The organism is Geodermatophilus poikilotrophus (assembly GCF_900111455.1).
In the GTDB taxonomy this organism is placed as follows: Bacteria; Actinomycetota; Actinomycetes; order Mycobacteriales; family Geodermatophilaceae; genus Geodermatophilus; species Geodermatophilus poikilotrophus.
This window is the reverse complement of sequence record NZ_FOIE01000002.1, coordinates 1-57671: the sequence shown is the minus strand read 5'-3', so window position 1 is coordinate 57671 and position 57671 is coordinate 1. Positions and strand designations below refer to the sequence as shown.

Here is a 57671-nt window from a genome sequence, read left to right as displayed (position 1 = left end):
CTCGAGCCAGTTGGTCTGGTAGACGGTGTCCAGGTAGCGCTCGCCGAGGTCGGGGGCGAGGGCCACGGCCGTGACGCCGGCGCTCCCGTGGCGGGCCAGCCAGCTCGTCGCTCCGCTGACCACCGTGCCGGTGGAGCCGCCGAACAGGAAGCCGCGGTGGGCCAGCCGGTGGCAGGTGCGGATCGTGTCCGCCTCCTCGACCATGACCACGTCGTCGACGTAGGACTCGTCGAGCATCTCCGGTCGCTCGCCGCTGCCCAGCCCGGGGATGACCCGCTGGCTGGGTGGCCCGCCGAAGGTCACCGAACCGATGCTGTCGACGGCGACGATCCGCACCGGGCGGTCCCACTGCTTGAACCAGCGGGCGCAGCCCATCAGGGTCCCGGTGGTGCCCGCGCCCAGGAACAGCACGTCCAGGTCCGGGAAGGCGCGGGCGATCGCCGGCGCAGTCCGGCGGTAGTGCGCTCCCCAGTTGTTCGGGTTGCGGTACTGGTTCAGCCACACGTAGCGGCTGTCGGAGGCGCACATCCCGCGGACGTAGGCCTTCCGGGCCCCGAGGAGGCCGCCCACCGGGTCGGGCTCGGTGACGATGTGGACCTGGCTGCCCAGGGCCTCCATCAGCCGCCGGGTCTGCAGGTTGCAGCGCGGATCGGTCACGCACAGGAACCGGTAGCCCTTGCTGGCCGCGATCATGCTCAGCGCGACGCCCAGGTTCCCCGACGAGGACTCGATGATGATCGAGTCCTCGGTCAGGACGCCGTCCCGCTCCGCGGCCTCGACCATCTCGGTGGCGGCCTTGAGCTTGATCGAGCCGGCGAAGTTGAAGCCCTCGCACTTGAGGTACAGCGGGACGTCGAAGATCGACGCCAGGTCCACGTACAGGTCGTCCTCGTTGAAGGCCTGCGGGACGGAGATGACGGTCACTACGGTCTCCTCAGGGGGCGCAGCGCACTGGCTGCTCGTGGGAACCGGGACTGCGGGGAGGTGGGCAAGAGCTCGCACTCGGACAGAGGAGGCGGCGGCGGCGCTGATACACGGAGCCGGACTGCGCGGTCAGGGGAGTCCGGACGGGGCCGGACCGGCGCGGCTGATCGCGCTCTGGTGTCCGGGAAGGACCCGCTCGGACTGGGTCGGGACCATGGGCTCCCCTGCACGCTCGACCGGTTGCGCCGACGGCACCGCGGTGTGCCGCCGATCCGGTGTGGTGCGTGAAGTCTGTGTTACCGGGAGGTTTCGTCTCCATCAGACGATTGGGGTAGTCCGGACGGCCCAGGACCAGGGACCCTGTCGAGCCGTCGGGCTGTCGGGCGGTCGACACCCGGACCGCCTCCGTGCTCCCGTCGGCCCCGCCGCCTAGCGTGGGCGGCGATGTCCGAGGCACCCCCCACCCCGTCGTCCCCCGTGACCACCGAGCTGCCCGCGGCCCCGCCCGCCGGTGCGACACCGTCCGGAGCCACCCCGTCCGGTGCCACCCCGTCCGGTGCGACACCGTCCGGTGCGACACCGTCCGGTGCGACACCGTCCGGTGCGACACCGTCCGGAGCCGTACCTCCGGGCGCGGCACCCTCCGGGGCCGTGCCGTCCGGCCCGGCCCCGACCGGCCCGATCCCGGTCGGCGCACCGCCGGCCCCGCCGCAACCGGCCGAGGTCCCGGCTGCGGGGGGCACCGCCGGTCCGGAGGGCGGGCAGCAGACCGGGCCCGTGGCGCGCCGCCCCAGGATCAGCGCCCGGAGTGCGTTCCCGCTGACCCGGATGGGCCCGTGGGCGCCCGTCGCCGGTGCGGTGGCCGGGCTGCTCGTCGGCCTGCTCGTCGTGCTGCTCCTCGGCGGCGTCGCCGAGGCGTTCCGCGAGCGGCTGGCCCTGGTGTTCCTGACCGTCGGACTCGGCATGCTCGGCGCGGCCGGCGCACTGCTGGCCGACGAGGTGCGCCTGGTGCGCCGCGGCGCCCGGGAGGCCGGCATCCGGCCCGCCTGGGTCGAGGCGACGGCCAACCTCATCAACGGGCTCACGCCGGCCCGGCTGCTGCTGCTGGCCAGCGCGTTCGTGCTCTTCCTGGCCGCCTACGTCAGCTGAGCGGCGGGCCCGGGCGCCGGAGGACGGCGCCCGGGTCCGGGCCGCGTCCGACGGACCGCCGGCCCGGGGGCGCCGCCGACGCCGCGGAGCACCCACCCGACCGGTGCTCCCGTCGGCGCGGGTCCGTCGGACACGCCCTAGCCGTAGGCCTGCACGGCCAGGTGCACCGCCAGACCCAGTCCGGCCAGCGCGATCAGCCGCCGCAGCAGGACCTGCGGCGCCCGCCGCACCACCCGCGGGCCGAGGCGCCCGCCCACGAACAGCCCGATCGCCAGGGGGAGCGCGGCCGACCAGGCGATCGGCGCGAACACCACGAAGCCGATCGAGGCGGTCACGTTGGCCGCGAGCAGCACCACGTTGCGCAGCGCGTTGCCCCGCGCCAGGCCCTCGCCGGTCGACAGCAGGAAGAACGCCAGCAGCATCACGCCGGCGGCCGCGCCGAAGTAGCCGCCGTAGATCGCGATCGCGAAGACGACCGCGGGCAGCCACCACGGGTCGCGGTGGGTCGGGTGGGCCGCAGCTCCGCGCTCGGCCAGCTCCCGCGGGGGCCGCTGCACCAGCAGGGCGATCGAGGCCGCGGCGATCAGCCAGGGCACGATCCGCTCGAAGGCGTCCGAGGGCGTGAGCAGCAGCAGCGCCGCGCCGGCCGCGCCCCCGAGGACCGCACCGGTCCCGAGCCGCAGCAGCCGCCGTTCCTGGCCGCGCAGCTCCGGCCCGGAGGCGCTCACCGAGCCCACGCCGTTGAGCACGAGCGCGACCGTGTTGGTCACGTTGGCCGTCACCGGCGGCAGGCCGGTGGCGAGCAGGGCGGGGTAGCTGACCAGTGACGCCAGGCCGGCGATGCTGCCGGTCAGCCCCCCGCCGACGCCGGCCAGAACGAGGAGGGCGAACTGCGCAGGGGTCACCCGGCGTTGCCGTCGCGATGGGGGGCAGCACGCAGCTCCTCGGGCACGAGGCGGCCGGCGACGATGTCATCGGCGACGTCGTCCACCACCCGGCCCGCGGAGATCGCCGAGGCACGCATCGTGGCGATGGCGTCGTCGGCGTCCAGCCCCAGGGCGATGCCGACCAGCCCCATGGCCTGCCAGACGCGGGCCCGGCGCTGCGCGTCGGGCCCGTCGAGCCAGCTGCTCCCGTCGTCGGGGAACTCCGGCCCGGTCACCGTGAGCGCCAGCTCCTGGGTCGTGGCCAGGGAGACGTCGTGGATGTCGGCGCGCTTGAGCGCGGTCAGCGTCGCGGGGTCGCGCACGTAGAGGTCGAGGACCACCAGCGGTCCCATCGGCGGGGGCAGCGGTACCGACAGCACGCCGCGGAAGGTGGTCTGGTCCACCAGCGAGGCCCACAGCTGCGGCCAGTTGCGGGCGATGTCCTCGAGCGAGAAGGCGATGACCTCGCCGTTGTCGTTGGCGCGCAGGCAGGGGCCGTCGCCGACGGTGAACTGCAGGCGCTCGGCGCGGGCGGTCTCGGCATCGCTCGCGCCGATCGGCGTCCGCAGCACGCCGACGTGCAGGCTCAGCCCGGCGCCGTCGATGCCCAGGGCCGCCGCGCAGGCCCGCGCCAACCGGGCGGGTAGCAGGTCGGGGCCGTCGAGGTCGGGCGGTGCGGAGGCGAGGGCTCCGTCGAAGCGTTCGGCTGCACTCCCGGTCATGGGTCAAGCTTGCCGTCCCACCTGCGCGGCTTCGACACCGGCCGGTCCGGCGGGGTCACCGGGTCAGCAGCACGGCGATCGCCACGCAGCCCAGGGCGACGATCGCGGCGCGCAGCACGGCCGACGGCAGCCGGCGGCCGAAGCGGGCGCCGACGTATCCGCCGAGCAGCGACCCGGCGGCCACCAGCCCGGCGGCGCGCCAGTCGACGCGGTCGGTCGCCACCACGATGTAGGCCCCGGCGGCGACGCCGTTGACCGCCAGGGTGAGCACGTTCTTGATCGCGTTGAGCCGCTGCAGGGACTCGCGGAGCAGCAGCCCGAAGACGCCGATCTGCAGGACGCCCTGGCTGGCCGCGAAGTAGCCGCCGTAGCTGCCGGTGGCGTAGGCGCCGGCGAAGAGCGCGGCCAGCCGGCCGGGGCCGATCCGGGACGGCGGTGCGTCGGCGGACCGCCGGCGCGCCAGGGCCCGCTGGACCAGCGGCTGGACCGCCACGAGGACGACGGCGAGCCCGACGAGGACCGGCACGACGGCCTCGAAGCTGCTCGCCGGCAGGTGCAGCAGCAGGAAGGCGCCGGTCAGCGCGCCGAGCACCGAGGCCGGGAGGAGCCGCAGCAGCAGCCAGCGCTGCCCGGCCAGCTCGCGGCGGTAGCCCAGCGACCCGGCGAGGTTGCCGGGCACCAGGCCGAGCGAGTTGCTGACCGTCGCGGTCACCGGCGGCAGGCCCACGCCCAGCAGCACCGGGAAGGTCACCAGGGTGCCCGAGCCGACGACGGCGTTGATGGCGCCTGCGGCCAGCCCCGCCGCGGCGACCGCGAGCATCTCGAACACGGTCATGCCGACATCAGCCGCGAGGGTGCCAGGCGGCCCCGGCGCGCCGGGCAGCGGGGCGGGGACGACCCGGCGTCGGCAGCGGCCACGGCGCGTGGCAACGCGCGGGGAGGCCGCCGGCGGGCGCACACGAGGACGCCGTCGCGCGCGGGCGGTGCCAGGCTCGTGCCGACCTCTTCGTCCACGGGCAGGGGGCGCGGTCGTGCTGCCGGACATCGCACTCGGGGTCAGCGTCGTCGCCGCCGGCCTGTGGTCGGGGCTCCTGCTGATGCTCACGACCATCCTGCACCCGGTGTACGCGAGCCAGGGGCCGCGTGGGTTCGCCGAGGGGATGCGCGCGTTCCTGCCGGTGGCCCGGACGTCGCCCACCAACACCGTCCTCGTGGCCTTGCTGGTGCTCGCCCCCGCCGTGGCGCTGGTGGGGCTGCGGGACCAGGTCACCGGCGCGCCGTTCGTCCTGACGGCGGTGGGGCTGGCGGCGACGGTCACCGGCCCCCTCGTGGTCTCGCGGCGGTGGGCCGAACCCAACTACGACGTGATGCTGTCCTGGGAGCCCGACGCGGTGCCCGACGACTGGCGGGTCGCCCGGACCCGCTGGCTGCGCGCCAACTGGGTCCGCGCGGCGCTGACCTGGCTCGCGCTGGCCTGCTTCCTGCTCGCCTGGTACCTGCACCTCAGCTGACCGATCGGCCTCCGGCAGGGACCCGCCGCGACCGCGCCGGTGGTGGGGCTCCTCAGTCCTTGCGGCCGGCGTCGACCACGCGCAGGACGACGGCGCCCTCCTCGTCGGAGGCCTCGAGGTCGACTTCGACGTCGAAGCCCCAGTCGTGGTCGCCCTCCGGGTCGTCGAGGATCTGCCGGACCCGCCAGACGCCGGGCTGCTTGTCCCAGACGAGCAGGGCCGGGCCGCGGGCGTCGGCGCCGGTGCCGAGCTCGGCGTGTTCGGCGAAGTAGGCCTGCACCACCTCGCCCCACCGGTCGGCGTCCCACCCGGAGCCGCGGTCGAGCTCGCCGAGGTCGTACCACCGGCGGCGGGCGAACAGCTCGACCCGGCGGAACAGCTGGTTGCGGACCATCGCGGTGAACGCCCGCTCGTTGCCGGTCAACGGGCGGGGGCGCACCGGGACGGCGACCGGCGCGTCCAGCGGCTGGTCCGGGCTGGTCAGCTGCTCCCACTCGTCGAGGAGCGAGGAGTCGACCTGGCGGACCAGCTCGCCGAGCCACTCGACCAGGTCGGTCACCTCGTCGGTGCGGGCGGCGGCGGGGACGCCGGAGCGCAGCGCCTTGTAGGCGTCGGAGAGGTAGCGCAGCACCGCGCCCTCCGCGCGGGTCAGCCCGTAGGTGTTGACCAGCTCGCGGAAGGTGTAGGCGTTCTCCCACACGTCGCGGACGACGGACTTCGGCGACAGGTGGGCATCGGCCGCCCACGGGTTCGAGCGGGTGTAGACCTCCAGCGCGTGCTCGAGCAGCTCGGCCAGCGGCTGCGGGTAGCTGATCTCCTCGAGCAGCTCCATGCGCTCCTCGTACTCGATCCCCTCGGCCTTCATCCGGGCCACCGCCTCGCCCTTGGCCTTGTTCAGCTGCGCGGCGAGGACCTGCCGCGGGTCGTCGAGGGTGGCCTCGATGACGCTGACCACGTCCAGGGCGTAGGTCTCCGACCCGGGGTCGAGCAGGTCGATCGCGGCCAGCGCGAAGGTCGACAGCGGCTGGTTGAGCGCGAAGTCCGGCGGCAGGTCGACGGTCAGGTCGTGGCGCCGCCCGTCCGGCTGCGGCTCGTCGAGCCGCACCAGCACCCCGGCCTGCAGCAGCGAGCGGGCGATGCCGATCGCCTCGCGGATGTGCCGCAGCTGCCGCTTGCGCGGCTCGTGGTTCTCCGTGAGCAGCCGGCGCATCGCGGCGAACGGGTCACCGGGGCGGTCGACGACGTCGAGCACCATCGCCGTCGACACCCGGAAGTTGCTGGTCAGCGGCTCCGGCTCGGCCTCGACCAGCCGGCGCATGGTGCCCTCCGACCACGGCACCATGCCCTCGGGTGCCTTCTTGCGCACCAGCTTGCGGCGCTTCTTGGGGTCGTCGGAGACCTTGGCGAACTGCCGGAGGTTCTCCACCTCGTGCTCGGGCGCCTGGACGACGACCGTGCCCGCGGTGTCGTAGCCGGCCCGCCCGGCCCGCCCGGCGATCTGGTGGAACTCGCGGGCGTTGAGCAGCCGGGTGCGGGTGCCGTCGTACTTGGAGAGCGCGGAGAACACGACGGTGCGGATGGGCACGTTGATGCCGACGCCGAGGGTGTCGGTGCCGCAGATGACCTTGAGCAGCCCGGCCTGGGCCAGCTGCTCGACCAGGCGCCGGTACTTGGGCAGCATCCCGGCGTGGTGGACGCCGATGCCGTGGCGCACCAGCCGCGACAGCGTCGTCCCGAAGGAGGTGGTGAACCGGAAGCCGCCGATCATCTCGGCGATCGCGGCCTTCTCCTCCCTGGTGCACACGTTGACGCTCATCAGCGCCTGCGCGCGCTCCAGCGCCGAGGCCTGGGTGAAGTGCACCACGTAGACCGGCGCCTGCCGGGTGTCCAGCAGCTCCTGGATCGTCTCGTGCATCGGCGTGGTCGCGTAGTAGTGGTGCAGGGGCACCGGGCGCTCGGCGTTGGCCACCAGCGCAGTGGGCCGGCCGGTGCGGCGGGTGAGGTCCTCGCGCAGCCAGCCGGTGTCGCCGAGGGTGGCGCTCATCAGCAAGAACTGCGCCCTCGGCAGCTCGAGCAGCGGCACCTGCCAGGCCCAGCCGCGGTCGGGGTCGCCGTAGAAGTGGAACTCGTCCATCACCACGAGGCCGACGTCGGCGTCGGCGCCCTCGCGCAGGGCGATGTTGGCCAGGACCTCGGCGGTGCAGGCGATGACCGGGGCGTCCCGGTTGACCGCGGCGTCGCCGGTGAGCATGCCGACGTTCTCCGCGCCGAAGACGCCGCACAGCGCGAAGAACTTCTCGCTGACCAGGGCCTTGATCGGCGCGGTGTACCAGCTGCGCCTGCCTTCGGCCAGCGCGGCGTACTGCGCGCCGGTGGCCACCAGCGACTTGCCGGACCCGGTCGGCGTCGCGAGGACGACGTTGGCGCCGCTGACCAGCTCGATCAGCGCCTCCTCCTGCGCCGGGTACAGCGTCGTGCCGTTGCCCTCCGCCCAGGCGGCGAAGGTGCTGAACAGCTCGTCGGGGTCGGCACCGCGCGCCCGGAGCGCGGCGAGGTCGCCGGGGTCGTCGAGGAGGGGAGGGGCGGCGGTCGCGGTCATCGTGGTGGACAGCGTGCCCGACGGCCCGCCTCTTCCCGGAACGGGCCCGACCCGCGCCGGTTCCGCTGCCGACGGCGGGGGTAGGGCGACCGCGACGCCGAGACCAGGCACCCGGCCCAGCCCGCCGATCCGCGCAGACCGCAGGAGGACGACCGTGTCCGAGCCCCGTCCCGAGTCCCAGCCCGCCCAGCAGCAGCAGGTCCCCGGCACGCTGGGGGAGATGGACCCCAAGCCCGACCACGGCGAGGAGAGCTACCGCGGCTCCGGCCGGCTGACCGGCAAGGCGGCGGTCATCACCGGCGGTGACAGCGGCATCGGCCGAGCCGTCGCGATCGCCTTCGCCCGCGAGGGCGCCGACGTCCTGATCTCGTACCTGAACGAGCACGAGGACGCCAAGGACACCGCGAAGTACGTCGAGGAGGCCGGCCGGAAGTGCGTGCTCGTCGCCGGTGACCTCGCCGACCGCGCGCACCAGAAGACGATCATCCCCAGGGCCGTCGAGGAGTTCGGCAGGGTCGACGTCCTGGTGAACAACGCGGCGTTCCAGATGAGCCACCCGTCGGTCGAGGAGATCTCCGACGAGGAGTGGGACCACACCGTGGCGGTGAACCTGACGGCGATGTTCACGCTCACCAAGGACGCGATCCCGCACATGCAGCCGGGCGCCTCGATCATCAACTCGTCGTCGGTGAACTCGGACAACCCGAGCCCCAACCTCATCGCCTACGCGATGACCAAGGCCGGCATCGCCAACTTCACCGCCAGCCTCGCGCAGATGCTGGCCGAGAAGGGCATCCGGGCCAACAGCGTCGCCCCGGGTCCGGTGTGGACGCCGCTGATCCCGGCGACCATGCCGGAGGAGAAGGTCGAGAGCTTCGGCCAGCAGGTGCCGATGGGACGGGCCGCCCAGCCGGCCGAGCTGGCCCCGGTGTACGTGCTGCTGGCCAGCGACGAGGCGTCCTACGTCTCCGGCGCCCGCGTCGCGGTCACCGGCGGCAAGCCGATCCTCTGACGAAGGCCCCCGTGGCCGTCGATGACCAGGTGAGCTGATCACCACCGGTCCTGGCTCACCACCGGTCGTGAGCCAGGACCCTCGACGACCAGCTCACCTGATCATCGCGGCGATCCGGGCGGTGTCGGCCGGGCCGACCCGGCAGCAGCCCCCGACGAGCCGGGCGCCGGCACCCAGCCACGCGGACACCTGGGCGGCGTCCACCCCCGGCGTGCCCGTCCAGCGGCGCGTGCCGGCGTCCCAGCCCTCACCGCTGTTCGGGTAGGCGACCAACGGCTTGCCCGACGACGCGGCCGCCGCCAGCGACGGGCCGACCGCGGCCGGGTCGGTGCAGTTGACGCCCACGGCCACCACGGCGTCGAGCTCGCGTGCCATCGCGAACACCTCCCCGGCCGGCTCACCACGCCGGGTGCGCACGATGCCGTCGCCGTCCACCACCGTGGTGAGCGACAGCCAGACCGGCATCCCCAGCATGTCGGCCTCCTCCAGCAGCGCCTCGGCCTCCGCGGCGGCGGGCACCGTCTCGCAGGCCAGGACGTCGGCCCCGGCCTCGGCCAGCCACTCCATCCGCGGCCGGTGCCACCGCCGGAGCCGGTCGACACCGATCTCGTCGGCGTAGGCGCCGGTGTACTCCGACCCGTCCGCGAGGGCCGCGCCGTAGGGCCCGACGGACCCGGCGATCCACGCCTCCGGGGCTCCCTGCTCCGCCAGGTGGACCGAGCGGACGACGAGCCGCCGGGCCTCCGTCGCGTCCAGTCCGGCAGCGGCGAGCCCCTCCACCGACACCTGGTAGCTGGCCGTCGTCGCCACCTGGGCGCCGGATGCGGCGAAGGCGGCGTGCGCGGCGACGACCGCCTCCGGGTCGTCGTGCAGCAGCCGGGCCGACCACAGCGCCGAGGAGAGGTCGTGCCCCTGCGCCTCCAGCTGGGTGGCCAGGCCGCCGTCGAGGACCACCGTCCCGACGGCCAGCGCGGTGGCGAGGGGGAAGTCGGGCATGCCCCGATGGTGCCCGTCCCGCCCGTCCTGCGGCGGGCGGCCCCCACCCCGAGGATCGGGCGCATGGTCTTCATCTGGAGCAGCGGCTGGGGCCCGCGGCGGCGCCGGCACGGACCGGGGTACGGCCGGAGGTACGGGCCGCGCTACGGGTACGGGCGTGGGTACGGCTACGGGCCGCGCCGCGGCCACGACCGGGACGGCTCGTGCCTGCGCGACCTGCTGTTCCTCAACACCGGGTGCTGCCTGGCCAACGCGATCGGCTGCGGCGTCGACGGGCTGTTCCTCGTGCCGACGACGGTGCGGCACGTGCACGCCACCGGCACCGGGCGGCGCGGGACCCGGGTGCGGGAGCGGCTGGTCGCCGCCGTGCGGGTCTACCAGCGCGAGGTCAGCCCCCGGCGCCCGCCGTGCTGCCGGTTCGAGCCGACCTGCTCGGCCTACGCCGTCCAGGCGCTGGAGCGGCACGGCGCCGGACGAGGCAGCTGGCTCACCCTGCGCCGGCTGGTGCGCTGCCGGCCCGGCGCGGCCGGTGGCCCGGACCCGGTGCCGGCCGCCGGCTGAGCACCGGGCCCAGCCGCGGACTCGAGTGCAGGAGGCACACCCCGGCCGTGCCGAGCACCGGGCCGGCCGTGGACGCCGGGACGTCGGCCACCTGCCAGCCCGAGGTCGTCCGCTCCGGGGACGGCCTCGCGACCAGGGCGCCGAGGACGGCGGCGGCACAGGTCAGCGCCGCGGTCGCCGCCACCACGGCCCGGGTCCGGCGGGCGCGGTCGTCGGTGTCCCGGTGGTCACGCGCGGCAGCGTGGCACGCAGGGTGCCCGGCGTGGGGCCGCGAACCGGCGGTGTCGTCACACTGGGGGCCGTGCCCGTCGCCGACGACGCCGCCGCGGACCTGCCGGTCAGCGGCTCGCTCGTCGTGCCCGCGGCCGCGCTGCGCTGGCGGTTCTCCCGCTCGTCGGGCCCGGGCGGCCAGGGCGTCAACACCGCCGACTCCCGGGTGGAGCTGTCGGTCGCGCCGCTCGAGCTGGCCGGCCTGTCCGACGTCCAGCGGCAGCGGCTGGTCGAGCGCCTGGCCGGCCGGCTGGTGGACGGCGTCCTGACCGTGGCCGCCAGCGAGCACCGGCAGCAGCTCCGCAACCGGCAGGCCGCGCGCGAGCGGCTGGCCGCCGTCCTGCGCGCGGCGCTCGCCCCACCGCCCGCGGCCCGCCGGCGCACCCGGCCCACGCGCGGGTCGCAGGAGCGGCGGATCCAGGCCAAGAAGCAGCGCGGGCAGCTCAAGAAGCAGCGCCGCTCCTGGGACTGAGGCAGTGCCCTCGCCGTGGCTTCTGCTCTGCCCACGGTGTGGGCAGAGCACGAGCGTCCCGGAGGACACCCGTCGCCCCGGGGTCGGGTTCAGCCGCCCGCCACCTCGGCCCGCCGGCGCTCCAGGAAGGCCCGCTCGCGGGCGTTCCCGGCCAGCGCGAGCGCGTCGTCGTAGGCCTCCGCCGCCTCCGTGTCGCGGCCCAGCCGGCGCAGCAGGTCCGCCCGGACGGCGGGCAGCAGGTGCGAGCGCGGCAGGTCGAGCGCGTCGACCAGCGCCAGCGCCACCGCGGGGCCGTCGACCTCGGCCACCGCGACCGCCCGGTTGAGCGCCACCACCGGGCTCGGGTTGAGCGCCAGCAGGTGGTCGTAGAGGGCCAGCACCTGGCGCCAGTCGGTGTCCGCGGCGGTCGGGGCGTCGCTGTGCACCGCCTGGATCGCCGCCTGCACCTGGTAGGGCCCCGGTGTGCCGCGCCGCAGGCAGTGCCGCACCAGTTCCTGCCCCTCGGCGACCAGGTCGGCGTCCCACCGCGTGCGGTCCTGCTCGCGCAGCGGCACCAGCGACCCGTCCGGCGCGACCCGGGCCGCGCGGCGCGACTCGCTCAGCAGGACGAGCGCCAGCAGGCCGAGCACCTCGGGCTCGTCGGGCATCAGCCCGGCCAGCTCGCGGGCCAGCCGGACCGCCTCCGCGCACAGGTCGGTGCGCACCAGGCGGTCCCCGGCTGACGCCGTGTGCCCCGCCGTGTAGACGAGGTAGACGACCGCCAGGACGCCGGCCAGCCGGTCGGGCAGATCGGCCTCGGTCGGCACCCGGTAGGGGATGCGGGCGTCGCGGATCTTGGTCTTGGCCCGCACCAGGCGCTGGGCCATCGTCGCCTCGGGCACCAGGAAGGCGTGCGCGATCTCCGCGGTCGACAGGCCGCCGACCAGCCGCAGCGTCAGCGCCACACGGGTCGCCGGCGCCAGGGCGGGGTGGCAGCAGGTGAACAGCATGCGCAGCCGGTCGTCGCGCACGGCGCCCTCCTCGGGCGGGGGTCCGGGCTCGGCGAGCAGGGCCGCCGCGCGGTACCGGTCGATGCGGGTCGACTCGCGGCGCAGCCGGTCGATGGCCCGGTTGCGGGCGGTGGTGACGATCCACCCGGCCGGGCTGGGCGGCACGCCGTCGACCGGCCACCGCTGCACGGCGGTGAGGAAGGCGTCCTGCACCGCCTCCTCGGCGGCGTCGATGTCGCCGAGGAGGCGGGTGAGGACGGCGACCGCGCGCCCGTAGGACTCGCGGAAGACCGCCTCCACGTCGGGAGTGCGGACGTCGGGCACCGCGTCAGACGCCCGGGCTCGCGACCGGCCGGACCTCCACCGGCAGGGTCGTCGCCCGGGCGACCTCGCGGCCCCAGGCCAGCGCGGCGTCGAGGTCCTCGGCCTCGACGACCGTGAAGCCGCCGACGTGCTCCTTGGCCTCCGCGTAGGGGCCATCGGTGACCAGGAAGTCCTCGCCCGCGGGCCGCACCACGGTCGCGGTCTCCGCCGGGTGCAGGCCGGCGGAGAAGACCCAGGCGCCGGCGGCGTGCATCCGCTCGGTCACCGCGGCCACGTCGCGCATGATCGGCTCGAGCACCTCGGGCGGGGGCACCGGGCCGTCGGGCTGGATCAGGCTGAGCAGGTACTGCGGCATGGGGACCTCCTCGGGTCCGGCGGCCGGCACGGTACCGGCCGCTCACCCCCTGTACGAACGAGCTCGCGTCGCATCGACAGGTCGGGCGGAACTGCCGCCGCGCATCCTGACGTCACCCGGTCCGGGTGCGGCAGCCGCCGTGGTCAGCCGAGGCGCGGCAGGTCGCACGGCACCGCCGGCGGGTGTGCGGACAGCCGCTCGAGGGTCCGCAGGCCCATCGGGCTCATCGCCGGGTTGCTGTCGAGGTGGTACCAGCCCACGCCGAGGGCCTGCTGGAGGGCCCAGGCCGCACCGCGCGCCCACTCGACGTCGCCGCTGCCCAGGTCGGTCTGCAGGGCCTGGCGTGGGCCCACGTCGAACACGTGCCAGGCGGCGACGAGGCCGAGCGCCGGGTCGGCGGGGCCCAACCCGCCCACGTCGACCCGTCCGGCACGAGCGGGAACCGCGGGCCGGCGTGGCGCCGATCACGTGCCCCGGCCGGGGCAGGGTCGGTGCGGGCGAGAGGACGAGGGTCAGTCGGCGGGGGTGGCGGCGACGATGGCGTTGGCGTGACCGTGGCCCAGACCGTGCTGGCTCTTGAGCCAGGCGACCTGCTGCATGTGCCGGGCATCGGGGTGCTCGGCGCGGTACTCGCGCAGCAGCTGCTGCCAGTGGCTGATCGGCTTGCCGTACTTCTTCTCGATGGACGGGAAGTAGGCACTTCCCTTGACAGGCTCGGACATCGGGGCCTCCGGTCGACGCGGCCGTCCGGGTCAGGCGGTGGGTGGCTGATCAGGGCGGCGCTGACCGCTGCAGTGTCGGCCTCGTGGGCCTGCCCGGCCAGGGTGCGGCGCCGACCGTGGGAGAGGTGGACGGCGAACGCGTCGGCACCCGTGCGCATCGTCGCGACGTCGGCCCTCGGGCCAGGGGGGCCGCCGTGCCCCGCGGGATCCCCGCGGGCACCACCGAGCTCCGCCGACGACCCTCGTCCACCCCGTAGCCGGTTGCCCTCGGACCCGCGGTCGTTCACGTGGCCGGGTCGTGGGTCGAGGACGGGTTCGGGTTCCGCCCGACCGCAGCGAGCAGCTGATCCTGTGGTGGCGCCTGGCCGGGCACGCGGACGGCGGCTCGGTACATACCGGTGGCCTGGAGTCGGTCGCCGAGGGCCAGGACGCCGGGGAGCAGTGCGCGGACAGCGTCGGGATCGAGGTCGGCTGCCTGTCCCGTGGCGGTGGCCAGGTCCCAGGCGTGGACGACGGGCTCGATGAGTGCGATGCCGAGGAGTTGTCCGACGGTCTGCGACCCCAGGGGGGTGGCGACCGACGTGCTCGGCGCGATCCCGGCGAGTGCTCGGGTGATCTGCTGTCGGACCTCGGACCAGGTGGCGGCCGGGGCGCGGCCGCCGAGGGCTCCGAGCGCTGCTGAGTCGGTGACCGGCGGCCGGGAGCCGACACCGGTGGCCATGGCCAGGACCTGGTGCTGCCCGTCGACGAGGTGCCCGAGCAGCTGCCGGGCCGACCAGTCGGGGCAGGGCGTGGGGACGTCCCAGCAGTCGGCGGGGACGGCGTCGACCACGGTGCTGAGGCGGTCGAGAGCGCGCAGGTAGAGCTCCCGTGGTGCGGTCACGTGTCCTCCGGGTGGAGCAGTGGGGCGAGGGCGTGCCAGGCGCCGGCGGCCAGGTCGGCGGCCACGGTGTGCAGGGAGTCGTCGGGATCGGCCAGCCAGCCGCGGGCGTAGTACTGGGCAGGACCGAGCCACAAGGAGGCCACGACGGTCAGCGGTGGCGATCCGGTCCAACCCCGGGCGGTGAGCCAGCCGGCGATCTGGGTGAAGAACTCACGGTTGGCGCTCAAGGCAGGCGCAGGCAGCCCGACGCGCAGCGTCTGCGGGGCGGCCGAGAGCAGCAGTCGTGCCAGTCGTCGATTGTCGGCGACCCACCGCAGGTGTCGCTGCACCACCGCGGCGACCGCGTCGCGGCTGGCGGTCGCGGCGTGCAGCTCGGTCACCAGCTCGGCCTGATGTGCCCTCATCGCCGCGGCGATCACGGCGCCGGCCAGGTCGTCGCGGCTGGGGAAGTGGTGGAACAAGGTGCCGTTGCTGACACCGGCCCGCTGGCGCACGGTCGCCCGCGCCGGCCTGTCCCTCGCCGCACTCATCGGTGGCACGATCGCCGCGGCTCGTCGCTCACCGAGCGCGCCGTGACCGCGCGCCGGAGGGGGGATCGATCCCCACGCCCTGACGTGAGGGATCAGTCCTGCGGTGGGCGCACCAGCAGCCACAGCGGCAGGGCGCCGTCGGCGCTCTCCATCGCCCGGTCCACCTCGAAGCCGAGATGCCGCAGGAACCGGACCGCGGCCCAGGTCGAGACGACTGCGGCGGCCGGCACGCCGGTCGTGTCGCAGTGGGTGAGCGCCGGCTGCACGAGCGCGGTGCCGTACCCGCGCCGCCGGCTGCTGGGCCGGGTGCCCAGGTGGGACAGCCACCAGTGCGGGCCGGCCGGGCGGGCGGCGTCGACCAGCTCGCGGGTGTCCCGCACCCGCGACCAGTGCGACCCGCTGATGTGCGGCAGCTCGGTGGCCAGGGCGGTTCGGACGTCGTCCGGCACCGGCCGGGTGCCCGGTGCGCCCTCGGGGGCCTCCCAGGTGGCGACGCCGGTGACGTCCTCGGTGACCCACCCCGTGCCGGTGGAGACCGCTCGGTGGCCGGCGTCGAGTTCGGCGAGGCGGGTCAGCCGCTGGAACCGGCCGTCGTCCGGCAACGCCCAGCGGGCCCAGCGCGAGGTGGACAGCGCGAGGGTCAGGGTGGCGGCGATCCGGGGCACGTCGCGCTGCTCGGCGGGGCGGACCGACGGGGCGCCGACGTGCACGGTGATCACGCGGTCGGCCACCCGGCCAGCGTAGGCGCGGCCTAACAACCGCCGCCGGGACGGCGTGAGGTCTCCGGAACGCAGGGTTGACGCCGATGCCGTCGCCGGGAAACCGCGGGCCCGGAACCTCGTCGGCGTGACCGCGACCGCCCTGCCCGGAGTGCTCGCCGGGCCCGGCCCGCGCACCCGGACGACGCAGACCCACTGCCCGTACTGCTCGCTGCAGTGCGGCGTCACGATGACCGCCGGCGACCGTCCGGCGACGCTGCAGCCGGCCGACTTCCCGACCAACCGCGGCGGCCTGTGCTCCAAGGGCTGGTCGGCCCCGGAGCTGCTCGACCACCCCGAGCGGCTGACCCGCCCGCTGGTCCGCGCGGTCCCCGGCGACCGCACCAGCCCGCTGGTCGAGTCCACCTGGGAGGAGGCGCTGGACCGGGTCGTCGCCGCGATCGACCGCACCCGGGCCGAGCACGGCCCCGACGCCGTCGGCTGCTTCGGCGGCGGCGGGCTGACCAACGAGCAGGCCTACCAGTTCGGCAAGTTCGCCCGGGTCGCCCTGCGGACCAGCGCCATCGACTACAACGGCCGCTTCTGCATGTCCTCGGCGGCCGGCGCGGCCAACCGCGCCTTCGGTCTCGACCGCGGCATGCCGTTCCCGCTCTCGGACATCGCCGCGGCCGACGTCGTCGTCCTGGTCGGGTCCAACCCGGCCGACACCATGCCGCCGGCGATGCAGTGGTTCGACGAGGGCCGCGCCCGCGGCGCGCAGCACGTCGTCGTCGACCCCCGCCGGACGGCGACCGCCCGCAACGCCGCCCTGCACCTGCAGCCGCTGCCGGGCACCGACCTGGCGCTGGCCAACGGGCTGCTGCACACCGCGATCGCCGAGGGCCTCGTGGACGAGGACTACGTCGCGGCTCGCACCACCGGCTTCGAGCAGGTGCGGGAGGGGGTCGGGGCCTACTGGCCCGACCGGGTGGAGCGGCTCACCGGCGTCCCCGTCGCCGACCAGCGCCGCACCGTCTTCGCCCTGGCCCGGGCCGAGCGGGGCATCGTGCTGACCGCGCGCGGCGCCGAGCAGCACCGCAGCGGCACCGACACCGCGCAGGCGTGGATCAACCTGGCGCTGGCCCTCGGCCTGCCCGGCCGGGAGGGCAGCGGCTGGGCCACCGTCACCGGCCAGGGCAACGGGCAGGGCGGGCGCGAGCACGGACAGAAGGCCGACCAGCTGCCGGGCTACCGCAGCCTCGCCGACCCCGCGGCCCGCGCCCACGTCGCCGCCGTCTGGGGCGTCGACCCCGACGACCTGCCGATGCCGGGGAAGAGCGCCTTCAAGCTGCTCGACGCGCTCGGCACCGACGGCGGTGTGCGCACGCTGCTGGTGCTCGCCTCCAACGTCGCGGTCTCCGCCCCCGACGCCCGCCGGGTGATGAGCCGGCTGGCCGACCTGGACTTCCTCGCGGTCAGTGACTTCTTCCTCTCCGAGACCGCCGAGCTCGCCGACGTCGTCCTGCCCAGCGCCATGTGGGCCGAGGAGGACGGCACGATGACCAACGTCGAGGGCCGGGTGATCCGCCGCAGGCGCGCGCTGGACCCGCCCGACGGCGTCCGCGACGACCTGCAGCTGCTCGCCGAGCTGGCCGACCGGCTCGGCGCCGGGCACCTGTTCTCCGGCGACCCGGAGACCGTCTTCGCCGAGCTCGGCCGGGCCAGCGCCGGGGGAGCGGCCGACTACGCCGGCATCAGCTACCGGCGCATCGACGAGGAGCAGGGCGTGTTCTGGCCCTGCCCCGCGCCGGACCACCCCGGCACCCCGCGGCTGTTCACCGAGCGCTTCGCCACCCCCGACGGGCGGGCCCGGTTCCTCCGGGTCGAGCACGTGGAGGCGCACGAGCGGCCGGACGCGGAGTACCCGTACGTGCTCACCACCGGCCGCGTGCTGGCGCAGTACCAGTCGGGAACCCAGACCCGCCGCTCGCGGAGCCTGCAGCTGGTGGCCCCGCTGCCGCGCGCCGAGCTGCACCCCGACCTGGCCCGGCGCCTGGGCATCGGCCCGGACGACGTCGTGGAGCTGGCCACCCGCCGCGGCCGCGCCCGCTTCTCGGCGCAGCTGTCCGACGACATCCGCCCCGACGTCGTCTTCGCCCCCTTCCACTGGGGTGGCGGGTCGTCGGCCAACGCGCTGACCGACCCGGCGCTGGACCCCACGTCGGGGATGCCGGCCTTCAAGGTCTGCGCGGTCGCCGTCACCCGCGTCGCCGGCCCGGTCGAGCGGCTGCCCGCCCCCGACGCCGCCGGCCAGCCGCAGCCGCGGCCGCACGCGGCGCCCGCGGCGCGCACCCCGCTGCCGCCGGCACGCAGCCCCCGTCCCCCCGCCGGCCGTCCCCACCCGCCCGCCGAGACCCCGCACCGCCCGTTCCCGAGGAGGACCCCCCGCGTGAAGAGCACACCCCGCTTCCTGCAAGGCGTGTACCCGATCACCGGGGAGGGCCTGGACAAACCGGGCCCGATCGACCCGGCCCTGCGCTACACGGTGCCCGGCGGCGCCGCCGCGCAGGCCCTGTACTTCCGCGGGGGCAACTCCACCGAGCACCTGGTGTACGTGCTGCTGGTCCGCGACGGGGTGCCCGTGCGCTGGTTCCCGATCGGGGCCAAGGGCGACGTGCACGTCCCGCTGCGGGTCGTCGAGGACCTGCCCGGCGGCACGGTCGTCGAGCTGCAGGCGGCCGCGCCCATCGGCGTGACCGGCGAGCTGGTGGTCGACCTCGGGCTGGTGGAGGTCTGATGACCGTGCTCGGTGGCCGGCCGACCGGCCTGACGTCCCTCCACCTCGACGACGAGCTCGATCTCCGCGCCCGGCTGGTCGTCGTGGGCAACGGCATGGCCGGCGCCCGCCTGGTCGAGGAGGTGCTCGAGCGCGGCGGGGCCGAGCAGTTCCGGATCACCGTCCTCGGCGACGAGCCGCACGGCAACTACAACCGGATCATGCTCTCGCCGGTGCTGGCGGGGGAGTCGCACGAGGACGACATCGTCCTCAACAGCCACGACTGGTACGCCGACAACGGCGTGCTGCTGCGGGCCGGCGTCCGGGCGACGCGGATCGACACCGCGGCCAAGCAGGTGCACGCCGACGACGGGAGCGTCGTCCCGTACGACCACCTGGTGCTGGCCACCGGCAGCTACTCGTTCATCCCGCCGATGACCGGGGTCCGGCGGGAGGACGGCGCCCTGCTGCCCGGCGTCTTCGGGTTCCGCACCATCGACGAGACCCGCGCTCTGCTGGAGGCCACCGGCCGCTGCCGGAGGGCCGTCGTCATGGGCGGCGGGCTGCTCGGGCTCGAGGCCGCCCGCGCGCTGCAGGGCCACGGGCTGCAGGTGGAGCTGGTGCACGCCATGCCCTACCTGATGAACGCCCAGCTCGACGCGGAGGCCGGTGCCATCCTCAAGAAGAGCGTCGAGTCGCTGGGGATCGGCGTCCACCTCGACGTCCTGGCCACCGAGGTGCTCGGCACCGAGCACGTCGAGGGCGTCGTCCTCAAGGACGGCCGGCGGCTGGACTGCGACCTGCTCGTCGTCGCCGCCGGCGTCCGGCCGCACACCGACGTCGCCGTCCTCTCGGGCCTGGAGGTCGAGCGCGGCATCGTCGTCGACGACCAGCTGCGGACCGACGACCCTGACGTCTACGCCATCGGCGAGTGCGCCCAGCACCGCGGCTCGGTCTACGGCCTCGTGCAGCCGGCCTGGGAGCACGCTCGCGTGCTCGCCGACGTCCTCACCGGCGCCGACCCGGACGCCGAGTACCACGGCAGCCGGACGGCGACCAAGCTGAAGGTCGCCGGCGTCGACGTCGCCACCATGGGGGTCAACACCCCGGAGCGCGACGACGACGAGTTCCTCGTCATCTCCGAGCCCAAGCGCGGGGTGCACCTGTCGGTGGTGATCCGCGACGACGTGCTGGTCGGCGCCACACTGCTCGGCGACACCCGCAAGGTCGCCTACCTGACCCAGGCCTTCGACCGCGGCGCGCCGCTGCCGGAGGAGCGGATCCGGCTGCTGGTCGACCTGTCCGACGGCGCCGAGGAGGTCGGCGTCGCCGAGATGCCGGCCGACTCGCAGGTCTGCAACTGCAACGGCGTCTCGAAGGGCGACATCTGCGGTGCCGTCGCCGGCGGGTGCGGCAGCGTCGGCGCGGTCATGGACGCCACCCGCGCCGGCAAGGGCTGCGGCTCCTGCAAGAGCCTGGTGAAGCAGATCGTCGAGTGGGCCGCCGACGGCGAGCTCACCGAGGACCCGGCCGCCTCCTACTACGTGCCCGGCATCCCGCTGGCCAAGCCCGAACTCGTCGCCGCCATCCGCGAGCGGGACCTGCGCAGCGTCTCGGCCGTCTTCGCCGCGCTCGCCCCCGGCGGGCAGGACGACGCGAAGTCGAAGATGGGCCTGACCTCGCTGCTGAAGATGGTGTGGGGCGTGGACTTCGTCCCCGAGAAGGACGGCGAGTTCATCAACGACCGGGTGCACGCCAACATCCAGCGCGACGGCACCTTCTCCGTCGTCCCGCAGATGAAGGGCGGGGTGACCACCCCCGCGCAGCTGCGCCGGATCGCCGAGGTCGCCGAGAAGTACGAGGTCCCGATGGTCAAGGTGACCGGCGGGCAGCGGATCGACCTGCTGGGCGTCCGCAAGGAGGACCTGCCGGCGGTGTGGGACGACCTGGGCATGCCCTCGGGGTACGCCTACGGCAAGAGCTTCCGCACCGTGAAGACGTGCGTGGGCAGCGACTTCTGCCGGTTCGGCCTCGGCGACTCCACCCAGCTCGGCATCGACCTGGAGACGCGGTTCCAGGGCATCGAGAGCCCGGCGAAGATGAAGCTCGCCGTCGTCGGCTGCCCCCGCAACTGCGCCGAGGCCTACGTCAAGGACGTCGGTGTCGTGGCCGTCGGCAACGGCAAGTGGGAGGTCTACGTCGGCGGCGCCGCCGGGGCCACCGTCCGCAAGGGCGACCTGCTGGCCACCGTCGACTCGCCGCAGGAGGTGCTCCGGCTCACCGGCCGGTTCCTGCAGTACTACCGGGAGAACGCCAACTGGCTGGAGCGCACCTACGACTTCGTGCCGCGGGTCGGCCTGGAGCGGATCCGGTCGGTGCTGCTCGAGGACAGCGAGGGGATCGTGGCGCAGCTGGACGCGAACATGCAGAAGTCGGTCGACGCCTACACCGACCCGTGGGGCCAGGACGGCAAGGAGCCGGCCACTCCCGGCCAGTTCCGCACCTCGCTGCCGCTGGTCGCGCTGCCGAAGGTGCCGGTCCGATGAGCACCGCGACGCAGCTCGAGCACGTCGCCGAGGCCGCCCGGCCCACCACCCCGGGCACCGATCGGGGCACGCCGGCCACGGGGGTCGCCGTCCCGGGCCAGGCAGCCCCGGTCCGGGGCGAGGCGCACGCCGTCGGCCGGGTCGACGAGGTGCCGCCGGGGGAGGGCCGAGCGTTCGTGGCCGGGGGCGTGCAGGTCGCCGTCTTCCGGCTGCGCGACGGCTCGCTGCACGCCACCCAGGCCGCCTGCCCGCACGCCGGGGGCCCGCTGGCCGACGGGCAGACCGACGTCGACGTGCTCGTCTGCCCGCTGCACCTCTTCGCCTACCGGTGGCGCGACGGCGCCTCGACGTCCGGAGCCGCGCCGATCCGCGTCTACCCGGTGCACGAGTCCGGCGGCGAGATCGTCGTCGAGGTCTAGGCCGCCCCTCCAGGGGAGTCGACAGGCACGGCGGCCTACGCCGGGCGCACCTCGAGCACGTGCACCCCGGCGTCGGTCGGGACGTCGCGGCTGAGCCGCAGCCCGGCTGCCCCGCACAGGGCGGCGTACTCCCCGGCCGTGCGCTCGCGGCCGGACAGCAGCACCAGCACGTGCAGGTCCATCCGCACCGCGGCCGGGTCGTCGGCGGCGCGCTCCGGCAGCACCGCCTCCACCACCAGCAGCACCGAGTCCGGCCGCATCGCCGCCCGGCAGGTGCGCAGCACCCGCCGGGCGGCCTCGTCGTCCCAGTCGTGCAGGACGCGGGACAGCAGGTAGGCGTCCGCGCCGGCCGGCACCTGCTCGAAGAAGTCCCCGCCGACCGCGGGCAGGTCGGAGCCGGCGACGACCTCCGGCCGGTCGAGCAGCAGCACGTCGGCGGACGGCGCCCGCTCCCGGACCGCCCGGAGCAGCACGCCGGGCCCCCCGCCCACGTCGACCACCGACGCGAGCCCGGACACGTCGTAGGCGGCCACCACCGCACCGGCCTCCCGTGCGGAGCGGTCGGCCATCGACGCGCGGAACGCCGCCAGCCGCGCGGGGTCGGCCGCGAGCGCGTCGAAGAAGGGCCGCCCCTCGGCGAGCTCGAACGGCGTCCCGCCGTCCCGGACGGCGGCGAGGAGCCCGGCGGCCGGCCGGTAGTAGAGCCCGCCGCGGGCGGCGACCGTGCCCCGGAGCGAGCCCGGCACCCCGGACCGCAGCAGCTCGCCGACCGGGCTCAGCCCGAAGCGGCCGTCGGGCAGCTCGTCGAGCACCTCCTCGGCGGCCAACCCGCGCAGCACCCGGAGCAGGGCGTCCGGCACGGCGCCGAGCTCCCGCGCCAGGTCGGGGGCGCTGCGCGGACCGGCGGCCAGGGCGTCGGGCACCCCCAGCGCGACGGCGACGTGCAGCAGTTGGGTGACCAGGTAGCCGTCGGCGAGCCGGGCCAGCCGGTCGGCTGCGGAGCCGAACACGACGGCATGGTGGCACCGACCTCATCGGGTGGACAACGCGCTCAGCGGCGGGGGCGGGCGCGCACGTGCATCCGCTCGCCCTGCGGGCCGAACAGCGCGAGCACCTCGGCCGGCTCGCCGTACGGGTTGCCGATCCAGTGCGGGGTGCGGGTGTCGAACTCCGCGACCTCCCCGGGGCCGAGGACGACGTCGTGCTCGCCGAGCAGCAGCTGCAGCCGCCCGGAGAGCACGTACACCCAGTCGTAGCCCTCGTGGGTCTTCAGCTCCGGCTCCCCCGCGGGGGTGCGCGGCGCGTAGACCATCTTGAACGCCTGGATGCCGCCCGGACGCCGGGTGAGCGGGACGACGGTCATGCCCCTCGCGGCGGAGCGCGGCCGCAGGTGCACCCGCGGGTCGCCGGTCTCGGGCGCGCCGACCAGCTCGTCGAGCGGCACCTGGTGGCTGCGGGCCAGCGGCAGCAGCAGCTCCAGGGTCGGCCGCCGCTGCCCGGACTCCAGCCGGGACAGCGTGCTCACCGAGATGCCGGTCTCCTCCGACAGCTGGGCCAGCGTGCGCCCGCGCCCGACCCGCAGTTCCCGCAGCCGCGGCCCGACGGCGGTGAGCACGGCGTCGGTCGTCTCGTCGTCGGCCATGGGGACCCATTTGCCGGTCCGGCAACGACCTTTGTCAAGTCGGCGCTCCTCGGGGGAGGGTGCCGCGCATGGACGACGCAGCACACCGCCAGCACGCCGAGCTCGGGTTCGACGAGGCCTCGTGGGAGGAGCGCTACCGCATCGCGCCCGCACTGTGGAGCGGCCGGGCCAACCCGCAGCTGGTGGCCGAGGCCGCGGGCCTGTCGCCCGGCCGGGCGCTGGACGCCGGCAGCGGGGAGGGCGGCGACGCGCTGTGGCTGGCCGGCCGCGGCTGGCGGGTCACCGCCGTCGACTTCTCCACCGTCGCGCTGGACCGCGCCGCCGCGGAGGCCGGGCGGCTGGGGATCGCGGTCGACTGGGTGCACGCCGACCTGACCCGCTGGGCGCCGCCGGAGGACGCCTTCGACCTGGTCTCGGCGCAGTACCTGCACCTGCCGGGGGACGACCGCGACCCGGTCGTCGCCCGGCTGGCCGCCGCCGTCGCGCCGGGCGGCAGCCTGCTCGTCGTCGGGCACCGGCCCAGCGAGGTGCACGCGGGCAGGCCGGAGATGTTCTTCACGGCGCAGCAGGTCGCCGCGACGCTCGACCCGGACGCCTGGCACGTCGTCGTCTGCGAGGACCGCCCGCGGACGGCGAGCGGCCCGGCCGGGCGCGAGCTGCCGGTCGCCGACACCGTGCTGCGGGCCCGCCGCCGCGCCTGACCGTCAGGGCGCCGGGACGGTCACCGTGGCCTCGTGCGGCCCGCCGCACCCCGCGCTGCCCCCGACCCGCTCCCACTCGAGGTCGGCGCTCAGTCCGGCGAGGACGCCGCCGTCCGGCCCGAGCACGGCGACGTCCACCTCGTCCGGCGTCGCCATCACGAAGGACAGCGACGCGGTGGCACCGGTCAGCGGCGCGACGCCCTCGTGCACAGGTCCGGGTGGGGCGTCCTCGCGGATGTCCAGGCCGCACGGCTCCGGACACCCGACACGCACCGTGCGGCCCTCACCGGGCGGCCAGTCGCCGGCGAGCGCGACGGTCACCCCGTTGCTCCACGCGACCGCCGGGCAGGCCTGCTCCACGCCGCCGTCGCACGCGGCCAGCACCAGGACCGCGCCGGCCCACGCGAGGGCCCGTCCGCCGCTCACCGACGCGCGCGGATCGGCTCGACCGACGCGAGCACCGTGCCGTCGGCGGTCAGGACCTCGACCGTCGCCGTCCCCTCGGGCGCGGCGCCCACCGCCAGCCCGCCGGTGAGGGCCAGCTCGGCCACCGGCGTGCCGTTCCCGTCGAGCACCCGGACGGCGGCGGCCGGGGACTCCGCGACGACGGCCAGCGTCCCGCTCGTCGGGTCCCACAGCGCGGCGGGCAGCCCCGGCTCGGTCACGACCGGCGCGCTCCGCAGGCGCAGCCCGTCCGGCGACGCGCCCGGCGGTCCCGCGAACCAGGCGAGGGCGACGGAGTCGACGCGCAGCCGGCGCTCCAGCTCGTCGTTGTCCACCAGCGGCGGCGGGACGGTCAGCGGGCGGCTGACCAGCGCCCAGCGCCCGCCCGGCACGTCGCCGGCGAAGAGCACCTGCGACCCCGCCGGCGGAGGGGCGGCCGCGCGGGCACCCGGGTCGCTCCAGGACAGCTGCCGCACCGCCGCCACGAACGCCGCGTCGTCGGCCAGCGAGCCGCGGGCCGGCCCGTCACCCGCGGCGGGCCGGCCCTGCGCGTCCGGCACGGCGGCAACCGCGGCCACCGACCCCGCCGGCTCCCCGTCCACCAGCAGCGGGGCGGCGACGGCCACCGCCGCGACGGCCGCGGCGGCCGCACCCACCCGCAGCTGCGTGCGCCGGCGGGCCCGGTGCCGGCGCCCGACCACCGCGGCCAGGTCGGCGCGCGGTGGCGGCGCGGTCGCGTCGGCCAGCGCGGTCAGCCGCGCCCGCAGCTCCTCGTCCCTCACCGCTCGTCCCCGCCGGCCGGCTGGAGCGCGGTGAGCGCGGTGCGCAGGCGGGCCAGCCCCCGGGCGGTCTGGGTGTTCACCGTGCTCGGCGAGCAGCCCATGAGGGCGGCGGTCTGCTGCTCGGAGAGGTCCTCGAAGTAGCGCAGCACCACCGCCGTCCGCATCCGGACCGGCAGCTCGCGCAGCGCGGCGCGCAGCTGCTCGTCGCCGTCCTGGTGCGGTGCCGCGGCCCGGTCGGGCACCGACTCCACCACCTGCTCGGTGGTCGACAGCCGCCGCCGCCAGCTCGCGTGGGTGGTGACCAGGACCCGGCGCACGTACGCCGACGGGGGCCCGGACCGGCTGATCCGGTCCCAGTGCCGGTAGGTCTTGAGCAGTGCGGTCTGCACGAGGTCCTCCGCATGTCCGCGGTCGCCGGAGAGGAGGACCGCCAGACGCAGCAGGGCGGCCTGCTCCGCGGACACGAAGTCCGCGAAGCCCCGGTCCCCGTCGCCCACCCGCGCCTCCCCAGCCGGCTCCTGACCTCTCCACGCGGTGAGGCGTGCCGCAGACCCACAACCCCCGGTCCTCGTGCGGGAGGGTGCTCAGCATGTCCAGGTTCGTGGAGCTGAGTCACGAGATCTCCGCCGGGATGGTGACCTACCCCGGCCTGCCCGGGCCGGAGGTGACCGAGCACCTGACCCGCGAGGCCTCGCGGGAGGTGTACGCGCCGGGCACCGAGTTCGTCATCCACGCGGTGCGCATGGTCGGCAACACCGGCACCTACCTCGACAGCCCGTACCACCGTCACGCCGACGGCGTCGACCTCGCCGGGTTGCCGCTGGAGGAGCTGGCCGACCTGCCGGCGCTGGTCGTCAGCACCGCCGGCTCCGGCCGCCGGGCGGTGACCGTGGACGACCTGGGCGGGCTGGACGTCGCCGGCTGCGCGGTGCTGCTGCACACCGGTGGGGACGCCGCCTTCGGGACGCCGGAGTACGCCGTGGACGCGCCCTACCTCGCCGGGGACGCCGCGCGGTGGCTGGCCGACCGCGGTGCGGCGCTGGTCGGGATCGACGCGGTGAACATCGACGAGATCACCGAGCACGGGGAGCGGCCGGCGCACACCGTGCTGCTGGGTGCCGGGATCCCGATCGTCGAGCACCTCACGGGCCTGGACCAGGTGCCCGGCACCGGCGCCAGGTTCACCGCGGCCCCGCCCCGCTTCGCCGGGGTCGGCACCTTCCCGGTGCGCGCCTACGCCCAGCTGCCGCACTGACCCCGGCTCAGGCGGGCGGCGCGAGCTCGGCCAGTGCCGCGGCGACGTCGTCGTCCCGGACGAAGCCCAGCGCCAGCAGCCGGTGCACCAGCACGCCGCGGCGGGTCAGCCGCAGGTCCGCCGGGCGCAGCCGGGGGAGTGCGGCGCCGCCCGGCCGGGGCAGCACCGGCGGCGGGTCGAGCAGCCCGGCCCGCTGCAGGTCGGCGAGGTCCTCGCGGGCGCCCCACGCCGCCCAGCCGCGCGGGTCCTCGGCCAGCGGGGTCATCGGCAGCGGCGACCGGTCGCGGCGGCCGACGCCGGCCAGCAGCACCAGCTGCCGCCACGTCAGCCCGGCGGCCAGGGTCAGCGCCCGGTCGACGAGCGCGGCGTCCAGGTCGGGGGAGGAGGCGACCTCGGCCAGCAGGTAGCCCAGGTGCCGGATCCGCCGCTCGTCGTGCGAGCCGCGGGCGGCGGCGACCACGGCCTCGGTGACCGTGTCGGCCGCCGACCGGCCGCCGGTCCGCGGGCTGAAGAAGCCGTCGGCGCGGACCGGGCGCCCGCTGCGGGCGACGGCCACGCCGTGCTCGACGGCGAAGGCGAGGACGGCGCCGGCGCGGGCCCGCTCGCGGGGGACGGCGACCTCCACCGCCTCGTCGGCCGCCGCCCGCAGGGACCGGGCCAGCCGGTCCTCCAGCCGCACCGCCGCGCGGCCGGCCGGGTCCGGGTAGACCAGCACCGCGGCGTTGCGGCTCATCGAGCCCGCGACGGCGGCACCGGCCTCGAACAGGGCACGGCCGGCGGCAGCAGGGTCCTCGGTCACGGTCACGTCGCCGATCCTCTCCGCTGGGCGGGCCGGCGCGCACGCCGGTGGACGGCGGCCTCACCACAGCGGGGCACCGTCGGTGAGCACAACGGAACACGAGTTCTGCCCGGCAGCAACGGCGGGGGAACGACCGGACGCCACCGTTCTGGCCCATGGCCGCCCCCACCCCCACCACCCGACAGCCGACCGCGCCGGTCGCCGCCGCGCCGCGCCGCGGTCGCTGGATCGACGACTGGCGCCCGGAGGACCCCGCGTTCTGGGAGTCCACGGGCAGGCCGGTCGCCCGCCGCAACCTGTTCTTCTCGGTCTTCTCCGAGCACATCGGCTTCTCGATCTGGAGCCTGTGGTCGGTGCTCGTGCTGTTCCTGCCGGAGTCCGCGTACGGCATCGACCCGGCCGGGAAGTTCCTGCTGACCACGCTGCCGACGGCGCTGGGCGCCTTCGTCCGGCTGCCCTACACCTTCGCCGTCGCCAGGTTCGGCGGCCGCAACTGGACGATCGTCAGCGCCGCGCTGCTGCTGGTGCCCACGATCGCCACGGCCGTGGTCCTGGAGCCCGGCGTCGACTACACGACGCTGCTCGTCGTCAGCTGCCTGGCCGGCGTGGGTGGCGGCAACTTCGCCAGCTCCATGGCCAACATCAACGCCTTCTACCCGAACCGGCTCAAGGGCTGGGCGCTCGGCCTCAACGCCGGCGGCGGCAACCTCGGCGTCCCCGTCGTCCAGCTGGTGGGCCTGCTCGTGCTGGCCACCGCCGGCGCCGAGCACCCGCGGCTGGTCCTGCTCGTCTACGTCCCGCTGATCGTCGTCGCCGCCGTCGGTGCGGCCCTGCTCATGGACAACCTGACGACGGCGCGCAACCAGCCGCGGGCCATGCGCGAGGCGACCCGCGAGCCGCACACCTGGATCATGTCCTTCCTCTACATCGGCACCTTCGGCTCGTTCATCGGCTTCGGGTTCGCCTTCGGCCAGGTGCTGCAGAACCAGTTCACCGGCGACTTCGCCACGCCGCTGGCCGCGGCGTCGCTGACCTGGCTCGGCCCGCTGCTGGGCTCGCTGATCCGCCCGCTCGGCGGCTCGCTGGCCGACCGCTTCGGCGGCGCCCGCATCACGTTCTGGAACTTCGCCGCGATGGCCGTCGGGGCCGCGATCGTGTGGACCGCCAGCCAGGTGGGCTCGCTGCCGCTGTTCGTCGTCGGCTTCGTGTCGCTGTTCGTGCTCAGCGGCCTCGGCAACGGCTCGACCTACAAGATGATCCCGGCGATCTTCCGCACCCAGGCGCAGCAGCGGGTGGCCGCCGGGGCGGACACCGCCGTCGCCGACCGGCACGCGCTGCGCATGTCCGGTGCGCTCATCGGCATCGCCGGCGCGGTCGGCGCCTTCGGCGGCGTGCTGGTCAACCTGGCCTTCCGCCAGTCGTTCCTGACCACCGGCACCGGCGACTCGGCCTACCTGGTGTTCATCGCCTTCTACCTGGTCTGCCTCGCTGTCACCTGGGCGGTCTACCTGCGGCCCCAGGCCCGGATGTCCGGGGTGTGAGTCGCCCACGAGATCTGCACAGCGGCGGTCATCGCGGCCCTGGTGGCCGCCACTGTGCAGATCTCGCGCCGGAGGTGCCGACCGATCACGCAGCCAGGCGGTAGCCCCGCTTCACCACGGTCTCCACCACGCCGCGGCCGAGCGCGGCGCGCAGCCGGGTCACGGCCATCTCCACCGCGTGCTCGTCGCCGCCGCCGGGCAGCCCCGCGACGAGGTCGGCCTTGGCGACGACGGTGCCCGGCCGTGCGGCCAGCGAGCGCAGCACCGCCATCGGGCCCGGCGCCAGCTCCACCACCCGCCCGTCGAGCACCACGGCATGGCCGCGCACCTGCAGGTGCCGCTCGCCCACCGGCAGCACCGGGGTGCGCTCGGGCAGCCGCGCGACCACCTCGCGGGCCAGGGCGCCGAGCCGGGCCCGCTCGGGCTGCACCGAGGGGATGCCCGCGGCGGTCAGCGGAGCGGCGGTCACCGGCCCCACTGCCACCGGCAGCACGCCGTCGGTCAGCGCGGCGACCAGCTCGGCGTGCAGACCGAGCTCGTCGGCGACGGTCAGCAGGCTCGCGGCGGCCGGGGCGCTGGTGAAGGTGACCGCGTCGACCGCGCCGGCGACCACCGAGCGCACCAGCCGGCGCAGCGGCTCGACGTCCTCGGGCAGCACCCAGCGGTACACCGGCACGGTCACCACCTCGGCACCGGTCGCGCGCAGTGCCTCGACGAAGTCCGGCAGCGGGTCGCCGTGCAGCTGGACGGCGATGCGCCGTCCCTCCAGCGGGCCCTCGGCCCCGGAGAGCAGGTGCTCGAGCACCTCGGCCGAGGACTCCGACGCCGGCGACCAGGCGTCGACCAGCCCGCCGCCCCGGATGGCGCCGCGCGCCTTGGGGCCGCGGGCGAGCACCCGGGCGCCGCGCAGGTGCTCGACCAGCGGCAGGTCCCACGCGTCGGCCGCCTCCAGCCACCCGCGGAAGCCGACGCCGGTCGTCGCCACCACCAGGTCCACCGGCTGCGCCAGGACCTCCCGCGTGGCGGCGACCAGCTCGGTGTCGTCGGCCAGCGGCACGATGCGGATGGCCGGCGCGTAGACCACGCGGGCGCCGCGGCGGGCCAGCAGCGCGCCCAGCTCCTCGCGGCGCCGGGCGGCGGTCACGGCGACGGTGTACCCGGCCAGGGGCAGCGGTGCCTCGGTCCCCGGCGGGGCCTCGGGCAGCACATCGGTCACGGTTCCCCCTCGTCATCGGACAGGCGCACGACCATGGTGCGTCGTCCTCGTTGCGGGGGTGTGTCCAGCCGGGGTCGGGCGCCTCACGGTCCCTGCGGCTCGGGTGCCCACCGCGCGAGCAGCACGCTGGCGTCGTCCTGCAGCCGCCCCTCCTGGTGGGCCAGGACGGCGTGCATCAGCCGGCGGGCCGTCTCCGCCGGGGACTGGCCGCCGGCGACCTCGCGGGTGAGCAGGTCCACCAGCCGCTGCTCGCCGAACCAGGCGCCGGTCGCGTCGCGCGCCTCGGTGACGCCGTCGGTGTGCACGGCCAGCCAGTCACCGGGCTGCAGCGCCTCCTCGGCCACGGTGAGGGCGCCGGTACCCAGCCCGAAGGGCATGCGCCGGCCACCGGCGAGTGCCTTGACCACCTTCCCGCCGCGCAGCAGGTGCGGCGCCGGGTGCCCGGCGTTGACGTAGCGGAGCCGGCCACTGGAGACGTCGAGCTCGGCGAGCACCCCGGTGACGAACGAGCTGCCCGGGAAGGTGTCCGCCACGACCTCGTCGATCGCCCGTGCCTGGTCGTAGACGCCCCGGCCGTCGCGGCGCGCGGTCCGGTAGGCCGACACCGCGGCCGCGGCGAGGACGGCGGCGAGCAGGCCGTGGCCCATGGCGTCGAACGCCGCCAGGGAGACCGTGGTCTCCGACAGCGAGTAGTCGAAGGCGTCCCCGCCCGCCTCGTAGGCCGGTTCGAGCACGCCCGCCAGCACGAACCTGCCGTTGCTGGCCGTCAGCGGGGGCAGCAGCTGCCACAGCAGCTCGGCCGAGGGGGCGCGGGACCGGGTCCGCCGGGGCCGTTCGAGCGCGTCGCCGTACTGGCTCATGGACGTGACCAAGGAGCCGACGAGTTGCGCGAGCCAGCGGCACTCCTCCCGCAGTCGGGGATCGTGCAGCTCCGCCGGCGTGCCGACCCGGACCTCCAGCACGCCCACCCGGTCGGCGCCGTCCAGGAGCGGCACCCACAGCCGGAGCACCCCCTCGGCCTCCGAGGGGAGCGGCCGCACCGTCTGGAAGGCCCGGCCGGCCAGCGAGCCGTCGATGGGCAGCGAGCCTGCCGCCACAGCGCCCGCCGGCAGCAGCGGCCACAGCCGGCGCTGCTCGTGGTCGGCGACGTGGACGGTCACCACCACGCCCAGAGCGGTGCCGGCCTCGGCGACGAGGGCGGGCAGCCGGTCGGGAGGAGCCGCGTGGGCCACTTCGACCAGCCGGCGCAGCGCGGCGAACGACCCGCCGGTCCGGCCCCGGCGCACCGGGGGACGGTGGGGGACCCGACGCTGGGTGAACAGCTCGTCGAGCCGCTCGTTCAGCGCGTGCGCGAGCACGTTGGCCTCGCCGGGCGGCAGCGACATGAGGCCGTGCAGGTGGCCCTCCACCTCGAGGAGGTCGGCGTGGCCGCCGAGCGCGAAGTACCGCAACCAGAGCTCGTCCAGCGTCAGGTCGGCGACGTCCAGGGCCGACCGCAGCGCACGGCGCTGCTCCTCCTCGGACGGCTCCTCGGGTCGAGCCGCTCCGGGGGTGCGGGTCACCGTCGCCGGCGGACGGCGGAGTCGGACACCGCCCGCGCCACGTCGACCAGCGACCTGCGCTCCTCGTCCGAGCGGGACACCAGGATGCCGAAGGCCACGTCCTCCGGGACCCCGTGCCGGGCCATCAGCACCCCCTTGGCGGTGCTGACCAGGTCCCGGGTCCGGACCGCCTGCCGCAGCCCCGTGCTGAGCTGCCGGGCGCGTTCGCGGGTCTGCACGTTGGCCACGAGGATCGCCGCCTGCGCCGAGGCCATCGTCAGCCGCCGCTCGGTGGAGACGTCGAAGGTCCCGGGCTGCTCCGCGTAGACCTTCAGCGCGCCCAGCGAGGCGTCACCGGCGACCAGCGGCGCGCTCATCGCCGCGCCGAGCCCGAGCGGGCGGACCGCCGCGGTCCACCGCGGCCAGCGGCGGTCGGTGGTCAGGTCGTCGACGCGGACCAGCTGGCGGCCCGCGGTCGCGGCCAGACAGGGCCCCTCGTCGAGCTCGTACTGGAGGGCGTCGGCCTGCTGGACCCGGGCGTCGGTGGACCCCGAGCTCCGGCGGTCGCGCTCGTCGACGATCGACACGCCCGCGCCGACCGCCCCGGGGACGGTGTCGAGGAGCAGCGAGCTCACCAGGCCGAGCGCGGTGGCCACCGTCTCCTCGGACAGCAGCAGACCGGCCACGCGAGCGGCGACCGCGGACAGCTCGTCGGCGAGGGGGAGGTCCCGACCAGGACTGGGGGCGGGCCGGTCGGCCCCCGGGGAGTTGTGGAGCACGTGGGCCTCTCGGCATCCCGCCGCGCGCTCCGCCGGATCTGGACGGGCCCGCAGGGCAACAGCCAGCTTAGCGCCGTGGGAACCGGACCGACCGGTCCGCACCGGAGGGATCGCCGGGTTCCCACGCCGGCCTGGGAGCATGGGGACGTGCCCTCCGCCGGTCCGCCCGCCGTCTCCGCCGTCCCCCGCCGGTGGCGGCTGCTGTGCGCAGTGGCCGCCCTCGTCGTGGTCGCCGTCCTGACCTACGTCGGCGTGACCCTGCAGGAGAACGCGACCGGCGTGGCGCGGTTCACCGTGGCCGACCAGGTCGCCATCGTCGGCCTCGGGCTGGTGCTCGGCGCCGGGCTGCTGGCGCTGGGCCGGCCGCGGGTGGACGCCGACGAGCAGGGCGTCCGGGTGCGCAACGTCCTCGGCGAGCGGACGCTGCCCTGGACGGCGGTGCAGGCGGTCCGCTTCGACCGTCGCTTCCGCTGGGCGACGCTGCTGCTGACCAACGACGACGAGTTCGCCGTGCTGGCCGTCCAGGGCGCCGACGGCGACCGGGCGGTCGCCGCCGTCGAGGGCCTGCGGGCGCTGCTCGCGGCTGCCCGCGCGCAGCAGCCGCCGCCTCCGCCGTCCCCGCCGCTGCTCTACGACGACTGAGGGAGGGCCCCTCTGCCGCCTCCCGGCACCTCGCGGGCTCGGCGTGGGCCCCTGGAGGGTGGCCGTCTCCGGTGCTCACCCGTGCCGGACCGGGAATGACTCCACCCGCCGCGACGCTGTACCATCGGCGTGCCTCCCCGCTACACGAGGCGCGCGAACCACTGAGCGGCCCCGCCCCGGGCCGCTCGACCCAAGAGGAGCCCGCTCCCACCTGGCGCCGTCGAGGCGTCCAGGTCCCGGATCGCGGACCCCGGCCACCGGCCGGGCCCGCGTCGTGCACGAGCCCCCGGGCTCCGTGCACCCCGGCGAGTGGGCCCCACGAGCAGCCGCTCGTGGGGCCTCGCTCATGTCGGCGTCCGGTGACCGAGCGGGCCCTCCCACGCAGCAGCAGAGGAGAGGCCATCACCGAGCCCCGCATCAACGACCGCATCCGCGTCCCCGAGGTCCGCCTGGTCGGTCCCGAGGGCGAGCAGGTCGGCGTCGTGTCGATCGGCGAGGCGCTGCGCCTGGCCCAGGACTCCGAACTCGACCTGGTCGAGGTCGCGCCCATGGCCAAGCCGCCGGTCGCCAAGCTCATGGACTACGGGAAGTTCAAGTACGAGTCCGCCCAGAAGGCCCGCGAGGCCCGGCGGAACCAGGCGCTCACCGTCATCAAGGAGATGCGGCTGCGCCTGAAGATCGACCCGCACGACTACGAGACCAAGAAGGGCCACGTCGAGCGCTTCCTGCGGAGCGGCGACAAGGTCAAGATCACCGTGATGTTCCGCGGCCGCGAGCAGTCCCGGCCGGAGATGGGCTACCGCCTGCTGCAGCGGCTGGCGCAGGACGTCGCCGAGCTCGGCGTCGTGGAGTCCAACCCCAAGCAGGACGGCCGCAACATGGTCATGGTGATCGCCCCGCACCGGAACCAGGCCGCGACCGACGCGGCCCGCCGGTCCGCGAAGGCCGAGAAGGCTGCCGAGGGTCAGGGCCCGCAGGCCTGACCGGCCGCAGCACCACCGCACCACCAGACGCACCGGCGCCGGACCGGAGGACGTCGCGGCAGCCCCCCGGGCTGCCGCGGCGTCGACGTGCCCGGCGCCCCCACACACGAACGAGGACCGAGGACATGCCGAAGCAGAAGACGCACAAGGGCACCGTGAAGCGCGTTCGCGTGACCGGCAGCGGGAAGCTCATGCGCGAGCAGGCCAACAACCAGCACAAGTTCGAGCACAAGTCCTCGCGTCGCAAGCGCCGGCTCGACCAGGACCAGGTCATCTCCCCGGCCGACACCAAGAGCCTCAAGAAGCTGCTCGGGCTCTGAGCGCCCCCTAGACGAGAAGGAGCCCTCCCGTGGCACGCGTGAAGCGGGCGGTCAACGCCCAGAAGAAGCGCCGGACGGTCCTCGAGGCCGCCAGCGGCTACCGGGGCCAGCGGTCCCGGCTCTACAGCAAGGCCAAGGAGCAGCTGCTCCACTCGGCCACCTACCAGTACCGCGACCGCAAGGTGCGCAAGGGTGACTTCCGCAAGCTGTGGATCACCCGCATCAACGCCGCGGCCCGCCAGAACGACATGACCTACAACCGGTTCATGCAGGGCCTCAAGCTCGCCGGCATCGAGCTCGACCGCCGCGTGCTGTCCGAGCTGGCCACCAACGAGCCGGCTGCCTTCGCCGCGCTGGTGGAGACCTCCCGGGCCGCCGTCGCCGCCGCGCCGGCCGGCGGTCAGGCCGCCTGAGTCCGGTCAGCAGCACCTGCGACGCCGCCGGCGTCCGGCCCCCGCGGGCCGGCGCCGGCGGCGTCGTCGCGTGTACGGGCCGCGAGATCTGCACACCCGCGGCCTCCGGACCCCCGATGACGACCACTGTGCAGATCTCGCAGGACGAGGGGGACGACGACCGGTGACCGGGGAGCCGCTGACCGAGCGCTCGGCGCGGGTGGTCGCCGCGCGCAAGCTGACCCGGCGGGCCGGCCGCGACGCCGCGGGGCTGTTCCTCGCCGAGGGCCGGCAGGCGGTCGCCGAGGCGCTCGCCGACCCGGCCGGGGTCCGCGAGGTCTTCGCGACCGAGGCCGCCGCCGCGGCGCACCGCGACCTGCTGACCGGCGCGCCGGTGCCGGTGCGGCCCGTCACCGACAGGGCGGCCGCGGCACTGTCCGAGACGGTCACCCCGCAGGGCCTGGTCGCGGTCTGCGCGCTGCGCGACGTGCCGGCCGACGTCCTGGTGGACGCGCCGCCGTCCCTCTCCGTGGCGCTCGCCGAGCTGGCCGACCCGGGCAACGCCGGCACCGTGCTGCGCACCGCGGACGCCTGCGGCGCCGGGGCCGTGGTCTTCGGCGCGGGCTCGGCCGACCCCTACGGCGGCAAGGCGGTGCGTTCCAGCGCCGGCAGCCTCTTCCACGTCGACGTCGTCCGCGGGGCGCCTCTGCCCGAGCTGCTGCCGCGGCTGCGGGCCGCCGGCGTGACCGTGCTCGCCGCCGACGGCGGGGGAGAGGCGGCCCTCGACGAGCTGGGACCCGAGCTCACCGGCCCGGTGCTGTGGCTGTTCGGCAACGAGGCGCGCGGCGTGCCCGCCGACCTCGCCGCGCTGGCCGACGCCCGGGTGCGCATCCCGATGCGCGGGCGCGCCGAGAGCCTCAACCTGGCCGCCGCCGCGGCGATCTGCCTCTACACCACCCAGCTCGCCCAACGGTGACGCCCTGGGGCGGGCCCCGTCTCGCGGGCCTCCTGCAGGGTCGCGCCCTGGGCTCGCGGAGGGCAGTGGGGAGGACGGGGTCCCCTCACCGGGTCGCGTACATCCGCATGTCGGCCGAGTGCAGCAGCGCCGGGAAGTCGGCGCCGTCCTCGGGCCAGACGCTGACGCCGATGCTCGCCCGCACGACGACCTCCTGGTCGCGCAGCACCACTGGGGCGGCGACGACCGCGGCCAGCTCGTCGGCGATGCGGCCGGCCTCGGCGCCCGCGGTGCCCTCCGGCAGGCCGGTGAGCGCCACGAGGAACTCGTCGCCGCCGAGGCGGGCCAGCAGGTCGTTGCGCCGCAGCCGGCCGCGCAGCCGCTCGGCGACCGCGACGAGCAGCTCGTCCCCGACCGCGTGGCCGAACCGGTCGTTGACCGCCTTGAAGCCGACCAGGTCGACGAACAGCAGCGCCACCGCCTCGTCCCGGGCCCGGGCGTTCCAGATCGCGGTGTCCACCTGCTCGGCCAGGCGCCGCCGGTTGGGCAGGCCGGTGAGCGGGTCGGTGTAGGCCAGCTCCTCGATGCGGGCCAGGTAGCTGCGGGTGCGGTCGCGCTCCTGCACCAGCGCCCGCTCGGCGTCCACGCGGGCGGTGACGTCGACCTGGGTGCCGATGTAGTGGGTGACCGTGCCGTCGGGGCCGGTGACGGGCGCGAGGTGCAGCTCGTTCCACCACGGCGTCCGCTCCGGGCCGCGGTGGTTGAGCACCGTCACCCGGCACTCCTCGCCGGCGTCGACCGCTCGGCGGATCGCGGCGACCGCCGCCGGGTCGGTGTCCGGGCCCTGCAGGAACCGGCAGTTGCGGCCGAGCAGCTCGCTCGTCGGCAGCCCAGCGAGCCGTTCGAAGGCCGGGTTGACGTAGACCAGCGGCTGGTCGGGCAGCCGGACGTCGACGATCGACACCCCGCTCGGGGTGGCCGCCAGCGCGCCCTGCACGAGGGTGTCGCCGGTCGCGCTGACGAGGACCCCGACGTCGAACCGGCCGACGGCGGGCCCGCCCGGGGCGACCGGGGCGGCCGCCTCCGGGCGCGGTGGCGAGGGCAGCGGCTCCTGGGGCGGGGCGACCCTGGCCAGCAGGGCCGCGGTCGCCCGGACGACGGTGTCGCGATCGTAGGTCAGGGCGTAGGCGAACCGGCGCTGGGCGTCGGGACCGTCGTCGCCCAGGTCGCGGGCGAGCAGCGCGGCGGCGAAGTGCGGGCCGAGCACGGTGACGTCCCACTCGCCACGGAGGGGGTCCGCCGGGTCCAGCGCGGCACCACGCAGGCCCGGCAGCGGCTCGCCCGGCAGGTCCTCGCCGAGGGCGCAGACGAAGCCGGTGCGCTGCACCAGGTCGCGGTAGCGCAGCGTCGTCGCCGGGGTGAAGTGCCGGGCCTCCTGGAAGGTGGCGGCCACGACCGAGGCGGCGCCCAGCCGCAGCGCTTCGCGCTCCAGCTGCTTGGACAGCTCGATGAGCAGCGCCTTGGGGGCCTCGCGCAGCGGGACGTCGATCGGCAGGCAGGCGAACGGCGAGACGTCGGCGTCCTCGCTGACGGTGTCGGGCAGCTGCGAGGGCAGCACCAGGGAGCCGTGGACGGCGCCGTCGACCGGGCCGGGTCCGGGGCGGCCGAAGAACCAGCCCTGGCCGAGGGTCGCACCCAGGGCGCGGGCCATGGCGAGGTGGGCCTCGTCCTCGATGCCCTCGGCGAGCACCACGGCGCCGGTGCGCTCGGCGTGAGCGTTCACCGCGTTCATGATCTCGGCGATCGCCGGGCCGGGGCGCTCCTGCACCAGCCGCAGGTCCAGCTTGACGACGTCGGGTCGCAGCAGCGGCATGAAGGCCAGCGACATCGCCTCGGCGCCGACGTCGTCGACCGCCACGCCCCAGCCCACCGAGCGGACCCGCTCCACGGTGCGCAGCAGCTCGGCGGGCCGGGTGGCCAGCGCGCGCTCGGTGATCTCCAGGACCACCCGGAGTCCGCCGGGGGCCGCCTGCACGATGGCCAGCAGCTCCTCCATCGGCGCGCGGTCGAGCACCTCGGGCTCGACGTTCACGAAGAGGGTGAGCGGCGCCTGCAGGCCGACCGCGAGCGCGCCGTTCAGCGCGGCGGAGCGGCAGGCGGCGTCCAACTCGGCGAGGCGACCGGCCGCGCGGGCGGCCGCGAAGAGGTGGTCGGGGCGCTCGAGCGGGCCCTGCGGACCCCGGGCCAGCGCCTCGTAGGCCACCACGCGGCCGGTGTCGAGCTCGACGATGGGCTGGAAGACGCTGTGCACCGTCCCGTCCCGCAGGACGTCGTCGATCGTCGTCGCGGGGGCGGCGGAGGAGATGGTCACGTCCCCGCCATCGGTCCGCCGTCCCCCGTGTTGAGCGGCGACGGCCGGGGGCTCCCTCCTCGGGGTGAGGACCAGGCCGCCGGCGCGGTCCGTCGCGCAGCGGCGAGTGCGACGGACCCGTGGTCGTCAGCGGCTGATCACCACCAGTCCGTCGCACCGGACGGCGGCGGCCGGTGTCCGCGCGGGCGGGTCCCGGGAAACCCGCCAGCAGCGCCGCCGGGACCGCGGGCAGAATGGCCTCCCGTGTCTGGCGCCAACGACCCCTACGACCCCAAGCAGGTCGCCGCCCTCTCGCCGGAGTCCCTCGACGCCGCGGTCGCCGAGGCCCAGCGGGCGTTCGCCGGCGCGGGGGACCTCGAGCAGCTGGCCGCCGTCCGCCCGGCCCACCTGGGGGACCGCGCACCGGTGCTGCTGGCCCGCCGCGAGCTCGGCGCGCTGCCGCCGGCCGCCCGTGCCGACGCCGGCAAGCGGGTGAACGCCGCGCGGGTCGCCGTCACCGAGGCCTACGAGACCCGCCGGGCCGAGCTGGAGGCCGAGCGCGACGCGCGGGTGCTCGCCGAGGAGCGGGTCGACGTCACGCTGCCGTGGGACCGGCTGCCCCGGGGCGCCCGGCACCCGCTGACGACGCTCACCGACCGGATCGCCGACATCTTCGTCGGGATGGGCTACGAGGTCGCCGAGGGCCCGGAGCTCGAGGCCGAGTGGCTGAACTTCGACGCGCTCAACATCGGCCGCGACCACCCGGCGCGCACGATGATGGACACCTTTTTCGTCGTTCCCGAGGACTCCGGCCTGGTGCTGCGCACGCACACCAGCCCGGTGCAGGCCCGGACGATGCTCTCCCGCACCCCGCCCATCTACGTCGTCGCGCCCGGCCGCGTCTACCGGACCGACGAGCTCGACGCGACCCACCTGCCGGTCTTCCACCAGGTCGAGGGCCTGGCCGTCGACCGTGGGCTGACCATGGCGCACCTGCGCGGCACCCTGGACCACCTCGCCCGCTCGCTGTTCGGCGCCGACGCGGTCACCCGCTGGCGGCCGTCGTACTTCCCGTTCACCGAGCCGTCGGCGGAGTTCGACGTGTGGTTCCCCGAGCACCGCGACGGCCCGCGCTGGGTCGAGTGGGGCGGCTGCGGGATGGTCAACCCGCGGGTGCTGGTCGCCTGCGGCATCGACCCGGAGGAGTACTCCGGCTTCGCGTTCGGCATGGGCATCGAGCGGGCCCTGCAGTTCCGCTCCGCCGTCGGCGACATGCGGCACTTCGCCGAGGGCGACGTCCGGTTCACTTCTGCGTTCGGAGTCGAGCAGTGAGGGTCCCCATCGGCTGGCTGGCCGAGCACGTCGACGTCCCCGCCGGCACCCCCGTCGAGGACCTCGACACCGCCTTCGTGCGCCTCGGCCTGGAGGTCGAGGAGGTCCACCGGCCCGCGGAGGTCACCGGCCCGCTGGTCGTCGGCCGGGTGCTGGAGATCGAGGACCTGACCGGCTTCAAGAAGCCGATCCGGTACTGCCAGGTGGACGTCGGCGAGGAGCAGGCGCGGGGCATCGTCTGCGGTGCCACCAACTTCGCCGTCGGCGACTCCGTCGTCGTGGCGCTGCCCGGGGCCGTGCTGCCCGGCGGCTTCGGGATCGCCGCGCGGAAGACCTACGACCACGTCTCCGACGGGATGATCTGCTCGGTCCGCGAACTGGGGATCGGCGAGGACCACGCCGGCATCCTGGTGCTCGGCGACGACGCCCCGGCCCCGGGCACCCCGGCCGGCCCGGTGGTGGGGCTGGACGACGTGGTGATCGAGCTCGCCATCACCCCCGACCGCGGCTACTGCCTGTCGATGCGCGGCATCGCCCGCGAGATGGGCACCGGCCTGGGCGTCGCGTGGCGTGACCCGGGCGCGCTGACCCCGCCGGCCTGGTCGGGGGAGCCGGCCTGGCCGGTGTCGGTCGAGGACGCCGACCGCTGCGACCGCTTCTCGATGATCGCGGTGGAGGGTCTGGACCCGACCGCGCCGAGCCCGTGGTGGATGCGCCGGCGGCTGGCGCAGTCCGGCGTCCGCAGCATCTCGCTGGCCGTCGACGTCACCAACTACGTGATGCTCGAGCTCGGCCAGCCGATGCACGCCTTCGACCGCGACCGGGTGCGCGGTCCGATCGCCGTCCGCCGGGCGCGCGAGGGCGAGCGGCTGACCACGCTGGACGGCGCCGACCGCGCGCTCTCCTCCGACGACCTGCTGATCACCGACGACTCCGGCCCGATCGGGCTGGCCGCGGTCATGGGCGGCGCCTCGACCGAGATCGGCGACGGGACGTCCAACGTGCTGCTGGAGGCGGCGCACTGGGAGCCGACCGGGGTGGCGCGCACCGCCCGCCGGCACCGGCTGCCCAGCGAGGCGGCCAAGCGCTTCGAGCGCGGCGTCGACCCGGCGATGACGGTGGCCGCGCTCGTCCGGGCCGCCGCCCTGCTCGCCGAGTACGGCGGCGCCCGCGTCGTCGGCTCGCTGGTGGACGTCGACACCCGCGGCCCCCGCCCGACGATCGCGCTGGACCCCGCGCGGCCCGGCCGGGTGGCCGGCGTGGCCTATCCGCCGGACCGGGTCACCGAGCTGCTCAGCGCGGTCGGCTGCACGGTCGACGGGGACGCCCCGCTCACGGTCACTCCGCCGTCCTGGCGCCCCGACCTCACCGACCCGGCCGACCTGGTCGAGGAGGTCGTGCGGCTGGCCGGCTACGACGACGTCCCCTCGGTGCTGCCCACGGCCCCGCCCGGGCGCGGGCTGACCGAGCGGCAGCGCCGGCGCCGCGCCGTCGGCCGGGCCCTCGCCGAGTTCGGCTACGTCGAGGCGCCGTCCTTCCCCTTCGTCGGGACCGCGGCCCTCGACGCGCTGGGCCTGGCCGCCGACGACCCGCGCCGGCAGGTCGTGCTGATCCGCAACCCGCTGTCGGAGGAGGAGCCGGCGCTGCGCACGACGCTGCTGCCGGGGCTGCTCGCCGCGCTGGCGCGCAACCTCTCCCGCGGCATCCGCGACGTCGCCCTCTTCGAGCACGGCGCGGTGTTCCCCGGTGGCGAGCGGTCGGCGGCCCCGCTGCCCGGCGTCGACCGGCGTCCGGACGACGAGACGCTGGGCGCACTGCTGGGCGCGGTGCCGGAGCAGCCCTGGCACGTCGCCGTGGCGCTGTCCGGCCACCGCGAGCCGCGCGGCTGGTGGGGTCAGGGCCGCCCGGCAGGCTGGGCCGACGCGGTGCAGGCCGCCCGCCGGGTCGCCGAGACCGCCGGGGTCGAGCTGACCGTGCGCGCGGGGGATCGGGCGCCGTGGCACCCGGGCCGCTGCGCGGAGCTGCTGGTCGGCGGCCGGGTGGTCGGGCACGCCGGCGAGCTGCACCCGCGGGTCTGCGCGGCGCTGGACCTGCCCGCCCGCACCGCGGTGATGGAGCTGGACGTCGACGCGCTGCCGCCGGCGCCGGTGCCGGCGGGCCCGCGCCTGTCGAGCTTCCCGCCGGTCTTCGTCGACCTGGCCTTCGTGCTCGACGAGGGCGTGCCGGCCGCGGCGGTCGAGGGGTCGATCCGCGAGGCCGCGGGCGAGCTGCTCGAGGCGGTGCGGCTGTTCGACGTCTACACCGGGCCGCAGGTGGGCGAGGGGCGCAGGTCGCTGGCCTGGTCGCTGACCCTGCGCGCGCCGGACCGGACGCTGTCCGGCGAGGAGGCCGCCGAGGTGCGGCAGCGCGTGGTGGCGTTCGTCGAGCAGGCGCTGCAGGCCGAGCTCCGTGGCTGAGGAAGGACCCCCTGCCCCCCGCCGCTCGCAGGCTCGCGGCGGGACCCTGCAGGGGGCCGTCGCGCTGGTCACCGGCGCGTCGAGCGGGATCGGCCGGCACCTCGTGGCGGGGCTGGCCGCCCGCGGCATGGCCGTGGCCGGCCTGGCCCGGGACGGCGAGCGGCTGGCGGCGGCGATGGACGAGGTCGCCGCCGCCACCGGTGGGCGCACGCTCGCCGTGCCCGCCGACGTCACCGACCGGGCGGCGGTGGACGACGCGGTGGCGCGGGTCCGGGAGGAGCTCGGGCCGGTCGACCTGCTGGTCAACAACGCCGGGGGGATCGACGCGGCCGAGGAGCCGCTGTGGGAGGCCGACCCCGACCAGTGGTGGTCGGTCGTGGAGAGCCACGTCCGCGGCGCCTTCCTGCTCGCCCGCGCGGTCGTGCCGTGGATGGTGCTGCGCAACCGCGGCCGCGTCGTCGACATCGCCAGCGGGATGGGCGTGCGCGCCCGCCCGGAGTACTCGGCGTACTCGGTGGCCAAGACCGGCCTGATGCGGATGACCGAGGCGCTGGCCGGCGCGCTCGAGGGCCTGGACGTGCGGGTGTTCGACGTGGCCCCGGGCGTCGTCGACACGCCGATGACCCGCGCGATGCCGATGTGGCAGGGCTTCACCGACTGGACGCCGCCGGAACGCGTCGTCGAACTGGTCGCCGCGATCGCCGCGGGGGAGCTCGACCAGTGGGCCGGCCGGTTCCTCCGGGCCGGCGCCGACGACCTCGCCGTCCTGCGCGCCACCACGCCGGAGGACGCCGCCCGCCAGCTGCGGCTGCGCCCCTACGGCGACGACGACCCGCTGGCCTGAGGCGGCGGGTGGTCAGACCACCGTGGCCAGCGCCTGCGGTGCGATGTCGACGGCGACCGGTGTGTCCGCCTCCAGCTCCACCAGCTCGCCGTCCAGCTGCAGCGGCATGGGGGCGAGCGCCGTGAACGCGTAGTGGGTGGCGCTCGGTTGCGGGCCGAGACCGCGGGTCGCGGCCCTGATGAGCGTCCCGAGAACGCGGAGCTTGCCGGTGCGCCGCTGCGTGATGACCTCGAACCGGCCGTCGTCGGGACGGCCGCCCTCGCTGAGCGTCGCGTACTTCGCCATCTCGTCGATGTTGGCGAACACCAGGCTGTCGATCGTGCGCCGCCTGCCGTCCTCGAGCCTGATCGGGAACGGCCGGAAGCGGGAGAAGGACCGCACCACGGTCACGATCTCCCGCCACGACCCCTTCCCGCCCTCCTCCAGGTCGACGGCGACGACCGGGGTGAGGCCCACGCCGATGTAGGAGTGCGCGTACCGGGTCTGCGCGGCGTCCCCGCTGCCGATGGTGAGCCTCAGCAGGTCGATCCGGCGGACGTCGCCGGCCACGATGGCGTCGGCCAGCGGCCGCTGCCGCGTCACCCGGCGGTGGTCGTTGGCGTTGCCGGCGGCCCGGACGGCGCAGACGGCCTCGGTGGTCCCGGCCTGCATCACGCCGTCGACGACCTCGTTGTACCCGCCGTCCCCGCTCACCGAGACGAGCAGCGGGCGCCCGGTTCGGGCCGCCTCGCGTGCCAGGTCGCGGGCGTGCCCCGCGTGCTGGGTGGGGCAGAGCTCCACCGGCACGTCCGGCAGCCGGCGGGTCAGCTCGGCGTGCAGCTCCTCCGCGGACCGCGGTGCGTCGCCGGTGCTGTGCGGGTTGAAGATGATCACGATCCGGTCGAACGGACTCACGTCGGAACTCCTCTGAGGGGCGGGCGCCCGTCGGCTGTGCACGTCATGCCCGAGGGGCGGCCCGGGCACGCGTGAGGTGCGCCGGACGCCGCACCGTCGGCTGGCCGCCGTGCGACCGGCCCCTCGAGCGGCATGATCGTCGGGGTGCCCTCGGCGGCCGTGCGCACCACTCGGCAGCGTGCGCCCACGGGGCGGCGACAGCCTCGTCGACCAGCGCCCTCGCCCGCCGCCCGCGGGTGCTCGGCGTCACCAACAGCCGCTGGGGGGACGCCGGCCCGTCAGCCACCTCAGCGAGCCCGACGTGACCGCCCCCGAGCTCCCGGACCGGCGACCCACACCGGTCACAGCTCGTCCGATGACAGCCAGGGCTCGCCGGTGGCTGTATCTGACGCGGTGGCATGCGCCTCCGCTGAGTGAAGGCCCCCGCGCTGAGCGTCGCGGGGCTCGTGCTCTTCCGGGACTCGGGGGGACGTCATGGGAGCAGCGCCAGGGGAGCTGATGCGGATCCTCACGCGGAACCAGCCCCTCGGCCCGCCGTACACGGAGGAACTGCTCAGGAGCCCGCGGGGCATCTTCGAGCAGCTCTACGACCGCATGAACGGTTGCCACGGCAGTGCCGAGCGCGACGACCCCCTCTACGTGGTCGGCCGCAAGGGCTCCGGGAAGACCGCCTTCCTGGCGGGGACGGCCTTCGTCGACGGTGCGAAGGTCATCCTGATCAAGTCCGAGGACGCCTACCACGAGGTCGAGCGGCTCCGGATCCGGTACGCCCGCGAGGTCGGTCCGCTCTTCGCGGAGAACCTCGCACACGTGTGGCAGGTGCTCCTGGCCCACGCCGCGATGCTGCTCGCGTACCGGGTGCCCGGACTGAGACACACGGACGAGGGCCGGCTCATCGCGTCCTACCTCAGCTCGTACGGCAACCCGTCGAGTCTGGAACCGGGGCGACTGCTCGCCCGTGTCGGCAGTGCGCTGTCCGACGTCCTCGTCCGATCGGCCCCCGGTCTGACGGTCGAGGAGATGTGCGCGTCCCTGCGGACCGACGTCGCCACCTACGAGGTCGCCCACCGGTCCTTCGTCGACCTGACCAGGCGCAAGGGCGTGCGCTTGTTCGTCGTCGTGGACAACCTCGAGGACCTCCACGTCCACGTCGACGAGCTGCGGACGACGCTGTCCGCCCTCTTCCGGGCCACCCGCGAGTTCGTCACCACAGCCGAGACCCGCCCGTTCAAGGTGCGTTTCGCCTTCCCGGCGGAACTCATGCAGCGTCTCCGGGACCTCACGGCCAACCCGGAGAAGGACTTCCTCGACTACCTCGTCATCCGGTGGACCGCGGCGGAGCTGATCACCATCGCCGGGAACCGGCTGCGGCACTACCTCGACCTGTACCACCGGAACGAGCTGGAGCGCCTGGGACTACCGGACCAGCACGACGAGCGGGACCACCACATGGCCGAGGCCACCCTGAGGTCGCTGCTGCCCCGGGGAGGGATGCGCACGGGTCTGGGGTCGGACGAGGACCCGGTCGCCTACATCATGCGGCACACGCAGCTCCTGCCGCGCCACCTGATCCAGATCCTGAACTCGATCCTGGCGCGCGCGGCGCGACACCGCCACGGTGTGCCCGTCGCGACCCCCCTGGACGTCCTGGAAGGGGTCCGGGAGGCGGAGCTGCGCATCGTCGACGGGATCCTGTCCAGCTACTCGCACGACTACCCCTTCATGGCGACGGCGCTCGGGTACCTCAAGAACCACATCCCGAACACGCTCTCGTGCAGCGAGCTCCACCGCGCCTTCAACGCCGCGGGAGTCGCCCGCTCCGGCGTCGACTACAGCGACTTCCTGGAGGCCGCCCTGGACGTGGGCGTCCTGGGCATCGTGGAGGGGTCGACCTCGCGGTACACCGTCGGCCGCTTCTCCTACACCTTCACCGAGACGTTGCGACCGGTCGAGGACGCCGACCAGGTCTGCGTGCACCCGCTCTTCATGTTCCGGCTCTTCGACCGGGGCGGGATCCGCCGCCTCCGGGACCGGGGGAGGCTCCCGGTGTACCCGTACGGTTCGGACACCGGGCAGTACGACCGTGACTAGCAGCGGGCGGTGGGCCTACCTCGACGTCGGTCCCGAGGGCCGCAGCGTGCTCGGCATCTCCTTCTCCGGAGGGGGCATCAGGTCAGCCGCCTTCTGCCTGGGGGCGTACCAGGCCCTGTCCCGTCAGGGGCTGTTCCAGCGGGCGCGGTACCTGTCCGCCGTCTCCGGGGGCAGCTACATCGCCGGTGCCCTCACCGTCGCCCAGGGCAAGTCCGATGCCGAGGCCCTGCGTGGGGAGGCCGCGCCCTGGTCCCGGGGCAGTCCGGAGGAGTGGTACCTCCGGACACACCTCAGTTACCTCGCTCCCGGGGTGGCCGGCCGGCTGTGGCTCGTCGTCAACTTCGCCTACGGCCTCCTGCTGAACCTCCTGCCGCTCGTGGTCGGGTCCTCGCTCGCCGGCTGGGTCGTCGGGCTGGTGTACGGGGCCGCGATCCCCCACATCGGGAGCCCTGAGGGTCGGTTGGCCGGGGCGGTCGTGTGGGGCAGCGCCGCGGCGGCCGGCTCGTTCCTGGCGGCGATCGTGCTCGTGGGTGTGCGACGGTTCTTCGACAAGAGCCGGTTCCGCGCCGCTCCGGGGGAGCGGCCGCTCCGGAGGACCGCGACGGTCCTCGTCGCGGGCTCGGGTGTCCTCGCGGTCCTGGCCGTCTGCCTGCCCCTCCTGGTGCACCTCCTCGGTCTGGCGCTGGCCGACGGCCCGTTCTGGGCGGGGCGGGCCGACGACCTGGGGTCCCGTCGCCTGCTCCTGACCGTGGTCATGGTGGCGGGAGTGGTGCTGCTGGGAGCCCTCGCGGTGCTGTTGCAACGACTGGGCAGAGCCCGTGCGTTCCAGGGCGTCCTCGCGTCCCTGGGCGGCTGGGGGATCCTCGCCGTGCCCTTCCTGCTGGCGGCGGAGAACGAGGCGCGCAGTGGCTGGGACGCCCCGCAGGACGTGTGGGTGCTCCTGGGACTGCTGTCCACGCTGGCGGTCTGCGGCTGCTGCATCCACAACCGCCGGTACTCCATGCACCTGTACTACCGGGAGCGCCTGAGTCACGCGTTCGTCCTGAAGCGGACCAGTGCGGCCGGTGGCGTGCGGGTGGCCCCCGTCCCCTACGACGACGAGGTGAGACTGAGCGACCTCGGACGGGAGATCGAGGCCAAGCGCCGGGCTGGTCTGCCGTTCCCCGAGCTCATCGTCTGCGCGGCGGTGGCCGCCCGTGAGGGGGACGTGCCCAACAAGAGCTGGGCCGCCCCCTTCACGTTCGACGCGCGCCAGTCGGGGAGTGTCGACCTGGCGCCCCTCGTGGAGACCTCCGAGCTGGAACGGACGCACACCAAGGGCGGCAGCGGCCTCACGCTGCCGTCGATGATGGCGATCTCAGGGGCGGCCATCTCGCCGACCATGGGACGCTTCACCCTCCCTGCGCTGCGGCTGTTGATGGCCCTGGCGAACCTCCGCCTCGGGGTGTGGATCCCCAACCCGTTCCGGCGCGGTGACGTGACGCCTCCTCCGTCCGCCGGCCGCTCGCGTGTGCACCGGATGGGGCGGGCGCTGGCCGCGGGGTGGCGGGAGCCGGGTGGGCTGTACGTGCTGAGGGAGGCGATGGGGCTGGCGGGGACCCGGGGGCGCTTCATCCACGTGTCGGACGGCGGTCACTGGGAGAACCTCGGCCTGGTGGAGCTGATCAGGCGCCGCTGCACGCACATGGTCGTCGTGGACGCCAGCGCGGGTGGTCTCAGTCCGCTGCAGGACATCGCCCGCGCCGCGGCCCTGGCCCGGTCCGATCTCGGTGCCGAGGTGAGGCTGGACCCCACGGCCACCCTGCCGTCGGCCGAGACCGGCCTGGCCGAGGAACCGGTCGCGGTGGGGAACGTGACCTATCCCGACGGGGGCATGGGGGTCATCTACTACGCACGCTGCGTGCTGTGGGACGGCGTCCCGATGGACCTCGCGGTGCTCCGGGAGAAGGACCACCAGTTCCCCCAGCACCCGACGGCCAACCAGTTGTTCTCCGGCGAGCAGTTCGACGCCTACCGGGCACTGGGCTGGGAGGTCGCCGCCGCACTGGCGCAGCGCGCCAACGTCCCCCTCGACCAGTTCGACGGGGGCGAGGTCGACGAGGAGGCGGCCGAGTCGGTGCTCGTCGTGTGAGGTGCCCGGGCGGGTGGACGTCGGCCGGCGGCTCCGACGGCGGGCTGCAGGAACCCCCGATGAACAGTCATGCATGGCCGTGTATGGTCATGCACCGTGAGCGGAACACAGACGTGGACGGTCGGGGTCACCGGCGCCACCGGGTACGCGGGGGGTGAGGTGTGCCGGCTGCTCGCCGGGCACCCGCACCTCCGGCTGGCCGGGGTGCACGCCAACTCGAGCGCCGGCCGACGCCTGGGTGAGCTGCAGCCGCACCTGCTGCCCTACGCCGACCTGCAGGTGCAGCCGAGTGACGCGGACTCGCTGCAGGGCTACGACGTCGTCGTCCTCGCCCTCCCGCACGGCGAGTCCGCCGCCATCGCAGCACGGCTCCCCGGCGACACGCTCGTCATCGACTGCGGCGCCGACCACCGGCTCAACGACCCGGCCGCCTGGGCGCGGTGGTACGGCTCCGAGCACGCCGGCACCTGGCCCTACGGCCTGCCCGAGCTGCCCGGCCAGCGGGAGCAGCTCGCGGGCGCCCGGCGGATCGCCGTCCCCGGCTGCTACCCGACCTCGGTCAGCCTGGCCCTGGCCCCGGCGCTGGCCGCCGGCCTGGTCGAGCCCGAGGTCGTCGTGGTCGCCGCGAGCGGCACCTCCGGTGCCGGGAAGTCCGCCAAGCCGCACCTGCTCGGCAGCGAGGTCATGGGTTCGGTCAGCGCCTACGGGGTCGGCGGGGTGCACCGGCACACGCCGGAGATGGTGCAGAACCTCTCCCGGGCGGCCGGCGCACCCGTCGCCGTGAGCTTCACCCCGACCTTGGTGCCGATGAGCCGCGGCATCCTCGCCACCTGCTCGGCACCCCTGGCCGCGGGCACCGACGAGGCCGCCGCCCGGGCCGCCTACGAGAAGGCCTACGCCGACGAGCCGTTCGTGCACCTGCTGCCCGAGGGGCAGTGGCCCACGACGGCGCAGGTGCTGGGTGCCAACACCGTCGCGCTGCAGCTGGCCGTCGACCCCGACGCGCACCGGCTGGTCGTCGTCGCCGCGCTGGACAACCTGACCAAGGGCACCGGGGGAGCGGCTGTCCAGTGCGCCAACCTCGCCCTCGGCCTGCCCGAGACCACCGGCCTGCCGGTCGTGGGAGTCGCACCGTGATCACCGATGCACCGGAGGGTGCCCAGTGAGCGTCACCGCCCCGCAGGGGTTCTCCGCCGCGGGTGTCGCGGCCGGGCTGAAGTCCAGCGGCGCCCCGGACGTCGCCGTCGTCCTCAACCACGGCCCGGACGACGCCGCGGCGGCGGTCTTCACCACCAACCGCTTCCCGGCCGCGCCGGTGCTCTGGAGCCGCCAGGTGCTGGCCGGGGAGCGGGCGCGGGCGGTCGTGCTCAACTCCGGCGGCGCCAACGCCTGCACCGGGCCCGAGGGCTTCCAGGACACCCACGCCACCGCCGAGCACGCCGCGAAGGCCCTCGACCTGGGCGCGATCGACGTCGCCGTCGCCTCCACCGGGCTGATCGGCGTCCGGCTGCCGATGGACCGGCTGACCGCCGGCGTCACCGCCGCGGTGGAGGCGCTCAGCGAGGACGGCGGCCCCGACGCCGCCCGCGCGATCATGACTACCGACAGCGTCCCCAAGACCACCGTGCAGGCCCGCGACGGCTGGACCGTCGGCGGCATGGCCAAGGGCGCCGGCATGCTCGCGCCCAGCCTGGCCACGATGCTCGTCGTCCTCACCACCGACGCGGTGGTCGACGCCGGCACCCTGCAGACCGCGCTCAAGCAGGCGACCAGCGTCTCCTTCGAGCGGGTCGACTCCGACGGCTGCCTCTCGACCAACGACACGGTGATCGTCCTGGCCAACGGCGCGAGCGGGGTCACCCCGAGCGCCGAGGAGGTCACCGAGGCGCTGACCGCGGCCGCGACCGACCTGGCGATGCAGCTGCTGGCCGACGCCGAGGGCTCCACCAAGGACATCGCCATCACGGTCCGCAACGCGGCCAGCGTCGAGGACGCCCTGACCGCCGGCCGCGCCTGCGCCCGCAACAACCTGCTCAAGACGGCGCTGTTCGGCAACGACCCCAACTGGGGCCGGGTGCTCGCCGCGATCGGCACCACCGACGCCGCCTTCGAGCCCGACCGGGTGGACGTGACGATCAACGGCGTCACGGTCTGCCGGGGCGGCGCGATCGGCGACCCCCGCGAGGGCGTCGACCTCACCGGCCGGGAGGTCACCATCGACGTCGACCTGGGGGCCGGCGGCGAGCAGGCCACGATCTGGACCAACGACCTGTCCATCGCCTACGTGCACGAGAACTCGGCCTACTCCACATGAGCGACCTGGCAGCACCCGACCCCGAGCCGCACGTGACCACCGCGCACGACCCGGCCGCCCAGGACCCCACCCCGCCCGACGTCCGGGTCGAGGAGGCGCCGCCCACGGTGCCCACCGTCCGCAGGCGGATCGGCACCAGCCGCGTGATGCGCACCTACGACCCCGAGGGCGACGCCCGCAAGGTCGCCGTGCTCACCGGGGCGCTGCCGTGGCTCAAGGAGTTCCACGGCAACGTCGTGGTGATCAAGTACGGCGGCCACGCGATGGTCGACGAGGAGTGCCGCCGGGCCTTCGCCGAGGACATGGTGTTCCTGCGGACCTGCGGCATCCTGCCCGTCGTCGTGCACGGCGGCGGCCCGCAGATCACCGAGATGCTCGGCCGGCTGGGCATCGCCAGCGAGTTCCGCGGCGGCCTGCGGGTGACCACGCCGGAGACCGTCGACGTCGTCCGCATGGTGCTCACCGGGCAGGTCGGTCCCGACATCGTGGGGCTGATCAACCAGCACGGGCCGATGGCGGTGCACCTCTCCGGCGAGGACGGCGGCCTGTTCACCGCGGAGCGCACCACCGCGACCGTCGACGGCGAGCAGGTCGACATCGGCCTGGTCGGCGACGTCGCCGCGGTCGACCCGACCCCCGTCACCGCCCTGCTCGAGGCAGGCCACATCCCCGTGGTCGCCAGCGTCGCGCCCGACGCGGACGGCGTGGTGCACAACGTCAACGCCGACACCGCGGCGGCGGCGGTGGCCGTGGCGCTGGGGGCGGTGAAGCTCGTCGTCCTCACCGACGTCGAGGGGCTCTACGCCGACTGGCCCGACCGCGACTCGCTGGTGCAGCAGATCGACGCGGGCGAGCTGGCGGAGATCCTGCCCGGCCTGGACTCGGGGATGGTGCCGAAGATGGCCGCCTGCCTGCGGGCGGTCGAGGGCGGGGTGAAGCGGGCGACCGTCGTCGACGGCCGCACCCCGCACGCCCTGCTGCTGGAGATGTTCACGTCCGAGGGCACCGGGACCATGGTGGTCCCGGCCCGCGCCACCACCGGAGAGGAGCCGGCATGACCCACACGGAGGAGCTGGCCACCCGCTGGTCGGCCGTGATGATGCACAACTACAAGACCCCGCCGGTGGCGCTCGCCCGCGGTGCGGGGGCGACCGTGTGGGACGTCGACGGCCGCGAGTACACCGACCTGCTCGGCGGCATCGCGACGACGATCCTCGGCCACGCCCACCCGCGGGTCGTCGAGGCGATCACGAAGCAGGCGCAGACGCTGGGCCACGTCTCGAACCTGGCGATGCACGAGCCCGGGGTGACCCTGGCCGAGCGGTTGCTCGAGCTCGCCGGCCGGCCCGGCCGGGTCTTCTTCTGCAACTCCGGCGCCGAGGCCAACGAGGCCGCGTTCAAGCTGAGCCGGCTCACCGGGCGCACCGAGGTGGTCACCGCGGAGGGCTCCTTCCACGGCCGGACCATGGGCGCGCTCGCGCTCACCGGCCAGCCGGGCAAGGCCGACGCGTTCGCCCCGCTGCCCGGCGGCGTCCGGTTCGTGCCCTACGGCGACGCGGAGGCGCTGGCCGGCACGGTCACGGACCGGACGGCGATGGTGCTGCTCGAGCCGATGCTCGGCGAGGGCGGCGTGCAGCCGGCGCCGCCCGGCTACCTCACCGACGCCGCCCGGACCGCTGCGGCGTCCGGCGCGCTGTTCGCCGTCGACGAGGTGCAGACCGGCACCGGCCGCACCGGGCACTGGTTCGCCCACCAGGCCGACGGCGTGGCCCCCGACGTGGTCACCCTCGCCAAGGCCATCGGCGGCGGGCTCCCGCTGGGCGCCACCCTCGCCTTCGGGGACGCCGCGGAGCTGATGACCGCCGGCTCGCACGGCTCCACCTTCGGCGGCAACCCGATCGCCGCGGCGGCCGCGCTCGCCGTCCTCGACACCATCCGCGACGAGGGGCTGCTGGAGCGGGCCAAGGAGCTCGAGCACCGGTTCACCGCCGGCATCGAGGCCCTCGGCCACCCGGGCGTCTCCGGCGTGCGCGGCAGGGGCGCGCTGCTCGGCGTCGTCCTCACCGCGCCGGTCGCCGGGGCGCTCGAGGCCCGGCTGCGGGAGGCCGGGTTCCTCGCCAACGCCGTCGCCCCGGACGTGCTGCGGCTGGCGCCGTCGCTGGTGCTCACCGACGCGCAGGTCGACGCCTTCGTCGCCGCCCTGCCGGCAGCGCTCGACGCCGCGACGGCCGACCGGTGACCCGCCACCTCCTGCGGGACGACGACCTGAGCCCGGCCGAGCAGGCCGAGGTCCTGGCCCTGGCCGACGAGCTCAAGCGCACCCGGCACACCGAGGCCGCGCCCACCCCGCTGCGGGCCCCGAACGGCGTGCCCCGGGCGGTCGCGGTGCTGTTCGACAAGCCCTCGACCCGGACCCGGGTGAGCTTCTCCGTGGGCGTGGCCGAGCTCGGCGGGTACCCGCTGGTCGTCGACGGCGGCGCCAGCCAGCTCGGCCGCGGCGAGTCGGTCGAGGACACCGCCCACGTGCTCGACCGGCAGGTGGCCGCGATCGTCTGGCGCACCTTCGGCCAGGACCGCATCGAGGCGATGGCCGCGGTCAGCCGGGTGCCGGTGGTCAACGCGCTCACCGACGAGTTCCACCCCTGCCAGATCCTCGCCGACCTGCAGACGGTCGCCGAGCGCAGGGGCGCCCTCGCCGGGCTGACGATGAGCTACCTGGGCGACGGCGCCAACAACATGGCGCACTCCTACCTGCTCGGCGGCGCCACGGCCGGCATGCACGTGCGCATCGGCTCGCCGGAGTCCTTCCAGCCCTCGCCGGAGGTGCTCAAGCGGGCCGGGGAGATCGCCGCGGAGACCGGCGGCTCGGTGCGCTGGACCGACGACCCATCGGCCGCCGCCGACGGCGCCGACGTGCTGGTCACCGACACCTGGGTGTCCATGGGGCAGGAGGAGGAGTACGACGCCCGCGTCGCACCGTTCCTGCCCTACGCGGTGGACGACGACGCACTCGCCCGGGCCGCCGACGACGCCGTCGTCCTGCACTGCCTGCCCGCCTACCGCGGCAAGGAGATCGCCGGCTCGGTCATCGACGGGCCGCAGAGCGCGGTGTGGGACGAGGCGGAGAACCGGCTGCACGCGCAGAAGGCGGTCCTCATCTGGCTGCTGGAGCACTCGTGACGACCCGCGCGCCCGGCCGGCCCGTGCGCCGACGACCCCGGGGGCCGCGGTGACGACGGCGCTGACCCGCTCGGCCCGGCAGGCGCGGATCCGCGAGCTCATCGAGACCCAGCCGGTGACCTCGCAGACCCAGTTGGCCGCGCTGCTCGCCGGGTCGGGCATCGAGGTCACCCAGGCCACCCTCTCGCGGGACCTGGAGGAGCTCGGCGCGGTCAAGATGCGCGGGTCGGACGGCGCCCCGGCGTCCTACGTGCTGCCGCCGGAGAACGCCCCGCTGCGCCCGGCCCAGGCGGCGCCGGCCCGGCTCACCAGGCTGCTGGCCGACCTGCTGACCTCCGCTCAGGGCAGCGCCAACCTCGCCGTCCTGCGCACGCCGCCGGGTGCGGCGCAGTTCCTCGCCTCCGCGCTGGACAAGGTCGGCCTCCCCGACGTGCTGGGCACGATCGCGGGGGACGACACTCTGCTGGTCGTCTCCCGCGAGCCGGACGGCGGGGCCGCCCTGGCCGACCGGCTGCGCGCGATGGCCCAGCGCACGCCCGCCGCCCACCCCGAGCTGAAGAACGACCTGGAGGACCCCGCACCGTGAGCCCGGCCGACCCCGCCGTCGCCCCGCCCTCGCCCCACACCCGGCTCTGGGGCGGCCGCTTCGGCGGCGGAGGACCATCGGACGCCCTGACTGCGCTGTCCAGGTCCACGCACTTCGACTGGCAGCTGGCCCCCTACGACCTGGCCGGCTCCCGCGCGCACGCCCGCGTCCTGCACCGGGCCGGGCTGCTCACCGACGACGAGCTCGAGCAGATGGTCGCCGCGCTCACCGAGCTCTCCGCCGAGGTCGCCGCCGGCACGTTCACCGCGATCGAGTCCGACGAGGACGTGCACGAGGCGCTCGAGCGCGGCCTCACCGAGAAGCTCGGCGCGCTCGGCGGCAAACTGCGCGCCGGCCGCAGCCGCAACGACCAGATCGCCACCGACCTGCGGCTCTACCTCCGGCACACCGTGCGCGACCTCGTCGGCGAGCTGGCCGCCCTGGAGTCCGCACTGGTGGAGCTCGCCGACCGGTACCGCGACGTGGCCGCGCCCGGCATGACGCACCTGCAGCACGCCCAGCCGGTGCTCATCGCCCACCAGCTGCTCGCCCACGCGCACGCGTTCACCCGGGACGTCGACCGGCTGCAGGACTGGGACCGCCGCACCGCCGTCAGCCCCTACGGCTCCGGCGCGCTGGCCGGCTCCTCGCTGCCGCTGGACCCCGACGCCGTCGCCGCCGAGCTCGGCTTCGACCGCGCCTCGGACAACTCCATCGACGGCGTCAGCGACCGCGACTTCGCCGCCGAGTTCTGCTTCGCCGCGGCGCTGCTCGGCGTGCACCTCTCCCGGCTGGGGGAGGAGGTCGTGCTCTGGACGTCGACCGAGTTCGGCTGGGCGCGCCTGCACGACGCCTGGGCCACGGGGTCGTCGATCATGCCGCAGAAGAAGAACCCCGACATCGCCGAGCTGGCTCGCGGCAAGTCCGGCCGCTTCGTCGGCAACCTGACCGGCCTGCTGACGATGCTCAAGGGCCTGCCGCTGGCCTACGACCGCGACCTGCAGGAGGACAAGGAACCGGTCTTCGACTCCATGGAGCAGCTGCTCCTGCTGCTGCCGGCGGTCACCGGGATGGTCGCGACGCTGACCCTGCGCCCGGAGGTGCTGGAGGCCGCCGCGCCGCAGGGCTTCGCGCTGGCCACCGACGTCGCCGAGTGGCTCGTCCGCCAGGGCGTGCCGTTCCGCTCGGCGCACGAGGTCTCCGGCGCGATGGTCGCCTACTGCGAGCAGCGCGGCCTCGAGCTCGACGAGCTCTCCGACGCCCAGCTCGCCGAGGTCGCGCCCGAGCTGACGCCCGGCGTCCGCGCGGTGCTCTCCGTGCCCGGCGCGCTGGCCGCGCGCAAGGCCCGCGGGGGGACGGCGCCCGAGCGGGTCGCCGAGCAGCTGGACACGCTCGGGTCGCTGGCCCGGTCGCACGCGGAGTGGGCGTCGTCCTCACCCGTAGCGGCGGCCCTCTGAGCGACGTGGTGCCCGGGCCGCTGCTGGCGCCCGAGGAGCTGCTCGGCCCGCCGGACGCCGTGGCGCCGACGCTGCTCGGCTGCTGGCTGGTCACCGACCGCCCGGCCGGTCGCGTGGCGCTGCGGCTCACCGAGGTCGAGGCCTACGCCGGCGACGGCACCGACCCGGCGGCGCACTCCCACCGCGGTCCCACGCCCCGCGCGGCGGTCATGTTCGGCCCGCCCGGACGGCTCTACGTCTACTTCAGCTACGGCGTGCACTGGTGCGCCAACATCGTCGTCGGCGCGGAGGGCCAGGGGTCGGCGGTGCTGCTGCGCGCCGGGGACGTCGTGGTGGGGGAGGAGCTGGCCGCCGCCCGCCGTCCCGCCGCGAAGGCCGCTCGTGACCTCGCCCGCGGACCGGCGCGGCTCACGCAGGCCCTGGACATCGGCCCCGGCGACAAGGACGCCGACCTGCTCGACCCGTCGTCCTCCGTGCGGCTGCACCGTGGCGAGCCGCCGGTGCAGGTGTCGGCGGGGCCGCGGGTCGGGATCAGCGTCGCCACCGAGCTCCCGTGGCGGTTCTGGGAGACCGGTGCGGCCTCGGTCAGCGCCTTCCGACCGGGTGGCGGACCCCGTTCCCGGCGGGCCAGGCAGGATTGAGCCCGTGATCGACGTGATCGACGAGCTGCACCGCCGCGGGCTGGTCGCCCAGAGCACCGACGACGACGCCCTGCGCGCCCACCTGGCCGCCGGCCCGGTCACGTACTACGCCGGCTTCGACCCCACCGCGCCCAGCCTGCACGTCGGCCACCTGCTCCAGTTCATGGTGCTGCGGGCGCTGCAGCGAGCGGGCCACCAGCCCGTCGTCCTCGTCGGCGGCGCGACCGGCCTCATCGGCGACCCCCGGCCCACCGCCGAGCGCCAGCTCAACGACCGGGACACCGTCGCGGGCTGGGTGGACAGCATCCGCACCCAGGTCGCGCCCTTCCTCGAGGTGCCGGCCGAGCGGGGCGGCCTGCAGGCCCCGGTGTACGTCGACAACCTCGAGTGGACGGCGCCGCTGAGCGCGATCGACTTCCTCCGCGAGATCGGCAAGCACTTCCGGGTCGGGCGGATGCTGGCCAAGGAGGCGGTGGCCGCCCGGCTGAACTCCGAGGCCGGGATCAGCTACACCGAGTTCAGCTACCAGATCCTGCAGGCCAACGACTACCGCGAGCTGTTCCGCCGCCACGGCGTCACGCTGCAGACGGGCGGGTCGGACCAGTGGGGCAACCTGACCGCCGGCATCGACCTGGTCCGCCGTACCGAGGGCGCGACGGTGCACGCGCTGTCCACCCCGCTGGTCACCAAGTCCGATGGCACGAAGTTCGGCAAGACCGAGGGTGGCGCCGTCTGGCTGGATCCCGCCCTCACCTCGCCCTACGCCTTCTTCCAGTTCTGGCTCAACGCCGACGACGCTGACGCCCGTGCCTGGCTGCCCCTGTACTCCGAGCGCCCGGCCGAGGAGGTCGAGGCGCTGCTCGCCGAGTCCGTCGAGCGGCCGGCTGCCCGTGCGGCGCAGCGTGCGCTGGCCGAGGAGCTCACCCGCCTCGTGCACGGCGAGGACGAGCTCCGCCAGGCGGAGGCCGCCGGTCGGGCGCTGTTCGGCCGGGACGACCTCCGGGTCCTGGGTCCGGACACGCTCGGGACCGCCCTGCGCGAGGCCGGCAGCGTGACCGTGGACGGCGGGACGCCGACCGTCGCCGCCCTGCTGCAGCAGACCGGACTCGTCTCGAGCCTCTCGGAGGCCCGCCGGACGGTGAAGGAGGGTGGCGCCTACCTGAACAACGAGCGCGTGACCGACGCCGAGGCCGTACCGGGGGAGGGGGACTGGCTCCCCGGCGGCTGGCTGGTGCTGCGTCGCGGCAAGCGCTCGGTCGCCGGCGTCCAGCGAGCCGGAGGCGCCTGAGCGGGAGGTGAACGACGTGTGACGGTGCTGTTGCAGCCGGGTGTCGACCGTCACCTCGGGTCGGTTTGACAGCCCGGACGACACCCACGTAACTTTCTCTCTGCGCCAGGCGAGACCGGCGCGGACGGAGACCGAGTCACCGCCCGCGGGTCGGACCGGGCGCCGCCTGCCCAGCGACAGAGCGGGCCCTGGGAACACAACCCGGGGAGCGCTCGTTGCCCAGGGCACTGCCGCTCCGAGCGCCGAGCACGGGTCCTGGACCCGCGGCTTGACGGACACGGGAAGCGGCGTAACGTGGAACAGCCGCCGCGATCGAAGGCCTCACCGGGCCGGGCGTCGTGAGCGTCCGCTCCTTGAGAACTCAACAGCGTGCCGAAAGTCAGTGCCAAGTAACAACCCCTTTGTGGGTTTCTTTGGGTTGATGGATATCGAGAGTGCTAGCTCTTGGTTCTCGGCCTGGTTCAAGCATCTACGGAGAGTTTGATCCTGGCTCAGGACGAACGCTGGCGGCGTGCTTAACACATGCAAGTCGAACGGTGAACCTGCTTCGGTGGGGGATCAGTGGCGAACGGGTGAGTAACACGTGGGCAACCTGCCCCCGGCTCTGGGATAACTCCAAGAAATTGGGGCTAATACCGGATGTGACCGCTGACCGCATGGTCTGGTGGTGGAAAGGGTTTCCGGCTGGGGATGGGCCCGCGGCCTATCAGCTTGTTGGTGGGGTAGTGGCC

At 75.2% G+C, this 57671-nt stretch carries 54 protein-coding genes and 1 rRNA gene (1 of these 55 running past the window's edge); 31 read left to right on the top strand and 24 right to left on the bottom strand.

The window, feature by feature from the left end; genetic code table 11:
• Nucleotides 1–924 carry the 5' portion of a 2,3-diaminopropionate biosynthesis protein SbnA gene (gene sbnA, locus BMW27_RS04765; protein ID WP_091440032.1) on the bottom strand. 168 nt of this gene lie to the left of the window's left edge, so only the first 924 of its 1092 coding nucleotides appear in the window; it begins with the start codon at nt 922–924; the stop codon falls past the left edge of the window.
• Between the two features lie 777 nt (nt 925–1701).
• On the opposite strand from sbnA, the gene BMW27_RS04760 reads away from it, so the two are divergent.
• Nucleotides 1702–2073 (top strand): hypothetical protein, encoded by a 372-nt coding sequence (locus BMW27_RS04760; protein ID WP_245743361.1) that lies wholly within the window; start codon nt 1702–1704, stop codon nt 2071–2073.
• A gap of 137 nt (nt 2074–2210) precedes the next feature.
• Here the strand turns inward: BMW27_RS04760 and BMW27_RS04755 are convergent, their stop codons facing one another.
• Genes BMW27_RS04755 through BMW27_RS04745 form a run of 3 tightly spaced genes read right to left on the bottom strand, consistent with a single transcriptional unit; the run spans nt 2211 to nt 4556 of the window.
• Nucleotides 2211–2978 carry a sulfite exporter TauE/SafE family protein gene (locus BMW27_RS04755; RefSeq protein WP_091440027.1) on the bottom strand — a complete coding sequence of 256 codons (768 nt, stop codon included), beginning with the start codon at nt 2976–2978 and terminating at the stop codon, nt 2211–2213.
• Nucleotides 2975–3721: a hypothetical protein gene (locus BMW27_RS04750; protein WP_091440024.1), complete on the bottom strand. Its 747-nt coding sequence runs from the start codon at nt 3719–3721 to the stop codon at nt 2975–2977. Before BMW27_RS04750 ends, BMW27_RS04755 begins: the two co-directional genes overlap by 4 nt.
• A gap of 55 nt (nt 3722–3776) precedes the next feature.
• The gene (locus BMW27_RS04745) at nt 3777–4556 is read right to left on the bottom strand and encodes a sulfite exporter TauE/SafE family protein (RefSeq protein ID WP_091440020.1); all 780 of its coding nucleotides are present in this window, start codon (nt 4554–4556) and stop codon (nt 3777–3779) included.
• Between the two features lie 196 nt (nt 4557–4752).
• Between BMW27_RS04745 and BMW27_RS04740 the strand changes: the two genes are divergently transcribed.
• Nucleotides 4753–5232 (top strand): anthrone oxygenase family protein, encoded by a 480-nt coding sequence (locus tag BMW27_RS04740; RefSeq protein WP_091440016.1) that lies wholly within the window; start codon nt 4753–4755, stop codon nt 5230–5232.
• A 52-nt stretch (nt 5233–5284) separates the two neighbouring features.
• On the opposite strand, the gene BMW27_RS04735 is transcribed toward BMW27_RS04740, so the two are convergent.
• A complete protein-coding gene (locus tag BMW27_RS04735; RefSeq protein ID WP_091440012.1) occupies nt 5285–7831 on the bottom strand; it encodes a DEAD/DEAH box helicase in 2547 nt (848 codons plus the stop codon).
• 154 nt (nt 7832–7985) lie between these two features.
• On the opposite strand from BMW27_RS04735, the gene BMW27_RS04730 reads away from it, so the two are divergent.
• Nucleotides 7986–8843, top strand: a complete 858-nt coding sequence (locus tag BMW27_RS04730) for a glucose 1-dehydrogenase (protein WP_175486369.1) — start codon at nt 7986–7988, stop codon at nt 8841–8843.
• 93 nt (nt 8844–8936) lie between these two features.
• Here BMW27_RS04730 and mmuM read toward each other — a convergent pair whose 3' ends face one another.
• Complete coding sequence (mmuM, locus tag BMW27_RS04725; protein ID WP_091440007.1) at nt 8937–9839, bottom strand: homocysteine S-methyltransferase; 903 nt, start codon at nt 9837–9839, stop codon at nt 8937–8939.
• A gap of 63 nt (nt 9840–9902) precedes the next feature.
• On the opposite strand from mmuM, the gene yidD reads away from it, so the two are divergent.
• A complete protein-coding gene (gene yidD, locus BMW27_RS23855) occupies nt 9903–10400 on the top strand; it encodes a membrane protein insertion efficiency factor YidD (protein ID WP_245743309.1) in 498 nt (165 codons plus the stop codon).
• A 301-nt stretch (nt 10401–10701) separates the two neighbouring features.
• Nucleotides 10702–11142, top strand: a complete 441-nt coding sequence (gene arfB, locus BMW27_RS04710) for an alternative ribosome rescue aminoacyl-tRNA hydrolase ArfB (protein WP_091441386.1) — start codon at nt 10702–10704, stop codon at nt 11140–11142.
• 89 nt (nt 11143–11231) lie between these two features.
• Here arfB and BMW27_RS04705 read toward each other — a convergent pair whose 3' ends face one another.
• The 7 genes from BMW27_RS04705 to BMW27_RS04675 all read right to left on the bottom strand — a co-directional run bounded on the left by BMW27_RS04705 (nt 11232) and on the right by BMW27_RS04675 (nt 15676).
• Entirely contained in the window at nt 11232–12431 is a 1200-nt protein-coding gene (locus BMW27_RS04705) for an RNA polymerase sigma factor (RefSeq protein ID WP_245743308.1), read from the bottom strand.
• A 28-nt stretch (nt 12432–12459) separates the two neighbouring features.
• Nucleotides 12460–12810, bottom strand: coding sequence for a YciI family protein (locus BMW27_RS04700; RefSeq protein ID WP_091440001.1), 351 nt, complete (start codon nt 12808–12810; stop codon nt 12460–12462).
• A 143-nt stretch (nt 12811–12953) separates the two neighbouring features.
• On the bottom strand, nt 12954–13226 hold the full coding sequence (locus tag BMW27_RS04695) for a hypothetical protein (RefSeq protein WP_091439999.1): 273 nt from the start codon (nt 13224–13226) through the stop codon (nt 12954–12956).
• Nucleotides 13227–13322: 96 nt separating this feature from the next.
• Entirely contained in the window at nt 13323–13532 is a 210-nt protein-coding gene (locus BMW27_RS04690) for a DUF4287 domain-containing protein (RefSeq protein ID WP_091439996.1), read from the bottom strand.
• Between the two features lie 283 nt (nt 13533–13815).
• Nucleotides 13816–14415 carry a TIGR03086 family metal-binding protein gene (locus tag BMW27_RS04685; RefSeq protein WP_091439993.1) on the bottom strand — a complete coding sequence of 200 codons (600 nt, stop codon included), beginning with the start codon at nt 14413–14415 and terminating at the stop codon, nt 13816–13818.
• Complete coding sequence (locus BMW27_RS04680) at nt 14412–14945, bottom strand: TetR/AcrR family transcriptional regulator (protein WP_091439989.1); 534 nt, start codon at nt 14943–14945, stop codon at nt 14412–14414. Before BMW27_RS04680 ends, BMW27_RS04685 begins: the two co-directional genes overlap by 4 nt.
• Before the next feature lie 92 nt (nt 14946–15037).
• The gene (locus tag BMW27_RS04675) at nt 15038–15676 is read right to left on the bottom strand and encodes a GNAT family N-acetyltransferase (RefSeq protein WP_245743307.1); all 639 of its coding nucleotides are present in this window, start codon (nt 15674–15676) and stop codon (nt 15038–15040) included.
• 115 nt (nt 15677–15791) lie between these two features.
• On the opposite strand from BMW27_RS04675, the gene BMW27_RS04670 reads away from it, so the two are divergent.
• From BMW27_RS04670 to BMW27_RS04660, 3 genes are read left to right on the top strand one after another with little or no spacing between them, the layout of a single operon-like run.
• Nucleotides 15792–18440 carry a molybdopterin oxidoreductase family protein gene (locus BMW27_RS04670; protein WP_091439986.1) on the top strand — a complete coding sequence of 883 codons (2649 nt, stop codon included), beginning with the start codon at nt 15792–15794 and terminating at the stop codon, nt 18438–18440.
• A complete protein-coding gene (nirB, locus tag BMW27_RS04665) occupies nt 18440–20965 on the top strand; it encodes a nitrite reductase large subunit NirB (RefSeq protein ID WP_091439982.1) in 2526 nt (841 codons plus the stop codon). The genes BMW27_RS04670 and nirB overlap by 1 nt, the downstream gene beginning before the upstream one ends.
• Complete coding sequence (locus BMW27_RS04660; RefSeq protein ID WP_091439981.1) at nt 20962–21384, top strand: Rieske (2Fe-2S) protein; 423 nt, start codon at nt 20962–20964, stop codon at nt 21382–21384. The genes nirB and BMW27_RS04660 overlap by 4 nt, the downstream gene beginning before the upstream one ends.
• A 35-nt stretch (nt 21385–21419) precedes the next feature.
• Here the strand turns inward: BMW27_RS04660 and BMW27_RS04655 are convergent, their stop codons facing one another.
• A complete protein-coding gene (locus BMW27_RS04655) occupies nt 21420–22394 on the bottom strand; it encodes a methyltransferase (protein WP_091439978.1) in 975 nt (324 codons plus the stop codon).
• Nucleotides 22395–22435: 41 nt separating this feature from the next.
• On the bottom strand, nt 22436–23026 hold the full coding sequence (locus tag BMW27_RS04650) for a helix-turn-helix domain-containing protein (protein ID WP_091439975.1): 591 nt from the start codon (nt 23024–23026) through the stop codon (nt 22436–22438).
• Between the two features lie 68 nt (nt 23027–23094).
• On the opposite strand from BMW27_RS04650, the gene BMW27_RS04645 reads away from it, so the two are divergent.
• Entirely contained in the window at nt 23095–23727 is a 633-nt protein-coding gene (locus BMW27_RS04645) for a class I SAM-dependent methyltransferase (protein WP_091439972.1), read from the top strand.
• A 3-nt stretch (nt 23728–23730) separates the two neighbouring features.
• Here BMW27_RS04645 and BMW27_RS04640 read toward each other — a convergent pair whose 3' ends face one another.
• Genes BMW27_RS04640 through BMW27_RS04630 form a run of 3 tightly spaced genes read right to left on the bottom strand, consistent with a single transcriptional unit; the run spans nt 23731 to nt 25450 of the window.
• Nucleotides 23731–24153 (bottom strand): hypothetical protein, encoded by a 423-nt coding sequence (locus BMW27_RS04640; protein WP_091439967.1) that lies wholly within the window; start codon nt 24151–24153, stop codon nt 23731–23733.
• Complete coding sequence (locus BMW27_RS04635) at nt 24150–24953, bottom strand: hypothetical protein (protein WP_091439964.1); 804 nt, start codon at nt 24951–24953, stop codon at nt 24150–24152. Before BMW27_RS04635 ends, BMW27_RS04640 begins: the two co-directional genes overlap by 4 nt.
• Complete coding sequence (locus tag BMW27_RS04630; protein WP_091439961.1) at nt 24950–25450, bottom strand: SigE family RNA polymerase sigma factor; 501 nt, start codon at nt 25448–25450, stop codon at nt 24950–24952. The genes BMW27_RS04635 and BMW27_RS04630 overlap by 4 nt, the downstream gene beginning before the upstream one ends.
• A gap of 92 nt (nt 25451–25542) precedes the next feature.
• Between BMW27_RS04630 and BMW27_RS04625 the strand changes: the two genes are divergently transcribed.
• A complete protein-coding gene (locus tag BMW27_RS04625) occupies nt 25543–26208 on the top strand; it encodes a cyclase family protein (protein ID WP_091441379.1) in 666 nt (221 codons plus the stop codon).
• A 7-nt stretch (nt 26209–26215) separates the two neighbouring features.
• On the opposite strand, the gene BMW27_RS04620 is transcribed toward BMW27_RS04625, so the two are convergent.
• On the bottom strand, nt 26216–27013 hold the full coding sequence (locus tag BMW27_RS04620) for a hypothetical protein (protein ID WP_091439958.1): 798 nt from the start codon (nt 27011–27013) through the stop codon (nt 26216–26218).
• A gap of 149 nt (nt 27014–27162) precedes the next feature.
• Between BMW27_RS04620 and BMW27_RS04615 the strand changes: the two genes are divergently transcribed.
• Nucleotides 27163–28548, top strand: coding sequence for a nitrate/nitrite transporter (locus BMW27_RS04615; RefSeq protein ID WP_091439955.1), 1386 nt, complete (start codon nt 27163–27165; stop codon nt 28546–28548).
• An 85-nt stretch (nt 28549–28633) separates the two neighbouring features.
• On the opposite strand, the gene BMW27_RS04610 is transcribed toward BMW27_RS04615, so the two are convergent.
• From BMW27_RS04610 to BMW27_RS04600, 3 genes are all read right to left on the bottom strand, one after another.
• Nucleotides 28634–29764, bottom strand: coding sequence for a uroporphyrinogen-III synthase (locus BMW27_RS04610; protein ID WP_091439951.1), 1131 nt, complete (start codon nt 29762–29764; stop codon nt 28634–28636).
• Nucleotides 29765–29847: 83 nt separating this feature from the next.
• Complete coding sequence (locus BMW27_RS04605; RefSeq protein WP_091439949.1) at nt 29848–31326, bottom strand: PP2C family protein-serine/threonine phosphatase; 1479 nt, start codon at nt 31324–31326, stop codon at nt 29848–29850.
• Nucleotides 31323–32084, bottom strand: coding sequence for a GAF and ANTAR domain-containing protein (locus BMW27_RS04600; RefSeq protein ID WP_175486368.1), 762 nt, complete (start codon nt 32082–32084; stop codon nt 31323–31325). The genes BMW27_RS04605 and BMW27_RS04600 overlap by 4 nt, the downstream gene beginning before the upstream one ends.
• 147 nt (nt 32085–32231) lie before the next feature.
• Here BMW27_RS04600 and BMW27_RS04595 point away from each other — a divergent pair, with 147 nt between their 5' ends.
• The 5 genes from BMW27_RS04595 (at nt 32232) to BMW27_RS04575 (ending at nt 35397) form a co-directional block, all read left to right on the top strand.
• Entirely contained in the window at nt 32232–32726 is a 495-nt protein-coding gene (locus tag BMW27_RS04595; RefSeq protein WP_091439941.1) for a PH domain-containing protein, read from the top strand.
• Nucleotides 32727–33085: 359 nt separating this feature from the next.
• Nucleotides 33086–33709, top strand: coding sequence for a translation initiation factor IF-3 (gene infC / locus BMW27_RS04590; RefSeq protein WP_091439937.1), 624 nt, complete (start codon nt 33086–33088; stop codon nt 33707–33709).
• Nucleotides 33710–33834: 125 nt separating this feature from the next.
• On the top strand, nt 33835–34029 hold the full coding sequence (gene rpmI / locus BMW27_RS04585) for a 50S ribosomal protein L35 (protein ID WP_091439934.1): 195 nt from the start codon (nt 33835–33837) through the stop codon (nt 34027–34029).
• A 29-nt stretch (nt 34030–34058) separates the two neighbouring features.
• The gene (gene rplT, locus BMW27_RS04580; protein ID WP_091439930.1) at nt 34059–34442 is read left to right on the top strand and encodes a 50S ribosomal protein L20; all 384 of its coding nucleotides are present in this window, start codon (nt 34059–34061) and stop codon (nt 34440–34442) included.
• A gap of 163 nt (nt 34443–34605) precedes the next feature.
• The gene (locus BMW27_RS04575) at nt 34606–35397 is read left to right on the top strand and encodes a TrmH family RNA methyltransferase (protein WP_091439927.1); all 792 of its coding nucleotides are present in this window, start codon (nt 34606–34608) and stop codon (nt 35395–35397) included.
• Between the two features lie 85 nt (nt 35398–35482).
• On the opposite strand, the gene BMW27_RS04570 is transcribed toward BMW27_RS04575, so the two are convergent.
• Nucleotides 35483–37747: a diguanylate cyclase domain-containing protein gene (locus BMW27_RS04570; RefSeq protein ID WP_245743306.1), complete on the bottom strand. Its 2265-nt coding sequence runs from the start codon at nt 37745–37747 to the stop codon at nt 35483–35485.
• Nucleotides 37748–37990: 243 nt separating this feature from the next.
• Here BMW27_RS04570 and pheS point away from each other — a divergent pair, with 243 nt between their 5' ends.
• The 3 genes from pheS to BMW27_RS04555 are packed head-to-tail and all read left to right on the top strand — an operon-like array spanning nt 37991 to nt 42358.
• Nucleotides 37991–39058: a phenylalanine--tRNA ligase subunit alpha gene (pheS, locus tag BMW27_RS04565; protein WP_091439925.1), complete on the top strand. Its 1068-nt coding sequence runs from the start codon at nt 37991–37993 to the stop codon at nt 39056–39058.
• A complete protein-coding gene (pheT, locus tag BMW27_RS04560; RefSeq protein WP_091439921.1) occupies nt 39055–41514 on the top strand; it encodes a phenylalanine--tRNA ligase subunit beta in 2460 nt (819 codons plus the stop codon). Before pheS ends, pheT begins: the two co-directional genes overlap by 4 nt.
• Nucleotides 41507–42358, top strand: coding sequence for an SDR family NAD(P)-dependent oxidoreductase (locus tag BMW27_RS04555; protein WP_091439919.1), 852 nt, complete (start codon nt 41507–41509; stop codon nt 42356–42358). The genes pheT and BMW27_RS04555 overlap by 8 nt, the downstream gene beginning before the upstream one ends.
• 12 nt (nt 42359–42370) lie before the next feature.
• On the opposite strand, the gene BMW27_RS04550 is transcribed toward BMW27_RS04555, so the two are convergent.
• Nucleotides 42371–43252: a diacylglycerol/lipid kinase family protein gene (locus BMW27_RS04550; protein ID WP_091439915.1), complete on the bottom strand. Its 882-nt coding sequence runs from the start codon at nt 43250–43252 to the stop codon at nt 42371–42373.
• A 498-nt stretch (nt 43253–43750) separates the two neighbouring features.
• Between BMW27_RS04550 and BMW27_RS23225 the strand changes: the two genes are divergently transcribed.
• The 12 genes from BMW27_RS23225 to BMW27_RS04490 form a co-directional block, all read left to right on the top strand.
• Nucleotides 43751–45343, top strand: a complete 1593-nt coding sequence (locus BMW27_RS23225; RefSeq protein ID WP_091439912.1) for a P-loop ATPase, Sll1717 family — start codon at nt 43751–43753, stop codon at nt 45341–45343.
• The gene (locus tag BMW27_RS04540; protein WP_091439908.1) at nt 45336–47474 is read left to right on the top strand and encodes a patatin-like phospholipase domain-containing protein; all 2139 of its coding nucleotides are present in this window, start codon (nt 45336–45338) and stop codon (nt 47472–47474) included. Before BMW27_RS23225 ends, BMW27_RS04540 begins: the two co-directional genes overlap by 8 nt.
• Before the next feature lie 96 nt (nt 47475–47570).
• Nucleotides 47571–48611, top strand: a complete 1041-nt coding sequence (argC, locus tag BMW27_RS04535; protein WP_217638041.1) for an N-acetyl-gamma-glutamyl-phosphate reductase — start codon at nt 47571–47573, stop codon at nt 48609–48611.
• A gap of 25 nt (nt 48612–48636) precedes the next feature.
• Nucleotides 48637–49788 carry a bifunctional glutamate N-acetyltransferase/amino-acid acetyltransferase ArgJ gene (gene argJ, locus BMW27_RS04530; RefSeq protein WP_091439903.1) on the top strand — a complete coding sequence of 384 codons (1152 nt, stop codon included), beginning with the start codon at nt 48637–48639 and terminating at the stop codon, nt 49786–49788.
• Nucleotides 49785–50846 carry an acetylglutamate kinase gene (argB, locus tag BMW27_RS04525; RefSeq protein WP_245743305.1) on the top strand — a complete coding sequence of 354 codons (1062 nt, stop codon included), beginning with the start codon at nt 49785–49787 and terminating at the stop codon, nt 50844–50846. The genes argJ and argB overlap by 4 nt, the downstream gene beginning before the upstream one ends.
• A complete protein-coding gene (locus BMW27_RS04520) occupies nt 50843–52027 on the top strand; it encodes an acetylornithine transaminase (RefSeq protein ID WP_091439900.1) in 1185 nt (394 codons plus the stop codon). Before argB ends, BMW27_RS04520 begins: the two co-directional genes overlap by 4 nt.
• Nucleotides 52024–52968, top strand: coding sequence for an ornithine carbamoyltransferase (argF, locus tag BMW27_RS04515; protein WP_091439898.1), 945 nt, complete (start codon nt 52024–52026; stop codon nt 52966–52968). The genes BMW27_RS04520 and argF overlap by 4 nt, the downstream gene beginning before the upstream one ends.
• A gap of 49 nt (nt 52969–53017) precedes the next feature.
• Complete coding sequence (locus BMW27_RS04510; protein ID WP_091439895.1) at nt 53018–53554, top strand: arginine repressor; 537 nt, start codon at nt 53018–53020, stop codon at nt 53552–53554.
• Nucleotides 53551–55011, top strand: a complete 1461-nt coding sequence (argH, locus tag BMW27_RS04505; protein WP_091439892.1) for an argininosuccinate lyase — start codon at nt 53551–53553, stop codon at nt 55009–55011. Before BMW27_RS04510 ends, argH begins: the two co-directional genes overlap by 4 nt.
• 5 nt (nt 55012–55016) lie before the next feature.
• On the top strand, nt 55017–55652 hold the full coding sequence (locus tag BMW27_RS04500) for a DNA-3-methyladenine glycosylase (protein ID WP_091441369.1): 636 nt from the start codon (nt 55017–55019) through the stop codon (nt 55650–55652).
• A gap of 4 nt (nt 55653–55656) precedes the next feature.
• Nucleotides 55657–56940: a tyrosine--tRNA ligase gene (gene tyrS / locus BMW27_RS04495; protein ID WP_091439889.1), complete on the top strand. Its 1284-nt coding sequence runs from the start codon at nt 55657–55659 to the stop codon at nt 56938–56940.
• Nucleotides 56941–57408: 468 nt separating this feature from the next.
• Nucleotides 57409–57671, top strand: a 16S ribosomal RNA gene (locus BMW27_RS04490); the annotation flags it as partial.

Coding starts and splice junctions, on each gene's coding strand:
- BMW27_RS04745 (WP_091440020.1), bottom strand. CDS start 4,556: ATGACCGTGTTCGAGATGCTCGCGGTCGCCGCGGCGGGGCTGGCCGCA.
- BMW27_RS04520 (WP_091439900.1), top strand. CDS start 50,843: ATGACCCACACGGAGGAGCTGGCCACCCGCTGGTCGGCCGTGATGATG.
- BMW27_RS04625 (WP_091441379.1), top strand. CDS start 25,543: ATGTCCAGGTTCGTGGAGCTGAGTCACGAGATCTCCGCCGGGATGGTG.
- BMW27_RS23225 (WP_091439912.1), top strand. CDS start 43,751: ATGCGGATCCTCACGCGGAACCAGCCCCTCGGCCCGCCGTACACGGAG.
- BMW27_RS04735 (WP_091440012.1), bottom strand. CDS start 7,831: ATGACCGCGACCGCCGCCCCTCCCCTCCTCGACGACCCCGGCGACCTC.
- yidD (WP_245743309.1), top strand. CDS start 9,903: ATGGTCTTCATCTGGAGCAGCGGCTGGGGCCCGCGGCGGCGCCGGCAC.
- nirB (WP_091439982.1), top strand. CDS start 18,440: ATGACCGTGCTCGGTGGCCGGCCGACCGGCCTGACGTCCCTCCACCTC.
- BMW27_RS04750 (WP_091440024.1), bottom strand. CDS start 3,721: ATGACCGGGAGTGCAGCCGAACGCTTCGACGGAGCCCTCGCCTCCGCA.
- argB (WP_245743305.1), top strand. CDS start 49,785: ATGAGCGACCTGGCAGCACCCGACCCCGAGCCGCACGTGACCACCGCG.
- BMW27_RS04650 (WP_091439975.1), bottom strand. CDS start 23,026: ATGGCCGACGACGAGACGACCGACGCCGTGCTCACCGCCGTCGGGCCG.
- mmuM (WP_091440007.1), bottom strand. CDS start 9,839: ATGCCCGACTTCCCCCTCGCCACCGCGCTGGCCGTCGGGACGGTGGTC.
- BMW27_RS04690 (WP_091439996.1), bottom strand. CDS start 13,532: ATGTCCGAGCCTGTCAAGGGAAGTGCCTACTTCCCGTCCATCGAGAAG.
- rpmI (WP_091439934.1), top strand. CDS start 33,835: ATGCCGAAGCAGAAGACGCACAAGGGCACCGTGAAGCGCGTTCGCGTG.
- BMW27_RS04700 (WP_091440001.1), bottom strand. CDS start 12,810: ATGCCGCAGTACCTGCTCAGCCTGATCCAGCCCGACGGCCCGGTGCCC.
- BMW27_RS04615 (WP_091439955.1), top strand. CDS start 27,163: ATGGCCGCCCCCACCCCCACCACCCGACAGCCGACCGCGCCGGTCGCC.
- BMW27_RS04645 (WP_091439972.1), top strand. CDS start 23,095: ATGGACGACGCAGCACACCGCCAGCACGCCGAGCTCGGGTTCGACGAG.
- BMW27_RS04660 (WP_091439981.1), top strand. CDS start 20,962: ATGAGCACCGCGACGCAGCTCGAGCACGTCGCCGAGGCCGCCCGGCCC.
- BMW27_RS04680 (WP_091439989.1), bottom strand. CDS start 14,945: ATGAGTGCGGCGAGGGACAGGCCGGCGCGGGCGACCGTGCGCCAGCGG.